The sequence below is a fragment of the Shimia sp. genome (assembly GCF_022448905.1).
Lineage (GTDB): Bacteria > Pseudomonadota > Alphaproteobacteria > Rhodobacterales > Rhodobacteraceae > Shimia.
In genome coordinates, this window is record NZ_JAKVCW010000008.1 from 1 (window position 1) to 57671 (window position 57671).

Annotated in this window: 47 protein-coding genes and 1 tRNA gene (1 of these 48 running past the window's edge); 21 read left to right on the forward strand and 27 right to left on the reverse strand. The window is 60.3% G+C overall.

The features are described from left to right. Window positions 1-41: 41 nt before the first annotated feature. Entirely contained in the window at window positions 42-992 is a 951-nt protein-coding gene (locus MK208_RS10920; RefSeq protein WP_294116550.1) for a site-specific integrase, read from the forward strand. Between the two features lie 17 nt (window positions 993-1009). On the opposite strand, the gene MK208_RS10925 is transcribed toward MK208_RS10920, so the two are convergent. The 9 genes from MK208_RS10925 to MK208_RS10965 all read right to left on the reverse strand — a co-directional run bounded on the left by MK208_RS10925 (window position 1010) and on the right by MK208_RS10965 (window position 12678). Continuing rightward, window positions 1010-1086 (reverse strand) — tRNA-Arg (locus tag MK208_RS10925). Between the two features lie 64 nt (window positions 1087-1150). Further along, on the reverse strand, window positions 1151-1633 hold the full coding sequence (locus MK208_RS10930) for an RNA pyrophosphohydrolase (protein WP_294116551.1): 483 nt from the start codon (window positions 1631-1633) through the stop codon (window positions 1151-1153). A gap of 183 nt (window positions 1634-1816) precedes the next feature. Next, window positions 1817-3154 (reverse strand): S41 family peptidase, encoded by a 1338-nt coding sequence (locus MK208_RS10935; RefSeq protein ID WP_294116552.1) that lies wholly within the window; start codon window positions 3152-3154, stop codon window positions 1817-1819. Window positions 3155-3157: 3 nt separating this feature from the next. After that, entirely contained in the window at window positions 3158-4258 is a 1101-nt protein-coding gene (locus tag MK208_RS10940) for a peptidoglycan DD-metalloendopeptidase family protein (protein ID WP_294116553.1), read from the reverse strand. Window positions 4259-4299: 41 nt separating this feature from the next. After that, on the reverse strand, window positions 4300-5820 hold the full coding sequence (gene gpmI / locus MK208_RS10945; RefSeq protein ID WP_294116751.1) for a 2,3-bisphosphoglycerate-independent phosphoglycerate mutase: 1521 nt from the start codon (window positions 5818-5820) through the stop codon (window positions 4300-4302). 186 nt (window positions 5821-6006) lie between these two features. Next, window positions 6007-8046 (reverse strand): hypothetical protein, encoded by a 2040-nt coding sequence (locus MK208_RS10950; RefSeq protein ID WP_294116554.1) that lies wholly within the window; start codon window positions 8044-8046, stop codon window positions 6007-6009. After that, window positions 8043-10793 carry a DUF4159 domain-containing protein gene (locus MK208_RS10955; protein ID WP_294116555.1) on the reverse strand — a complete coding sequence of 917 codons (2751 nt, stop codon included), beginning with the start codon at window positions 10791-10793 and terminating at the stop codon, window positions 8043-8045. The genes MK208_RS10950 and MK208_RS10955 overlap by 4 nt, the downstream gene beginning before the upstream one ends. Beyond that, window positions 10790-11674 carry a DUF58 domain-containing protein gene (locus MK208_RS10960; protein ID WP_294116556.1) on the reverse strand — a complete coding sequence of 295 codons (885 nt, stop codon included), beginning with the start codon at window positions 11672-11674 and terminating at the stop codon, window positions 10790-10792. The genes MK208_RS10955 and MK208_RS10960 overlap by 4 nt, the downstream gene beginning before the upstream one ends. Next, complete coding sequence (locus MK208_RS10965; protein WP_294116557.1) at window positions 11671-12678, reverse strand: MoxR family ATPase; 1008 nt, start codon at window positions 12676-12678, stop codon at window positions 11671-11673. The genes MK208_RS10960 and MK208_RS10965 overlap by 4 nt, the downstream gene beginning before the upstream one ends. A 67-nt stretch (window positions 12679-12745) precedes the next feature. Between MK208_RS10965 and MK208_RS10970 the strand changes: the two genes are divergently transcribed. Further along, a complete protein-coding gene (locus tag MK208_RS10970; protein WP_294116558.1) occupies window positions 12746-13336 on the forward strand; it encodes a DUF1285 domain-containing protein in 591 nt (196 codons plus the stop codon). A gap of 92 nt (window positions 13337-13428) precedes the next feature. Continuing rightward, on the forward strand, window positions 13429-14181 hold the full coding sequence (locus tag MK208_RS10975) for a TIM barrel protein (protein ID WP_294116559.1): 753 nt from the start codon (window positions 13429-13431) through the stop codon (window positions 14179-14181). 90 nt (window positions 14182-14271) lie between these two features. Here MK208_RS10975 and polA read toward each other — a convergent pair whose 3' ends face one another. Next, entirely contained in the window at window positions 14272-17082 is a 2811-nt protein-coding gene (gene polA, locus MK208_RS10980) for a DNA polymerase I (protein ID WP_294116560.1), read from the reverse strand. Between the two features lie 249 nt (window positions 17083-17331). Here polA and MK208_RS10985 point away from each other — a divergent pair, with 249 nt between their 5' ends. From MK208_RS10985 to MK208_RS10995, 3 genes are all read left to right on the forward strand, one after another. Next, a complete protein-coding gene (locus MK208_RS10985) occupies window positions 17332-18387 on the forward strand; it encodes a saccharopine dehydrogenase (protein ID WP_294116561.1) in 1056 nt (351 codons plus the stop codon). 13 nt (window positions 18388-18400) lie between these two features. After that, window positions 18401-19543, forward strand: coding sequence for a saccharopine dehydrogenase family protein (locus MK208_RS10990; RefSeq protein WP_294116563.1), 1143 nt, complete (start codon window positions 18401-18403; stop codon window positions 19541-19543). Between the two features lie 118 nt (window positions 19544-19661). Then, complete coding sequence (locus MK208_RS10995; RefSeq protein WP_294116564.1) at window positions 19662-20285, forward strand: LysE family translocator; 624 nt, start codon at window positions 19662-19664, stop codon at window positions 20283-20285. A 6-nt stretch (window positions 20286-20291) separates the two neighbouring features. On the opposite strand, the gene MK208_RS11000 is transcribed toward MK208_RS10995, so the two are convergent. Continuing rightward, window positions 20292-20885 (reverse strand): NAD(P)H-dependent oxidoreductase, encoded by a 594-nt coding sequence (locus MK208_RS11000; RefSeq protein ID WP_294116566.1) that lies wholly within the window; start codon window positions 20883-20885, stop codon window positions 20292-20294. Window positions 20886-20988: 103 nt separating this feature from the next. On the opposite strand from MK208_RS11000, the gene MK208_RS11005 reads away from it, so the two are divergent. Beyond that, window positions 20989-21567 (forward strand): TetR/AcrR family transcriptional regulator, encoded by a 579-nt coding sequence (locus MK208_RS11005; RefSeq protein ID WP_294116567.1) that lies wholly within the window; start codon window positions 20989-20991, stop codon window positions 21565-21567. A gap of 2 nt (window positions 21568-21569) precedes the next feature. Here MK208_RS11005 and MK208_RS11010 read toward each other — a convergent pair whose 3' ends face one another. The 4 genes from MK208_RS11010 to mutL form a co-directional block, all read right to left on the reverse strand. Further along, window positions 21570-22679 carry a Hint domain-containing protein gene (locus MK208_RS11010; RefSeq protein ID WP_294116568.1) on the reverse strand — a complete coding sequence of 370 codons (1110 nt, stop codon included), beginning with the start codon at window positions 22677-22679 and terminating at the stop codon, window positions 21570-21572. Between the two features lie 240 nt (window positions 22680-22919). Further along, the gene (locus tag MK208_RS11015) at window positions 22920-23246 is read right to left on the reverse strand and encodes a DUF3775 domain-containing protein (RefSeq protein WP_168590677.1); all 327 of its coding nucleotides are present in this window, start codon (window positions 23244-23246) and stop codon (window positions 22920-22922) included. Between the two features lie 132 nt (window positions 23247-23378). Beyond that, window positions 23379-24698, reverse strand: coding sequence for a DNA recombination protein RmuC (gene rmuC, locus MK208_RS11020; protein WP_294116569.1), 1320 nt, complete (start codon window positions 24696-24698; stop codon window positions 23379-23381). After that, the gene (gene mutL / locus MK208_RS11025; RefSeq protein WP_294116570.1) at window positions 24698-26611 is read right to left on the reverse strand and encodes a DNA mismatch repair endonuclease MutL; all 1914 of its coding nucleotides are present in this window, start codon (window positions 26609-26611) and stop codon (window positions 24698-24700) included. Before mutL ends, rmuC begins: the two co-directional genes overlap by 1 nt. A 176-nt stretch (window positions 26612-26787) precedes the next feature. Here mutL and MK208_RS11030 point away from each other — a divergent pair, with 176 nt between their 5' ends. Together MK208_RS11030 and sulP are read left to right on the forward strand one after the other, a co-directional pair. Continuing rightward, the gene (locus MK208_RS11030; protein ID WP_294116571.1) at window positions 26788-28140 is read left to right on the forward strand and encodes an aminotransferase class III-fold pyridoxal phosphate-dependent enzyme; all 1353 of its coding nucleotides are present in this window, start codon (window positions 26788-26790) and stop codon (window positions 28138-28140) included. Window positions 28141-28391: 251 nt separating this feature from the next. Continuing rightward, window positions 28392-30125: a sulfate permease gene (gene sulP / locus MK208_RS11035; protein WP_294116572.1), complete on the forward strand. Its 1734-nt coding sequence runs from the start codon at window positions 28392-28394 to the stop codon at window positions 30123-30125. Here the strand turns inward: sulP and MK208_RS11040 are convergent. The 4 genes from MK208_RS11040 to MK208_RS11055 are packed head-to-tail and all read right to left on the reverse strand — an operon-like array spanning window position 30122 to window position 34006. Then, window positions 30122-31048 carry a metal ABC transporter permease gene (locus MK208_RS11040; protein WP_294116574.1) on the reverse strand — a complete coding sequence of 309 codons (927 nt, stop codon included), beginning with the start codon at window positions 31046-31048 and terminating at the stop codon, window positions 30122-30124. The genes sulP and MK208_RS11040 overlap by 4 nt on opposite strands. Beyond that, window positions 31045-32250 carry a metal ABC transporter permease gene (locus MK208_RS11045; RefSeq protein ID WP_294116576.1) on the reverse strand — a complete coding sequence of 402 codons (1206 nt, stop codon included), beginning with the start codon at window positions 32248-32250 and terminating at the stop codon, window positions 31045-31047. Before MK208_RS11045 ends, MK208_RS11040 begins: the two co-directional genes overlap by 4 nt. 3 nt (window positions 32251-32253) lie before the next feature. Beyond that, window positions 32254-33060 carry a metal ABC transporter ATP-binding protein gene (locus MK208_RS11050; RefSeq protein WP_294116578.1) on the reverse strand — a complete coding sequence of 269 codons (807 nt, stop codon included), beginning with the start codon at window positions 33058-33060 and terminating at the stop codon, window positions 32254-32256. Between the two features lie 10 nt (window positions 33061-33070). Next, a complete protein-coding gene (locus tag MK208_RS11055) occupies window positions 33071-34006 on the reverse strand; it encodes a zinc ABC transporter substrate-binding protein (protein WP_294116579.1) in 936 nt (311 codons plus the stop codon). 218 nt (window positions 34007-34224) lie between these two features. Between MK208_RS11055 and deoC the strand changes: the two genes are divergently transcribed. The 3 genes from deoC to MK208_RS11070 are packed head-to-tail and all read left to right on the forward strand — an operon-like array spanning window position 34225 to window position 37878. After that, window positions 34225-35217, forward strand: coding sequence for a deoxyribose-phosphate aldolase (gene deoC, locus MK208_RS11060; RefSeq protein WP_294116580.1), 993 nt, complete (start codon window positions 34225-34227; stop codon window positions 35215-35217). Between the two features lie 10 nt (window positions 35218-35227). Next, window positions 35228-35521, forward strand: coding sequence for a hypothetical protein (locus tag MK208_RS11065; RefSeq protein WP_294116581.1), 294 nt, complete (start codon window positions 35228-35230; stop codon window positions 35519-35521). An 11-nt stretch (window positions 35522-35532) separates the two neighbouring features. After that, complete coding sequence (locus MK208_RS11070) at window positions 35533-37878, forward strand: aldehyde dehydrogenase family protein (protein WP_294116582.1); 2346 nt, start codon at window positions 35533-35535, stop codon at window positions 37876-37878. Window positions 37879-37951: 73 nt separating this feature from the next. On the opposite strand, the gene MK208_RS11075 is transcribed toward MK208_RS11070, so the two are convergent. The 3 genes from MK208_RS11075 to MK208_RS11085 form a co-directional block, all read right to left on the reverse strand. Continuing rightward, window positions 37952-39541 (reverse strand): methyl-accepting chemotaxis protein, encoded by a 1590-nt coding sequence (locus MK208_RS11075; RefSeq protein ID WP_294116583.1) that lies wholly within the window; start codon window positions 39539-39541, stop codon window positions 37952-37954. Next, the gene (locus MK208_RS11080; protein WP_294116584.1) at window positions 39538-39837 is read right to left on the reverse strand and encodes a hypothetical protein; all 300 of its coding nucleotides are present in this window, start codon (window positions 39835-39837) and stop codon (window positions 39538-39540) included. Before MK208_RS11080 ends, MK208_RS11075 begins: the two co-directional genes overlap by 4 nt. 181 nt (window positions 39838-40018) lie before the next feature. Beyond that, on the reverse strand, window positions 40019-40672 hold the full coding sequence (locus tag MK208_RS11085; protein WP_168590690.1) for a peroxiredoxin: 654 nt from the start codon (window positions 40670-40672) through the stop codon (window positions 40019-40021). A 259-nt stretch (window positions 40673-40931) separates the two neighbouring features. Between MK208_RS11085 and MK208_RS11090 the strand changes: the two genes are divergently transcribed. Beyond that, a complete protein-coding gene (locus MK208_RS11090; protein ID WP_294116585.1) occupies window positions 40932-42359 on the forward strand; it encodes an aldehyde dehydrogenase family protein in 1428 nt (475 codons plus the stop codon). A 54-nt stretch (window positions 42360-42413) separates the two neighbouring features. On the opposite strand, the gene MK208_RS11095 is transcribed toward MK208_RS11090, so the two are convergent. The 4 genes from MK208_RS11095 to MK208_RS11110 all read right to left on the reverse strand — a co-directional run bounded on the left by MK208_RS11095 (window position 42414) and on the right by MK208_RS11110 (window position 47344). Next, window positions 42414-43745 (reverse strand): DEAD/DEAH box helicase, encoded by a 1332-nt coding sequence (locus tag MK208_RS11095; RefSeq protein ID WP_294116586.1) that lies wholly within the window; start codon window positions 43743-43745, stop codon window positions 42414-42416. 331 nt (window positions 43746-44076) lie between these two features. Further along, window positions 44077-45348: an ABC transporter permease gene (locus MK208_RS11100; protein WP_294116752.1), complete on the reverse strand. Its 1272-nt coding sequence runs from the start codon at window positions 45346-45348 to the stop codon at window positions 44077-44079. 67 nt (window positions 45349-45415) lie between these two features. Next, the gene (locus tag MK208_RS11105) at window positions 45416-46222 is read right to left on the reverse strand and encodes an ABC transporter ATP-binding protein (protein WP_294116588.1); all 807 of its coding nucleotides are present in this window, start codon (window positions 46220-46222) and stop codon (window positions 45416-45418) included. Window positions 46223-46345: 123 nt separating this feature from the next. Continuing rightward, complete coding sequence (locus MK208_RS11110) at window positions 46346-47344, reverse strand: ABC transporter substrate-binding protein (protein WP_294116589.1); 999 nt, start codon at window positions 47342-47344, stop codon at window positions 46346-46348. A 404-nt stretch (window positions 47345-47748) separates the two neighbouring features. On the opposite strand from MK208_RS11110, the gene MK208_RS11115 reads away from it, so the two are divergent. The 5 genes from MK208_RS11115 (at window position 47749) to pta (ending at window position 54281) form a co-directional block, all read left to right on the forward strand. Further along, window positions 47749-49149: an aminotransferase class III-fold pyridoxal phosphate-dependent enzyme gene (locus MK208_RS11115; RefSeq protein WP_294116590.1), complete on the forward strand. Its 1401-nt coding sequence runs from the start codon at window positions 47749-47751 to the stop codon at window positions 49147-49149. 97 nt (window positions 49150-49246) lie between these two features. Further along, window positions 49247-49831 carry a GNAT family protein gene (locus tag MK208_RS11120; protein WP_294116753.1) on the forward strand — a complete coding sequence of 195 codons (585 nt, stop codon included), beginning with the start codon at window positions 49247-49249 and terminating at the stop codon, window positions 49829-49831. 45 nt (window positions 49832-49876) lie between these two features. After that, window positions 49877-51337, forward strand: a complete 1461-nt coding sequence (locus MK208_RS11125; protein WP_294116591.1) for a PLP-dependent aminotransferase family protein — start codon at window positions 49877-49879, stop codon at window positions 51335-51337. A 114-nt stretch (window positions 51338-51451) separates the two neighbouring features. After that, window positions 51452-53233, forward strand: a complete 1782-nt coding sequence (xsc, locus tag MK208_RS11130; protein WP_294116592.1) for a sulfoacetaldehyde acetyltransferase — start codon at window positions 51452-51454, stop codon at window positions 53231-53233. Window positions 53234-53237: 4 nt separating this feature from the next. Then, complete coding sequence (gene pta, locus MK208_RS11135) at window positions 53238-54281, forward strand: phosphate acetyltransferase (RefSeq protein ID WP_294116594.1); 1044 nt, start codon at window positions 53238-53240, stop codon at window positions 54279-54281. Between the two features lie 14 nt (window positions 54282-54295). Here the strand turns inward: pta and MK208_RS11140 are convergent, their stop codons facing one another. Beyond that, complete coding sequence (locus MK208_RS11140; protein WP_294116595.1) at window positions 54296-55147, reverse strand: phosphate acyltransferase; 852 nt, start codon at window positions 55145-55147, stop codon at window positions 54296-54298. Between the two features lie 32 nt (window positions 55148-55179). Here MK208_RS11140 and MK208_RS11145 point away from each other — a divergent pair, with 32 nt between their 5' ends. The 3 genes from MK208_RS11145 to MK208_RS11155 all read left to right on the forward strand — a co-directional run. Further along, window positions 55180-56313: a citrate/2-methylcitrate synthase gene (locus tag MK208_RS11145; protein WP_294116596.1), complete on the forward strand. Its 1134-nt coding sequence runs from the start codon at window positions 55180-55182 to the stop codon at window positions 56311-56313. After that, window positions 56313-57068, forward strand: coding sequence for a sulfite exporter TauE/SafE family protein (locus MK208_RS11150; protein WP_294116598.1), 756 nt, complete (start codon window positions 56313-56315; stop codon window positions 57066-57068). Before MK208_RS11145 ends, MK208_RS11150 begins: the two co-directional genes overlap by 1 nt. Before the next feature lie 145 nt (window positions 57069-57213). Then, a protein-coding gene (locus tag MK208_RS11155) for a putative sulfate exporter family transporter (RefSeq protein WP_294116754.1) crosses the window boundary here: on the forward strand, window positions 57214-57671 show its 5' portion. The gene runs 541 nt beyond the window's last position; the window shows 458 of its 999 coding nt (coding positions 1-458); the start codon lies at window positions 57214-57216; the stop codon falls past the right edge of the window.

A 57671-nucleotide genomic window follows, 5' to 3' on the forward strand; every position in this document is an offset into this window, starting at 1 on the left:
GTGAATCCTCCGTTTTCTAAACATAGCGGCGGACCACTTCAGTGGGGGAGGATCACACGCCAAAAGAAGCTGAACGCGAAGCCCGCGACCTGATCCTGAAAATATCGGCGCCAGAGGCCGGAATGACCGTGGCGCAGATATGGGATGCCTATCAAGTCGAGATGGGAGAGCGCAGACAAGCGGCAAAGCTCGCGCAGGTAGGAAAGAATATACTGCCCGAATTGGGGCATCTTTCCGCTGCGCAGGTCACGAAGGACGATTGCCGGTCCTACGTCGAGCACCGCCGCAGCCAAGGGCGCAAAGACTCCACCATTCGCACCGAGCTTGGATGCCTTCGGTCTGCGATTCTGTGGGCGCATAGCGCCGAGCTGATCCACCGCGCCCCGACGATAGAGATGCCTTCTGCGCCCCCGCCACGCGACCGCTATCTGACGAGAACCGAAGTAAGCGCTTTGCTGGCATCTGCGATTGATCCGCATATCCGTCTCGCCATGCTGTTAATGCTGACCACGGCTGGCCGGTCTGGCGCCATCCTTGAACTGACTTGGGATCGCGTCGATTTAGACCGCCGGATCATCAAGCTCTCCACCAATGATATTGGCCCCCGCAAGGGCCGCGCGACTGTGCCAATAAACGATACCCTAATGGCTGCGCTGCAAGAGGCGCGTGAGGCCGCACTCAGTCGTTATGTTGTCGAGTGGGGAGGTAGACGCGTGAAATCGATCAAGACCGGCTTTAACGCCGCAGTCAAACGCGCTGAGATTGATCACTGCACCCCGCACGATCTGCGCCGCACCGCTGGGCGCTTTATGGCGGAATCTGGAGTGCCGATTGAGGAGATCGCGCAGTATCTCGGTCATACGAACCCGAACATCACCCGCGCGACATACAGTCAATTCTCGCCCGATTATCTGCGCCACGCTGCAGGTTCACTTGAATTGAATGGCCCCCGTTTGGTTCAACGAACCAGAGGGAAAACCCTAAAAGACTGAAAAGGCCCTTATTTTATTGGCGACCCCGGCAGGATTCGAACCTGCAACCTGCCCCTTAGGAGGGGGCTGCTCTATCCAGTTGAGCCACGGGGCCACGCAGGGGCCTTCTAACCCCGGCTTGTGTGTTTGTCATCCTGCGAATTTCTAGAAAACAAGGTTCAGAGATGCGTTTCAAAAGCGGCCACAACCTGCTCATACACCTCACGCTTGAACGGCACGATATTGGCCACCAACTGGTCCGCTGGCAGCCAGCGCCACTCGGAAAACTCCTGATGGTCCAGCGCGATATTGACCTGCTCATCACGGCCCTGAAACCGCATCAGATACCACTTCTGCTTCTGGCCCCGGTACTTGCCTTTCCAGATGCGCGAAGCAATCTCCAGCGGCAGATCATAGGCAATCCAGCCCTCGGTTTCGGCTTCAATGGTCACCAAAGACGCCGACACACCGGTCTCTTCCTCAAGCTCGCGCAGCGCGGCGTCGCGCGGCGCTTCACCCTTGTCGATCCCGCCCTGGGGCATCTGCCAGGCCGGCTCCTTGCTGTCGATGCGCTGGCCCACAAACACGCCACCCTCGGCGTTCACCAGCATCACGCCCACATTCTTGCGATACGGCAGCTTTTCCAGCTCTTCAGGGGTCATTTGCGCACTCCAAACACAGATCTCTCCCCGTCCTAGCGAAGCGCCTCCCCGGACGCAATGCGCCTGGGCTTCTCCTTCCCTAAATATCCCGGGGAGTCACAGCCTGCTGTGACGGGGCAGCGCCCCTCAAACCAAAACGGGCGCCCCCACCGGGACGCCCGCAAATCTCACGCACTGCGCAGCTTACTCTTTTGGACCCAACGCCGACAGACCGGTCAGGATGTCCAGCGCATAGGCCAGTTGATAATCCTCTTCGCGCAGCTTGGCGGCTTCTTCCGCCTTGGCACGATCTTCCTCGATCTGACGCACCTCATCCTCGGACAGGCTGTCGTTGTTGAGGCTGCCGCGCAGGTCCGCCTCAGAGCGGGTGCGGCGGTTGGTGTCCTCTTCCTCCTCCGGCGTCTCTGCAGCCCGGCGCGGCTGTTCCACCACAATGTCCGGGCTCACGCCGAGCGCCTGAATGGAGCGGCCCGACGGCGTGTAATAGCGCGCCGTGGTCAAGCGCATCGCGCCATCGCCGCGCAGTGGCATCACCGTCTGGACAGAACCTTTACCAAAGCTCTTTGTGCCCACAACAATCGCACGACGGTGGTCCTGCAGCGCACCGGCCACAATCTCAGACGCCGAGGCAGACCCACCGTTGATCAGCACCACAATCGGCTTGCCTTCGGCCAGATCCCCTGGCGTCGCGTTGTAGCGCTCACCATCTTCTGGGTTGCGGCCGCGGGTAGAGACAATCTCGCCCTTTTCAAGGAAATTGTCGGAGACCTTGATTGCCTGCGTCAGCAAACCACCGGGGTTGTTGCGCAAGTCCAGCACAATCCCGTTCACGTTCTCCATGCCACCCAGCTCTTCAACCTGCTTATTGAAGCCTTCCACCAGGTTTGGCGTGGTCTGATCGTTAAAAGTGGTCACCCGCAGCACCACGCTCTCGCCGACATTGCGGCTGCGCACAGCGGTCAGCTTGATGGTGTCGCGCACAATCGTCACGTCAAACGGCTCCGGTTCGCCTTCGCGCACCACGGTGATCACGATCTCGCTGCCCACTGGGCCGCGCATCTTTTCAACCGCTTCGTCCAGGGTCAGACCCAGCACACTTTCGCCATCCACATGGGTGATAAAGTCGCCCGCTTCGATGCCCGCCGCATCCGCCGGGGTTTCATCAATTGGCGAGACAACTTTCACAAAGCCTTCTTCCTGCGTCACCTCGATGCCCAGGCCGCCAAACTCGCCACGGGTCTGCACCCGCATGTCATCGGCATCATCCGGGCTCAGATAGCTGGAATGCGGGTCCAGAGAGGTCAGCATACCGTTGATCGCCGCTTCGATCAGATCGGCGTCATCCACCTCTTCCACATATTGAATGCGGATGCGTTCAAAAATGTCGCCAAACAGGTCCAGCTGTTCATAGACATTGGACTTGCGCGCGCTTTCCTCTGCCAACAGCGGCCCGGCCACCTGTGTGGTGACCAACAGACCGGCCACAATGCCTCCCGCTGCTGCGGCGACGAATTTCTTCATAGGTTATCCATCCTCATTCGTTTGGAACCACATTTCCGGGTCCACAGGCGCTTTGCCTTCTCTGACCTCTATATAGAGCGTTTCTGAGCGCGCATTGCCAGAGGCTTCACCAGACTGTGAGAGAATTGCGCCACTTTCCAGCCCATTTCCTCCCATTAGGCCAATTGGCGCGCCCTCAGGAATCACTTCGCCCGCGTCCCCGTAAACCTGCGCCAAACCTCCTAACACAAAGAGTACGCCAGGTTGCGGCTCAAGGATCATCACATTGCCGTAGTCCAACAATGGCCCGCGATAGCGGATTGTCGCCGCTGTGGGGGAGACCACCAAAGCGCTAGGTCGCGTCGCCAGCACCAGACCGGGGCGTCGAATGCCCGCCGCGTCCGCCTCTCCTGCGCGGCGCAGCACGCTGGCTTCCACCGGCAAACGCAGGCTGCCTTTGCGGTCCATCACATCCGGCAGGACGATCTCTGCCATGCCCTCCACCTGCAAATCCACCAGCGCACTGGCAAAGCCTTCCAGCGTTTCGGTGGAGGCAATCAGCAGCGCGGTTTGCACCGGGTCTTCCGTGAAGCGCTTGGGCAAATCGGTGCGATCGGCAATGGCTTTGGACAATTCGGTCCGCGCGTCCTGCGCGCCTTCCAGCCCGTCCTGCAACGTATCCGCAGCGCCTTCCTGCAGGCTGCGCAAGATAGTCACTTCTTCCAAATCCCGCCGCAACTCTGCTGCGCTCTTCTCCAACGCAGGAGTCACATCCGCAAGGATCATGCCGGACCGTGCCGTGCCCATCGGCCCACCAGGGTGCACCATGATCACCTCCGGCGGGCCTTTTCCCATGCTTTGCAACACGCCCAGCAAACTGGCAATCTCCGCCTCTTGCGCCTTGAGCTGCTTGGACAACTGCGCCTCACGAATGGCCGCACGCCGCAGTCCTGACCGCAGGGCCGTCAACCCGGTCTCATAGGCCTGCACCACACCGGTCAGCGACTTTACCCGATCGCGCCCGCCTTTGGCCTGTGCCAAGGCCACCGAGGCCGCCTCCAGCTGATCCACAGCCTCCCGCGCCGCCGTCGCCGGATCTGGCTCGCCCCACGCGGGGACGGCCATCAACGCCAAAGACGCCGCAAGGATATATCCGCGCAGAGCCCTCAAACGATCAGGCTCTCTCCGGTCATCTCTTCCGGCTGCGCCAGTCCCATCAACTGCAACAGGCTGGGCGCCAGATCGGCCAAGCGCCCGGCCCGCAAGCCAGCGCCTTCTGGCCCATTCACCAGCACCACAGGCACCAGATTGGTGGTATGCGCCGTGTGCGGCCCGCCGGTCTCGGGATCAACCATCACTTCGCAGTTGCCGTGATCCGCGGTGACAATCATCGCCCCGCCAACCTTTTCCAGCGCTGCGCGCACCTTGCCCAGCCCGCGATCGACTGCCTCACAGGCCGCCATCGCCGCCTCAAGGCTGCCGGTGTGGCCGACCATGTCCGGGTTGGCGTAGTTGGTCACGATCAGGTCATAGCCATGCTCAATCGCGGCAACAAACTTCTCGGTGACCTCATCGGCACTCATTTCCGGCTGCAAATCATAGGTCGCCACTTTTGGCGACAGCGGCATAAACCGATCCTCGCCTTCAGAAGGCGTCTCTTCCCCGCCGTTCAGGAAGAAGGTCACATGCGGGTACTTCTCGGTCTCCGCCAAACGGAACTGCGTCTTGCCTTTCTTGGCCACCCATTCGCCAAGCGTGTTTTTGATTTCTTGCTTGGGATAGGCGGTGGTCATGTAGCCATTGTGCTGTTCGGAATAGTCCACCATGCCCAGCACCGCAGCCCAGTCAGGACGCGCGGAGGCATCAAAGGCGTCAAAATCCGGCTGCGCCAGCGCCGCCAAAATCTCCCGCGCCCGGTCGGCGCGGAAGTTCAAACAGAAGAACCCGTCGCCGTCTTTTGCGCCCGCATAATCGCCAATGGTAGTCGCCACGATAAACTCATCGCTTTCATCGCGCGCATAGGCCGCTTCCACCGCCGCAACACCGTCTGCCGCTTTGTGCTCTGCGTCACCTGTCACCCAAGCGCCAAACGCCTGAGACACTCGCTCCCACCGATTGTCGCGATCCATTGCATAGTAGCGCCCGGTCACGGTGCCAACTTTGGCGCCTTCCGGCATCTGCGCTTGCAGGGCTGCAAAGTATTCCAGCGCCGACTTCGGCGCCACATCACGCCCATCCGTGACCGCATGCAGCACCACAGGCACGCCCGCGTCCGCAATCGCTTTCATTGCCGCCAGCACATGGGTGATATGTCCATGCACCCCGCCGTCAGAAACCACACCCATCAAATGCGCTGTCCCGCCGGTGTCTTTCAGCTTGGCAATAAACGCCTGCAGGGCCGCATTCTCAAAAAACGATCCGTCTTCAATGGCCAGATCAATCTGCCCGAGATCCATCGCCACCACTCGGCCCGCCCCGATGTTGGTATGGCCCACCTCGGAGTTGCCCATCTGCCCGCTTGGCAGACCGACATCCGGCCCATGGGTGATCAACGTCGCATGTGGCCCGTCGGCCATCATCGCATCAAAGTTTGGAGTTTTCGCCAGAGAGGGCGCGTTTGCCTCGGTTTGATCGGACAGCCCCCAGCCATCCAGAATGCACAATACAACGGGCTTTGGCGCCATGATCACTTGCTCCAATAGGAAGGTCGGCCTCAATTACAGGCGTTCTACCGCGCAGGCTGCCGCGAAGGAACCGGTTTTTGGGGTAGCTGGGGTGGAAAGCGCCCGCCGGTGGAGAAATGGGGGCCAACCCCCGCCGCCCTGACGGGCGACTCCCCCGGGATATTTGGGGCAAGAAGAAGCAGGGGAACCCTACCGCCGACCTTCGCGCAGCCACCCCATCAGGATAAACCCGGACGCCAAAAGCAGCACCAACCAGCCCGGCAACAGCGGCGCCCGCGCCACGTCCAGCGTCTCAAATGCCTCCCTTGGTGTCAGGCCAATCCAATTGCGCCCCGCCGCAGGGCGGCCTTCGCGCACATTGCGCACGCCCGGCACGCCGTCTTCCAGCCTCAACACCCCACCTCGCGTTGCCTCCAGTAGCGGCGTCAACGCTTCCGCGCTTGCGATGGTGGTCTCAAACTCCCGCGGTGCCGCAGGACCAAGCCCCACAACGGTTTCCATGTCATCCTGAGCAAGGCGATAAAGCCCCATCTCCAGCCCTTCAAAGGTAGTTTCAAACTGCCCCGGCGCGCCCTCGCGCATCTCCAGCGTGACCGTCTCGCCGCTTGGCGTGGTAATGGTCAGCGGTCCCACGGCCTCTTCCAGACTGCGACGCACAATCCGCAGCGTCTGCCCCGTGGGCTCGGCCCAAAGCGCCTCTTCTTCCAGCTCCGGCTCGCCCATCATCCAATGCGCCAACCGCCGCAACAGCTCCAACTGCGGGCCGCCACCTTCATAGCCTCGCGCCCAAAGCCAGGCGTGATCGGAAGCCAAAAGCGCCACGCGCCCCTCTTCCACCCGATTGAGCACCAATAGCGGCCGATCCTCACTACCGGTCATCAACACATCGCCCGCATCCGGCGTCACCTCAATCTGCCGCAGCCAGCGCCCCCAGGTCTCTTGCTCCGGCAAGCCCGCCGTCACCGGATGGCGCGCCCCAAGCTCTGACACGGTTGGCGCGTAGGCCTCATCCACAACCCGCGCCGTTGGGCTGGCGGGCAGCACTTCGGCCAATGGCGAGCGAAAAATACTATCAGCCGAGGCATAATCCGGCCCCGCCGCGACAAGCACCGCCCCACCTTTACGCACGTAATCCGCCACGTTTTCCAGATACAGAGACGGCAAAATCCCGCGCCGTTGATAGCGGTCAAAGATGATCAGGTCGAAATCCTCAACCTTCTCCAAAAACAACTCCCGCGTTGGGAAGGCAATCAACGACAACTCGCTCACCGGCACGCCGTCTTGCTTCTCCGGGGGACGCAAAATGGTGAAATGCACCAGATCCACACTGGCGTCCGACTTCAGCAGGTTGCGCCAAGTCCGCCCGCCTGGATGTGGCTCACCGGACACCAACAATACGCGCAACCGATCCCGCACGCCGTTGATCTGCACCAGCGCGGCGTTGTTGCGATCGGTCAGCTCTCCGTCAGCCATCGGCACCGAAAACTGGATCACATTGCGGCCACCATGGGACAACGTCACCGGCAGATCAATGTCACGATCCAACGGCACAGAGAACCGCTGCGGATCGTCGCCATCAATGGAAATATCCACCTCCACACGGTCGGTATCGGTGGGTGCTGCGCCAGTGTCCTCAATCCGCAGGGTCAGCGTCACCGGCTCACCCAGAATGGCAAAGGCGGGGGCGTTTTTGATGCTCAACCGCCGATCCCAATCGCCTTCACGCCCGGATTGTAGCAAATGAAACGGCGCCGGCAGGTCGGGTGCGCGATCCATGTCATGCACCTGCCCGTCACTCAAGGCCACAATACCGGCAATCCGCCCACGCGGCTCCTGCGCCAAAGCCTCAGACAGCGCCGCCATCAACTCCGTGCCGCCGTCACCATCCGCATCGCCCACATCAATCCGGCGCACTTCGGTGTTGTCCCGCGCCGCCAGGCGTGCCTCCAAAGCCGCCGCCGCGTCTTCGGTCTGCGCCTCGCGATCACTCAACCGCTGGCTGGCAGAGCCATCCACCAGCATCAGAACAATATCACTCAGCGCCGCGCGGTTTTCGGTCTGCAACACCGGCCCCGCCAAAGCTGCCAAAATCACCAGACCCGCCGCCCCACGCCAAGCCCATCCGGCCAAGCCGCGCCACAGCGCCACCGAAATAGCCACCGTGCTCAGCACCGCCAAAACCGCCAAAAGCCACAGCGGCACAATCGGATCAAACACCACGCCCGTCATTGGCCCAACCGATCCAGCAACGCAGGCACATGCACCTGATCGCTCTTATAGTTCCCGGTCAGCACATGCATGATCAGGTTCACTCCAAAGCGATAGGCCAGCTCCCGCTGCCGCTCACCCGCTCGACCGCGGCCCACCGGGAACAACGTGTTGCCACGTGTGTCCACCGCCCAGGCCGCACCCCAATCATTGCCGCCAATCACCACCGGTGTAACCCCGTCATTCAGATTGCGAAACGGCATGCCTTCAATCTTTTCCGCATCCGCAGGCGCCGCCTCAACCCAGACATCACGGCTCATGTAGCGCCCCGGAAAATCCTGCAGCAGGTAAAACGTCCGCGTCAGCACATGATCCTCCGGCAGCGGGTCAAGCGGCGGAATGTCCAAACCAGCCGCAAGCCTCTGCAACTTCCGCCCCGTTGGGCTGCTCGCGCCAAACCGCGCCACATCGCTGTCGCGCGTGTCAAACAGGATCATACCGCCACTGCGCAGATAGGCGTTGAGCTTGCCATAGGCCTCTTGCGACGGGGTGGGCTGATCCGGCGTGATCGGCCAGTAGAGAAACGGATAAAACGCCAGCTCATCGGTCTCCAGATCCACTGTCACCGGGTCCGCAGGCTCCACCGACGTGCGGAAGTAAAGCACATTGCTCAACCCCCGCAGCCCCGCCAGCGCGATGTCATCGACCTCACGATTGCCGGTACGCACATGGCCCAACACCACCTCCTGCGCATGGCTGGCCGTGGCGGACACTTCCTGCGCAAAGCCGTCTGCTGCTGGCAACATCAGCGCCAAGGCCACAGCCGCCAACCGCGCGCCCCAAAGCCGCCCGGACACAAACAAAGACGCCAGCACATCCAGCGCCAAAATCACCAAAGCCGCCGCAAGGAAATAGCCCGACAGATCCGTCGTCACCGCCCCGCGCAGCCCTTCTACCGGCACGGTTACTGGCCAAGTTGCAGGCGCCAGCTCTGTGTCACGCGCCATCACATGCAGCGCCAACACCTTCTCCCCATCCCGGTACAACCCGGGCTGCAAGTCTGGCCCCACGCGCCCCTCTGCCAAGGTCTCGCCCGCCACGCCGGGCAGGGTCTGTGCATCTTCCAAGCGTCCAAATCCATCCAGCACTTTCAGCGGCTGCCAAGTGGTGCCCGCCAAGCGCGCCTCGGCCTCGTCCCCCACCGCACTCAGCACCGCTAAACGGTCCAGCATCTGCACAAACAGACCCGACAAAGGCAACCCGGACCACTCCGCATTGGCGGTCACATGCACCAGCACCACCTGCCCCTGCCCCACAGCCTTACGCGTCACCAGCGGCGTGCCATCACTCAGGCTGGCAATCACCCGCTCCGCCAAAGTTGGGTCCGGTTGCGCCATCACCTGCGCCGTCACGGTCACCTCATCGGGTACCGGCAAGCCATAAAACGGGCTCTCCACATCAAACGGCGCCAGCGACTTAGGCTCGCCCCAACTCATCGCGCCGCCGACACTTCTGCCACCCGCACGCAGGCGCACTGGCAACAACGGGTCTTCCTCGGTGCGGCTGATCTCACTCGCCGCCAAACGCGGCCCGGCAAAGCGCAACAGCAGCCCGCCGTTTTCGAGCCACTCAATCATCGCCGCGGTCTCGCCCTCAGACAACACCGCCACATCGGCCAAAACAATCACGTCAGGATTGGCGGGCAGAATGTCACTCAACGCGCCTTCGATCACATCCGCCGTCGGCACCAAGGCCTGTCGCAGATAGTGCAACGGCGACAACAGCTGCAGCCCCTCGCGGTCTTCCCGCCCGGCAATGAGCGCCACCTCGCGCCGCCGCAGGCTGTCATCACTGAGCGCAACTGCCCCCGCCGAACGCACCCCCGCAATCTCAAACCGCGTCAACCGCGCGCGCAGCTCGCTTGGCAAGACAAGCGCGTTCTCGCTCGACTGCGCGCCTTCTTCAAACACCAGCGGCAAGCTTGCCAAAACCTGTTCCGTGCCACCGGGATCGGTGCCGATCGCCAGTGCCGTGACCTCCTGCGCAATCGCCACCTCGCTGCGCTGCGCGGTCATCACCAGTTTGCCGTCTTCATAACTGGGCGGCATCAACGCCATGGCCCCGCGCCCGGTCTGCACCACCCGCACCGCGCCCTTGTCCTGCAACGCCGCCAGCAAATCATCGCGACCTTCGCGGGCCACACCGTCTGACAGCCACACCGTGTCAAACCCATCCGCAGCCGCAAACGTCTCGGCAAACGCGGCCATCGCCGCTTCATCCGCCGCCCAGGCCATCGGCACCACGCCCGCCATGCGCGACTTCCACGCATCCGCCTGCAGGAACAACAGCGGCTCCGGCGCGCTCAACCGCTGCACCGCTGCCACGCGCCCATCCCGCGCCGCTTCATCCAGCAGCGCTGTGACCATATCCCGCCGCGCGTCCCAATCCGGTGCCGAGGCCCAACTGCCGTCCATCAAAATCAACAGCGGCCCGCTACCAGCCTCGCGAGTTTGTGGGTTCAGCACCGGCCCCGCCAGCCCGACAATCACCGCCGCTACCGCCAGCATCCGCAGCAACAACAACCACCACGGCGTGCGATCCGTGACCGTGTCCTCGTCGCTCAGCCCAAGCAGCAGCACCACGCCGGGAAACCGCCGCCGGATTGGCGCCGGCGGAATCGCCCGCAAAATCAACCACAGCACCGGCAGCGCGATCAGTGCCACCAGCACCCAAGGGGCGGTAAATCCTATGGGCAAGCCAAAGATCATCCGCGCCGCTCCAATGCCCGATGCAACCACAACAACGCCGCCTGCGCGGGTTGCCCCGTGCTGTGATGGCCATAGAGCCAGCCGGTAGCACGACATAGGTCTTTCAAAGCCGCCTGCCGTTCTGCCAACCGCTCCAGATACCGCGGCCGCAGATCATCCGCTTTCTTGGTATCGTGGCTCAGACTGCCGCCCATGCTCTCAAAAATCGCCCGGCCCTTATAGGGAAAATCCTCTTCTGCCGGGTCCAGCACCTGCAAACACGCCCCCATGACCCCACGATCCGCCGCTTTGGTCAGCGCCGCTTGCACCGCGTCAAAATCCCCCATGAAGTCAGAGACAAACACCGCCCGCGCATGTGGCAGCATGGCCCGCGACTCTGGCGTGCCATAGTCCGGCGTCTCGCCACCGACATCGTCGCGCAAAAACATCTCCGCCAGCCGCAAAATCTGCGCCTCTCCCCGACGGGGCGGCAAATCCGTGCCGGTCAACCCGACCCGTTCGCCGCTGCGAATGAGCAGGATCGCCAAGGCCAAGGCCAAAAGCCGCGCCCGATCCGCCTTCTGCGGTGTTTCCTTATCGCTGGCAAACAACATCGACGGGGCCGTATCGACCCACATCATCACCGACTGGGCCACCTGCCATTCGCGCTGCCGCACAAACTGCGCATCCGATTTGGCCGACCGCCGCCAGTCAATCATGCGCAGGCTGTCGCCAGGCTGCACCGGCCGGTACTGCCAGAAATCATCGCCCATGCCTGCGCGCCGCCGCCCATGCTCGCCGAGCAACACCGTGCCCGCCAAATGCTCCGCATGTGCCAACAGGGGCGGTAGGCTGGCGGCCTCCGCCTCAGCCTGACTGCGCAGATAGGGCGCTGCACTCACGCGGCGGCTCCAACATTGTCAAATCGCGACACCGTTTCGGCAATCAGCCCCGCAAGGTTCTCGCCCCGCGCCCGTGCCGCAAAGGTCAGCGCCATCCGGTGGCTCAACACCGGACCGGCCATGTCAATCACGTCCTGCGCATTGGGCGCGAGCCGCCCTTGCAACAACGCCTGCGCCCGCACCGTCATCATCAAGGCCTGCGCCGCGCGGGGTCCCGGCCCCCAGGCCACATTTTCACGCACCGCCTCGGTCGCCGTCTCGTCATCCGGACGGCACGCCCGCACCAGATCCAGGATCAGCTCCATCACGCTTTCGCCAACCGGCATACGCCGCAGCAGCGTTTGCGCCGCGATCAACTCCTCTGCGGTAAACACCGCATGGGCCTCTTCCTCTTCCACACCGGTGGTGGCCAAAAGAATATCGCGCTCCGTGTCACGATCCGGATATGGCACATCAATCTGCACCAAGAACCGGTCCAATTGCGCCTCCGGCAACGGATAGGTGCCTTCCTGTTCAATCGGGTTTTGCGTTGCGAGCACATGGAACGGCGCATCCAGCGGGCGATCCGCCCCGGCCACCGTCACCTGTTTCTCCTGCATCGCCTGCAACAGCGCGGATTGCGTCCGCGGGCTGGCGCGGTTGATTTCATCCGCCATCAACAGCTGACAAAAAATCGGCCCCGGCACGAATCGGAACTCCCGCGTGCCGCCTTTGCCTTTCTCCAAAACCTCAGAACCGAGAATATCGGCGGGCATCAAATCCGGGGTGAACTGCACCCGGTTGCCATTAAGCCCCATCACAGTCGACAGCGTGTCCACAAGGCGAGTTTTGCCCAGGCCCGGCAGGCCGATCAGCAGCGCATGCCCCCCACAGAGCAAGGCCGAAAGCGTCAGATCAACAACCTGTTCTTGTCCGATAAAGCGCTTGGTGATCGCCGCCTTGGCCTCCGCCAATTTGCCGCCCAGCTCTTCAATCTCTGCGACAAGGTTGTCCACATCCGCCATACTGTGTCTCCCGTAACTCTACCTGCTTACGTTGACAGTAACGCGCTCAGATGAAATGGCAAAAGCAATGAGGGAACAATTTCCTGTGAAAGTGAACGCAGACACCATCGCCGCCTCCGCCACCGCCGCCGTGAAAGCGCGCGGCCCGGCACCTGTGCACCTGTGGAACCCGCCTTTTTGCGGCGATCTGGACATGCGCATCGCCCGCGATGGCACTTGGTTTTACGAAGGCAGCCCAATCAATCGCCCCGCCATGGTGAAAATGTTCTCCAACATCCTGCGTAAGGATGGCGACAAATACGTGCTCGTCACGCCCGTCGAAAAGGTCGGCATCACGGTCGAAGACGCGCCCTTTGTGACCGAAGATTTCGAGGTGATGGGCGAGGATGACACCCAAGTTCTGACCTTCGAGACCCACGTCGGCGACCTTGCCACAGCGGGGCCGGACAATCCAATCCGCGTCGACATCGACCCGGAAACGGACCAACCTGCCCCCTACGTCACTGTCCGCGCCAACCTCGAAGCCCGCATCACCCGCAAGGCGTTTTATCGCCTTGTGGAGCTGGGCACGCATCAGGACGTCAACGGCCAAAGCATGTTTGGCGTGATGTCTTCCGGCGTGTTTTTCCCCTTCCTGCCATCAGAGGCGCTGGACTAAGGCAAACTTCCGCCAAACCGTTCAAACTTGCGGAAATTCAGACTGTTCCGCGCGCGGCAAAGCTGGAATAACCCTCGCCAGAGGAGACACCGATGCCCAGATTTGCCGCCAACCTGACCATGTTGTTTGCCGAATTTCCGGAGTTGGACCGTTACGAGGCCGCCGCCGAGGCAGGCTTTGAGGCGGTGGAAATCCTCTTCCCCTATGAGACTCCCGCGCCGGAAACCCAGCGGGCTTTACTGCGCAACGGCCTCTCGCTGGAGCTGATAAACTGCCCGCCGCCCAACTACACCGGCGGCGACCGTGGCTTTGCCGCTGTGCCCGGTTTAGAGGACCGTTTTCAACGCGATTTCCGGCGCACTCTGCGCTACGCCGACATGCTGCGCGCCCGCATCGTGCACATCATGGCGGGCGTTGCGTCAGGTGATGACGCCCGCGCCACTTTTGTCGAAAACCTGAAATGGGCCTGCGCCTTCGCCCCCAAACAGCAGCTCACCATCGAGCCGATCAACGATGTCGATATGCCGGGGTACTTTCTGAACAACTTCGATCTGGCGGCGGAGATTTTGGACGAGGTCAACGCCCCCAATCTGGCGCTGCAGTTTGATACCTATCACGCCCATAAAATCCACGGCGACGTGCTGGGCTGCTGGGACAAACATAAGGACCGCGTGCGCCACATTCAGATCGGCGGGTTGCCAGACCGCAAAGAGCCGGTGAAGTCAAAACACTTCGACTATCCGGCGTTCTTCGAGATGCTGGATGAAACCGGCTACACCGGTGCCGTCAGCGCCGAATACAATCCAGCCAAACGCACCGAACAAGGCTTGGGCTGGCTTTCATAAGGATCGCGCCCGAGCCTGGGTGGGGGCTGAAAGCGCCCTCCCGTGGGGAGGGTCGGGCGCGGTCCGGGCTTGCAGCCCGAACTAACCACCTTAATGCGCCTCGGCCCAATTGGCCCCACGCCCCGCATCCACTGTCAATGGCACGTCCAGCTTGATGGCAGGCTCCGTGGCCCGCTGCATCACGTCGCGGGCGACCTCGATGGTTTCGTCAACCGCCGCATCCTCGACTTCAAAGATCAATTCGTCATGCACCTGCAGAAGCATTTTCGCAGGCAGCTCCTTGATCGCCTCCGGCATACGGATCATTGCGCGCCGGATGATGTCCGCCGCCGTGCCTTGGATCGGCGCATTGATCGCCGCGCGATAGGCAAAGCTGGCGCGTGGCCCCTTGGCGTTGATCTCCGGCGTGTGGATTTTACGGCCAAACAGCGTCTGCACATAGCCGTGCTCTTTGGCAAACGCCTTGGTCTGATCCATATAGGTCCGAATGCCCGGGAAGCGCTCAAAATAGCGGTTGATGAAGTCCTGCGCCTCGCCGCGCGGAATGCGCAGATTGCGCGCCAGACCAAAGCCGGAAATGCCATAGATCACACCAAAGTTGATCGCCTTGGCACGGCTGCGCACCTCGCTGGTCATCTCTTCCATCGGCACATCAAACACCTCGGACGCGGTCATGGCGTGGATGTCGTGCCCATCGCGGAACGCCGCTTTGAGGGCATCAATCTCGGCAATATGCGCGAGAATGCGTAATTCCACTTGCGAGTAGTCGAGCGAAATCAGCGTCTTGCCTTCCTCCGCCACAAAGGCCTCGCGAATGCGCCGCCCTTCCTCGGAGCGCACCGGAATGTTCTGCAGGTTTGGATCGGTGGAGGCCAAACGCCCGGTGTTGGCCCCGGTCTGCACATAAGACGTGTGCACCCGCCCTGTGTCCGCGTTGATGTGCGTCTGCAACGCGTCGGTATAGGTCGACTTCAGCTTGCTCAACTGCCGCCAATCCAGCACCAGCCCCGGCAGAGCGTGTTCAGTGGCCAGATCCTCCAGCACGTCCACACCCGTGGCATAGGCCCCGGTCTTACCCTTCTTGCCGCCCGGCAGCTCCAGCTTATCAAACAGGATTTCACCCAGCTGCTTGGGGGACCCCACGTTAAACGTGCCCCCTGCCAGTTCGTGAATCTCCGCCTCAAGCGCGGCCATTTTCTGCGCAAAGGCATTGGACATCCGCGAGAGCGTGTCGCGATCCACTTTGACGCCATGCCGTTCCATCTGCGCCAACACCGGCACCAGTGGACGCTCCAGTGTTTCATAAACCGAAGTCACCTGCCGCCGGTGCAGCTTTGGCTTGAACAGCTGCCACAAGCGCAGCGTGATGTCGGCATCTTCCGCCGCATAAGGCAGCGCGTCCTCAATTGGCACCTTGTCAAAGGTGATCATGCTCTTGCCACTGCCAATCAATGACTTAATCGGCACCGGTTGGTGACTCAGATAGCGCTCGGACAGCGCATCCATGCCGTGATTGTGCTCACCCGCGTGCAGCGCATAAGACAGCAGCATGGTGTCATCAATCGGCGCCACGGTGATGTTGTAATTGGCAAACACCTTGCAGTCATATTTGGCGTTCTGGAAGATCTTCAGCACAGCCGGATCTTCCAACACCGGCTTCAGCGCGTCCAAAACCTCATTGAGCGGCATCTGCCCCTCTTGCAGCTCATCGCCCCCAAACAGGTCGTCGCTGGCGCCCTTCTTATGCCCCACCGGGATGTAGCAGGCCTCACCCGGCTCCACACTCAAACAGATCCCCGCAAGCTCCGCGACCATCTCATTGAGCGAGTTGGTTTCCGTGTCCACCGCCACATAGCCACGTTTCATTATGGCGGCGATCCAGCGGTCCAGCGCCGCGCGGTCTTTCACCCATTCGTATTTGGACGCGTCAAACGGCACATCATCCTGCGCAGGCACCTCATCCGCGGCACTCGCGACAGGCTCCGGAATGGTCGGCGCTTCCACGCCCAGCTTGTCCGCCGCCCGTTTGATCTGTGTGCGGAACTCCATCTCCGCCAGGAAACCCAACAACGCTTCCGGTTCCGGGTCGCGCACTTCCAGATCGTCCAGCGTGAAGTCCAGCTCCATCTCGCAGTCCAGCTGCACCAATCGTTTGGACAGCTCAATCTGGTCGCGTTTTTCGATCAGCGTCTGGCGACGTTTGGGCTGTTTGATTTCTTCCGCCCGGTCCAGCAGGCTTTCCAGATCGCCATATTCGTTGATCAACAAGGCCGCAGTCTTGATGCCAATGCCCGGTGCGCCCGGCACGTTGTCCACGCTGTCACCGGCCAGCGCCTGCACGTCCACCACACGCTCCGGCCCAACGCCAAATTTTTCATGCACCCCGTCGCGGTCAATGCGCTTGTTTTTCATCGCATCGAGCATTTCCACGCCGTCGCCGACCAGCTGCATCAGATCCTTGTCTGAACTGATAATGGTACAGCGCCCACCGGCGTCCCGCGCCTGACAAGCGAGCGTGGCGATGATGTCATCTGCCTCAAAGCCTTCGACCTCTTTGCAGGCAATGTTGAAGGCTTTGGTGGCCTCCCGCGTCAGCGGAAACTGCGGCACCAAGTCTTCCGGCGCAGGCGGACGGTTCGCCTTGTATTGATCATACATCTCATTGCGAAACGACTTGCCGGAGTAATCAAAAATCACTGCCACATGGGTGGGCGCATCTGGCCCGGAATTGTCCTCCACATAACGCTGCAACATGTTGCAGAACCCCGCCACGGCCCCCACAGGCAAGCCGTCTGACTTCCGCGTCAACGGCGGCAGCGCGTGATAGGCCCGAAAGATAAAGGCCGACCCATCGATCAGATGCAGGTGACATCCTTTGCCAAAACCCTCTCCAACACTCATGGCGCGCTCCCGTTTTGTTCTGCTTTGGCCCCGTTGTGCCATGCCGCCCCTCTCGGTGCCAGTCGAAAACCTGCGCAAGGGGGGCGCTGCCCCCATCGCCGCATGCGGCGACTCCCCCGGGATATTTGGAGAAGGAGAAGATGGAGGCAGAGCGTGGCGGGACCTGCCGCGCAAAAGACGCAGCGGCGCGGCTCTTGCCATCGTCGCAAGGGGCTGATCTATGGAAATGCGAATATGAGGGGAGCCAAGATGACTCATCTTTGGGTACGGGCCGAACAGCGGCCAAATGAGGAGCGGGTGGGGCTAACACCCGAAGGTGCAAAAGCACTGCTGGACAAGGGCATCCGCGTCACCGTGGAGGAAAGCTCGGTGCGGGCCATTCCGATTGACGGCTACAAAGCCGCAGGGTGTGACATCGCCGCGGAAAACAGCTGGCCGGACGCGCCCCGCGACGCCATCATCTTTGGCCTCAAAGAACTGCCCGAAGACGGCACGCCTCTGCCACACCGCCACATCATGTTTGGCCACGCCTTCAAAGGCCAGCATTCTGGCGTGGCCCTGCTCAAGCGCTTCAAAGAAGGTGGCGGCACGCTGTATGATCTCGAATATCTGGTGGACGACACCGGCCGCCGCGTTGCCGCCTTTGGCTATTGGGCGGGCTATGCCGGGTCTGCCGTGACCCTAAAATCCTGGGCTGCCCAACAACGCGGGGAGCTCTGCGCTCCGGTGGGCGTCTACGCAGGCAAAGACGCCCTGCTGGCAGACCTTGGCGCAGAACTCGACGCGCTGTCCAAAGACCGCCCCTCTGCCATCGTGATTGGCGCGCTGGGGCGCGTTGGCACCGGCGCTGCCGACCTGCTCGAAGCCATGGGCTGCACCGTCACCAAATGGGACATGGCGGAAACCGCCTCTGGCGGCCCGTTCCCGGAAATCTTGCACCATGACCTGTTCCTGAACTGCATCTTTGCCCGCCCCGGCACGCCCGTATTTGTGCCAAAAGAGGCCCTTACGGCCGACCGCAAACTGACCGCCATTGGCGACGTGGCTTGCGATCCCGACAGCGACTACAACCCGGTGCCGGTTTATGACCGCGCCACCACATGGGAGGCCCCCGCCCTGCGCGTGGCCGAGGCCCCAGTGCTGGACGTCATGGCGATCGACAACCTGCCATCCATGCTGCCGGTGGAAAGCTCGGAAGACTACGCCGCGCAGCTGCTCGACACTTTGATGAAACTCGATGACCTCAGCGACGGTGTCTGGACCCGCGCCGAGGCCGACTTCATCACCCATTCCAAAAATCTCTGAGGGGAGAAGAGACATGACAATCCACTGGTGTGGCACCGGCCTCTCGGCCATTCCCGGCCTACGCCGCCTGATCGAAGGCGGCCGCGCGGTCACCGTCTGGAACCGAACCGTTGAAAAAGCACAAGAGGCCGTCGGCGATCTGACCAAAGACATCCGCGCCTTCGACATCGCAGCGCTAGGAGCTGTGCTTGAGTCTGGCGACGTTGTTGTCTCCATGCTGCCGGGCGACTGGCACGTGCCGCTGGCCGAATTGTGCATCGAGAAAGGTGCGAACTTTGTCAGCTCCTCCTACATCGCGCCAGAAATGAAGGCACTCGATGCCAAGGCCAAAGAGGCCGGCATCGCCTGCGTGAACGAAGTGGGCCTGGACCCGGGCATCGACCACCTGATGGCGCATGCTCTGGTGGCCGACTACCGCGCCTCCGCCGCCTATGACACAGACAACACCCTCAGCTTCATCAGCTACTGCGGCGGCGTGCCCAAACATGCCAACCCGTTCCGCTACAAATTCAGCTGGTCCCCGCTTGGCGTGCTCAAAGCCCTGCGCTCGCCCTCCCGCTCGATCCGCGACGGCAAACCTCTGGACGTGAACCGTCCTTGGGACGCGATCAGCAGTTATGAGGCGCCGCTGGCGGAGGCAGAAACCTTCGAGGTCTACCCGAACCGCGACAGCATTCCCTTCATGGAAGACTACAAATTTGACCCAGCCTGGAAGGTTGACACCTTTGTACGCGGCACTTTGCGCCTGAACGGCTGGGCCGAGGCGTGGTCCGACGTTTTCCACGAAATCGAAACGCTTTCCGGCCCCGAAGGCGACGCGCGTCTCAAAGAAATGTCCGACCAGTTCTGGGACGAAAACTCCTATGACGAAGGCGAGCCGGACCGCGTGATCCTCTGTGTCGGCCTCAAAGCCGAAAAAGACGGCGCCGAGGTCTACCACAAAACCTACGCCATGGACGCCTGGGGTGACGCACGCGGCACCGCCATGGCGCGTCTCGTGTCGATCCCTGTGTCCCTCGCCATTGAGGCCGTGCTGGACGGCAAGATTGCCCCCGGCGTGCACGCGGCGCCGTCTGAAGAAGCGCTGTTCTCCGAGTGGCTCGACCACATTGGCACACTGGCGCAACACATGCAGATCGTCGATCACACCGCTTGATCTTTTAACACTCCGGCGCAGCCCGTACTTCTTGGGCTGCGCCCCTCTCTCAAATCCCCTTGCCATTCCCATCTGACTGCGAAAGTCTGCGCCACAACCCGAAGGTGAGGAGCGCGACATGTCATTGGAAACCTGGATTGCCTTTGTATTGGCCAGCGCGCTGGTTGTGCTGATCCCTGGACCCAACATTGTTCTGACAATCAATCACGCGGTGCGCTCTGGCAAACGCTCAGGCCTCGCCACCATTCCCGGCATTTCTGCAGGGGCCTTTGTCGGCATGTCTGTGTCCCTTATGGGCGCAGGCGCGGTGCTTTCGGCCTCCACCACGCTTTTTACGCTGATGAAGCTCATTGGCGCGGTGTATCTGGTCTGGCTCGGCATCAGCCTCTGGCGCGCACCCGCCGAGAGCATTGGCTCAAACGAAGTAGATCAAAAACCGCTCAGGCCCTTGTTCTGGCAGTCTTTCCTGATCAGCGCGCTCAACCCCAAAGGCCCGGCGTTTTACATCGCCTTTGTGCCACAGTTTGTGACCCTGTCGCAGCCGGTGCTGCCGCAATTCGCGATCCTGATCGCCACCTTTGTGGGTGTCGCCACGCTCAACACCGTGTTCTGGCTGCTCTGCGCAGATGGGCTACGCGGGCTGTTTCAACACCCGCGCGCCATGCGCAGCCTCAATCGTGCGGGCGGCGGCTGCCTGATGGCGGCGGGCGTGTTGACCACACGAGTCTCACGCCACAGCTGACATCGCTCACACCGCCTGCGCGCCAATCCGGGCCGCTTTGGCCAGCCATTTCTCAACCGCGCCCGCCTTGGGATGGCTGGTGCCGTTGAACTGCGTCACCTTCACCGGTTTGATGCCGACAAACTCCAGAATTTGCTTCTGAATCTGCACGATCAGCGCGTTGCGATAGAACAGGCGGAACAGGAAACCCGGCGTGTCTGACAGAACCAGAACATGCCCAGTCTTGTCGGTCAGCAAAGGCGCCGGCAGGCCCAGCTTGGTGGTATTGCGCGTGTCAAAGGCACGGCCAGGCAACAGAGCACGGTCAAACAAACCTTTCAGCTTTGCCGGCAATCCGCCCCACCACATTGGGGTCGCGACCACCACATGCTCGGCCCATTCCAGATCCTGCAACACCTGCTCCAACTCCGGCTCCAGCGGTTTTTGGTTCACATAGCCGCCAAAGCCATAATCCGGATCAAACTGCAGATCATGCAGATTTGTCATGCGCACCTGATGCCCGGCCTTGCGCGCCGCATTGGCATAGCTGTCAGCCAAACTCCCTGTCAGCGACTCCGCCGCCGGGTGTCCGTTCAAGATAAAAATCCGTTTCTGTGTCATTGCGAATCTCCAAATATTGACCACGGTCAATTTCATCGCACACAAAAATGACCGCGGTCAATTACAAATTTGACCACGGTCAAAATTCATGTCAAAACAGGCCATGGCCAAAGCAGTTCAACAACGCACCCTAAAAACCCGCGCCAAGCTTTTAGACGCCGCCCAAGCGGTGGTTTCAGAAAGCGGGTATGAAGCCATGCGGGTGGAGGAAGTGGTCTTGCGCGCAGGCGTCGCCAAAGGCACGTTTTTCTCTCATTTCAAAGACAAAGACGCGCTGATGGACCAACTGATCGGCGCGGAAATCGACCGTCATCTGGATGGCATAGACGCGCTGGACGCGCCGACGTCCATTGCAGAGATGGCCGACGCCATGATGCCTCTGATCACCTTCATGACCTGCGAGCGCTATGTCTTTGACGTGATTCTGCGCCACTCCGGCGCGGCGGCCAACGCAGACATTGGCCCCATTGCCATGACCTTTGGCCGCCACGCCGAGGTGGTGACCAAATGGCTCTGGGACCGCCCCTTCCGCAAAGACATCTCCGCCGAACTTCAGGCCGAAGGCGTGCAAGCCTTTATGGTACAAGCGATATCGCTGATGTTTTGCAGCCTGCACAACTCCGTCGCCCCGCGCGAACGGCTGGAAACCTACCTCGCCGCCTGGCTGATGCCATCGGCCTGAGCTCAGGCCGCCACGCGCACCAAATCGCGAAACACCGGACGCCCTTCTGCCATCTTGCGCCATGTCTGCGCCTCATGCGCCTTCATCGTTGGCAAAGCGGTCTGGGCAAAACGTGGCTTCAACCACGGCTTCGCCTCCAAAAGCTGATCCAACTCGGCCCGCGCTTCCACATCCAAGCTGTCCAACGCCTGATCGCCCAGAAACAGACTCTCCGCTTCGGCCCCATTGGCCTCCACAATGTGATGGCGATCAAACATCAAGTGCACATAGTCCACCCCGTCGCGCCACTCGCGCCCCGGAATGCCCGGCTGCGGCGCAAGATGTTTGGCATGCGCAAAAGCCGCCTCAGATGCGGACAGCATCTCCACCTGCCAGCCCCGCAGCGCAATGCGGTGCTGTTGCGAGACCCACAAATCCTGCGCAGGCACCCCCGGCGCAAGGCTACCCGCATCAATGCACACCGGGCGCAGACCTGCGTTCTGCAACATCTCCGCATAGGAAAAATGGCTTTTTGCCACCCAAAACACCTTGGCCGGTTTGCCTTTTGCAACACAGACAAAATCACCCGGTTGCAAGCTTTCCACTGCGCGCAGGCTGTCTGGGGTGGCAATCATGGTGCCCGGCAGGAAACACACCGGAAAATCCTCCGGCGTGCGATCCGGTTTTTTCAGATCAAAATCGTCATCGTCAAACTCGTTCATGTCGTCTTCGTCGACATCCATCTCCGGGAAGAAGAACACGCGGGTGGACTCGCCGGGCTCGGGGTAATCCATGATGGTGATCACCGCCATCTCCTGTCCCCAGAACTGCTCGGGAATGTCGTCGTCTTTGGGCACTGTACCGGTCATCTCAAAACGAAAATCATATTCCTCGCCGTCGATCTCCACCGCCGTGTCCGGATCGACTTTCTTGCCATCGTTCTCCAGCACCAGATCGCCATCCTCACCTTTGGGCACAAAGGTGATCTCCTTGGCCGGATCATCGGTAGGCTCGATCTCTTTGTCTTTGCGGTGATTGTCGTCAAAACGACCCCAGAAACTGGATATGGGCGACCTCCTTCTGCACGACAGACCTCCCAACGCCGCCCCATGGGTTGCAAGGCTCAGACACAAGACAAAAGGGCACCGCCCGCAAAATGCAGGGTGCGGATGTTTCTTAAAAACAGGCGCAGCGTCAGTGGATCATGTAGTGGATCGGGCGGCGCGCAGGCGCGTCAGCCCTCCCTCTCGAGGCGCACATAAGAAGGCACTTTCCAAACGTAAAGACCCGCGCCAAAGCATGGCGCGGATCCCAAATCTGTTGGCGTAAAATCGCAAAACCTGTGGGCCAACCAGCCAATTTGTGCCGATAAATCAGCCCCGGCGGACCAGATCGTCCTCTTCATCAGACAGAGAAATGCCCAGCGCTTCCATGCCGTTTTCCAGATGATCTGACAGATGCGGCGAACCCAACAGGTAGTCAGCGGTTGGCACGGTGTTCTCGGTTTTGGCGGTCATGATCGCCTCTTCCAGATCATCGGCCATAAAGCTGTCGCGTCCGATCCACATCACCGCCACCAGGCTGGCCTGTTCGTCTTCATTCAGCCGATCAATAAACGCACGCAGCTCTCCCTCGGCCCGGTCCAGTTCCCGGGACATCAGCACAACCTGCGCCACCTTCCATGCAGAAATCTCAAGCATTTTTCGCGCCTCCAATTTGGTTTGGCCCAGTGTCACCCCCAGCATGCCCCACGTCTTTGACATGGCGCAAACTGTTTCTGACCACCGGGGCGCTGCCCCGGACCCCGGGATATTTGACGAATGAGAAGAGGCTTAGCTGTCTGGCTTGGTCAGCGGCACAACTTTGTCATCATCGGTCTGCGCAAGTTCTTCGAAATCGAAGTTGTCGAGCCGCCGCGCCCGGCGCCCCGCTTTGTCCGCGCTGATCTTGATCTCACTGATGTCTTTGGCTGCCTGGCCAAAGTGACGATCCAGATTTTCCACCCGCGTGCCCAGCCTTTCAACGTCAGAGTAAAGCATACCAAGCTCCTTACGGATCGCCCCGGCCTGCTCCCGCATCCGCGCGTCTTTCAGGATCGCGCGCATAGTGTTGAGAGTCGCCATGCAGGTGGTCGGCGAGACAATCCACACCCGCGCCGCAAAGCCCTCCCGCACCAGCTCCGGGAAGTTCGCGTGCAGCTCGGCGTAGACCGCTTCGGAGGGCAAGAACATCAGCGCGCCATCGGCAGTCTCGCCTTCGATGATGTATTTCTCTGAGATGTCCTTAATGTGTTTCTTCACCGAGGTGCGCAGCATGCGCGCCGCCTCATTCAGCTGCGCCTGAGTTTCGGCAGTGCGCAGCATCTCATAAGCCTCCAGCGGGAACTTGCTGTCGATCACAATTGGGCCCGGCGGGTTGGGCAGGTGGATCAGACAGTCGGCGCGTTTGCCGTTAGACAGCGTGTGTTGCAGCGCATAGCTGTCAGACGGCAGCGCTTTGGACACAATATCATGGAGCTGAATTTCCCCAAAAGCCCCGCGGGTTTGCTTGTTGCTCAAGATATCCTGTAGGCTCAGCACATCACCACTCAACCGCGTGATGTTTTCCTGCGCCTTGTCGATGGTCTGCAGACGTTCCTGCAACTGCGTCAATGAGGTGGCCGTCTGCTTGGCGTTGCCGCTCAAAGACGCGTTTAACTTCTCCTGCATCTCATTCAATGCATGCCCGGTGCGCATCTGCATATTGGCGAGGTTTTCCTGCATCTGAAGCTGCTGCGTCGCCAATGTGTCTGTCATCTTCTGCTGCATGCTGGCGAGGTTCTCACCGGTGCTGCGCTGCACCTTGGCGAGGTTTTCGTGCATATTGACCTGCACCTCGCCCAGCCGCTGCTCCATCAGCGTGGCGATCTGCCCCTGAGACTGCGCATGCGCCTGCAGGTTACCATCCAAATGGGCCTGCCCAGTGGCCAATTGATCGACCCGCTGCGCCATCTGCCCCATGTGCTGGGCAATCACCGCTTCGGTCCGCTCTGCCCGCTTCTGCCCCGCCCCGCGCAGCAGCAAAAACAGCACCAGAACTGCAAAGCCAATCCCAGCCGCCGCATAAAGCGCCATGGCTTCCATATTGGCCATCGCTTCGTCCATACCTTCCATCACGTCCGTCCAAACAGCCGCTCAATATCGGCCAGTTTCAATTCCACATAGGTTGGCCGCCCGTGGTTGCATTGCCCGGAATGCGGCGTCGCCTCCATCTCCCGCAGCAGCGCGTTCATCTCTTCGCCCCGCATCCGCCGCCCCGAGCGGATCGAGCCATGACAGGCCACACGACTGAGGATCGCCTCCAGCTTGGCCTGCACCAACATACTTTCGCCCGCATCATCCAGCTCATCGAGAATATCAAGCACCATGGCCCGCGCATTCACCTCGCCCAAGAGCGCAGGGGTTTCGCGCACCGCCACCGCGCCGCCGCCAAAAGCCTCAATCGTCAGCCCCAGCTTGGACAGTTCGTCGGCCACGGTCATGATCCGCGCGCAGTCGCCTTCCGAGAGTTCAACAATCTCGGGAATTAACAAGGCCTGCGCCGCCACGCCGTTCTCCGCCATCTGACGTTTGAGTTTCTCGTAAACCAGCCGCTCATGTGCCGCGTGCTGATCGACAATCACCATGCCGGTCTCGGTCTGCGCCACGATGTAATTCTCATGCACCTGCGCCCGCGCCGCGCCCAGCGGCAGCCCTTCGGCAGGCACCTCCTGTGCAACCTCGGTCTCCACCGGTTCCACCCGCGCGGAATAGGCCTCGGTCAAATCCGCAAACCCCGGCTCTTGCGGCAATGGCGCCTGCGCCTGATAGGCTGCTGTGCGGGCGCCCAAACTTGGCCGATCCATTTGGTAAACCCGAGCAGGACCCGCGGGCGCGCTAGGCGTCGCCCCCAAAGCGCCCATGTGGCCGAGCGGTTCCGGTTTGAAAGCATCCAACGTCGAGTTTGCCACCGTGGTCGACGCACGGTGGCCTGCTTCCGCCAAGGCATGGCGCAAGCTCGACACAATCAGCCCGCGCGCCAGCCCCGGATCACGGAACCGCACCTCGGATTTGGCTGGGTGCACGTTCACATCCACCAGATGTGGATCACAATCAATGAACAGCGCCGCCGCCGGATGGCGATCCCGGCTCAGGTAGTCAAAATACGCCCCGCGCAGCGCGCCGACGAGCAGTTTGTCCTTCACCGGACGCCCGTTCACAAACAGATACTGCGCCACCGACGACCCGCGCGAATAAGTTGGCAGCGCCGCATAACCAATCAGCCGCAGCCCCTCCCGCTCCGCATCAATCTTCAGTGCGTTTTCGGCAAACTCCTTGCCCAATATCCGCGCCAACCGGCCATGCAGCGCGTCAAACAGGTCGCCGTTTTCGGCCTCCACGCGGAAGGTCACGCGGCCTTCGCCCCCGCCGGTCACATCGCGCAATGTGAAGCCTACAAACGGCTCCGCCATCGCCAGACGCTTGACCACATCGGTAATCGCCTGCGCCTCCGCCCGATCGGACCGCATAAATTTCAACCGCGCCGGCGTGGCGTAAAACAGATCACGCAATTCCACGATGGTGCCGCCGGACAGTGCCGCCGGTTTCACCGCGCTCATCGCGCCACCTTCCACAGAAATCTGCGCCGCAGACGCTTTGCCAACCCGGCTGGTGATGCTCAACCGTCCTACCGCGCCCAAGCTAGGCAACGCCTCTCCGCGAAAGCCAAAGGTGTGAATATCCAGCAGGTCCGTGCCATCAATCTTGGACGTCGCATGGCGCGACAGCGCCAACGGCAGTTGTTCCTCGGTGATGCCACAGCCATCATCGGTGATGCGGATCAGCGTCTTGCCGCCGTCAGCATAGGCAATTTCAATCCGCCGACTGCCCGCATCAATGGCGTTTTCCACCAGTTCTTTCACCGCAGAAGCTGGACGTTCGACCACCTCACCGGCAGCAATTCGGTTTATCGCAGCGTCGTCCAGTTGCCGAATAACAGGCAAGGAAGGAGCGTTTTCGGAGCTTATATTGGGGTTATCCACAGGCATAAGACGAAATCTAGCATGTTCCCCTTTGATTCTACCACCAAGATTGCGGTTCCTCTGCGTCGCTTTTTCCCAACCCGCTGTCGCTCTTTCTCTGGACAGGATCTCACCGCGACTCCATAATTTGATCAAATTTCAAAACACGCAGGAATCACCCCTGCCGCTTAGGGAGCACAGCCATGAAAGACGACAACTTCCTGACGGAAAACAACGCCCGCCATCTCTGGCATCCGATGGGCGCACCAGCGGACAGCCACAGCACCCCACCCAAGATCATCAAAGGCGCGGAAGGGGTGAACATCACCGACATCGACGGCCATTCCACCGTGGATGCGGTGGGCGGCTTGTGGTGCGTCAACCTCGGCTACTCCAACGACGTGGTGAAAGAGGCCATCGCCAAACAACTCTATGATCTGCCGTACTACTCCGCCTTTGCCGGGACCTCGAACCCACCGGCCATCGAGGCCTCCTATGCGGTGCGCGAGTTCTTCGCTGAGGACGGCATGTCGCGTGTGTTCTTCACCTCCGGTGGCTCGGACTCCGTGGAAACCGCCCTGCGTCTCTCCCGCCAGTACCACCGCCTGCGTGGCGAGCCGACCCGCACCAAATTCATCAGCCTTAAAAAAGGCTACCACGGCACGCACTTTGGCGGCGCGTCGGTAAATGGCAACAACCGTTTCCGCATCAACTACGAACCGCTGCTGCCCGGCTGTTTCCACCTGCCGTCGCCCTATACCTACCGCAACCCGTTCCACGAAAGCGATCCGGCCCAGCTGGCGCAAAACATCGCCGCCGCTTTTGAGGACGAGATCGCCTTCCAAGACCCAAAAACCATCGCCGCCTTCATCATGGAGCCGATCCAGGGCGCGGGTGGTGTGATTGTGCCAGACGCCTCTTTCATGAAGCTGATGCGGGAGATTTGTGATCGCCATGGCATCCTGATGATTTCTGACGAAGTCATCACCGGCTTTGGCCGCACCGGCGACTGGTCCGGTGCGCGGCACTGGGGTGTGCAGCCTGACATGATGACCACCGCCAAGGGCATCACCTCCGGCTACTTCCCAGTTGGTGCCTGCATGGTCGGCGACAAAGTTGCCGACGTGTTTGAAAACGACCAAACCGGCGAAGCGGGTATCTTCCACGGCTACACCTACTCGGCTCATCCGGTTGGCTCCGCCGCCGTGATTGCCACTTTGGCAGAGACCACCCGTCTCGACCTGAAGACCAACGCCGCCGCCCGTGGCACGCAACTGTTTGAAGGCGTGAAAAAGCTGGCTGAGAAATACGACATCATCGGCGACATACGTGGCGGTCACGGCCTCATGACCGGCATCGAGCTGGTCTCTGACGCCACCGCCAAAACCCCGATGGACATGGCCACCATGAAAAAGATCCATGAGGCCACCTATCAGGCCGGCTCCATGGTCCGCCTTGGCGCGCATAACATCCTGATGTCCCCACCGCTGACCATTTCCGAGGGCGAGGTGAACACCATCCTCTCCGCTTTGGACACCGGCTTCGCATCCGCCTAAAATCCCTGCGGCTCGGGGCCCATCGCTCCGGGCCACGTGCTCCAGACGCTCGTTAACCTGACGTGGACGTCACTTTTTGCACCTCCGCAAAACAGTCGCGATACCGACGTAATACCGACGTCCCATCCGGCCAAGCGAACTGCGTTAACCTTTGAGCCGCGTCCCTATCTGCCAACAAGTTTTCCCGTAAGGGTTTTTTTATTCCATTTTTGGAATATATAGAGTGCACCCGCGACTCTCATGAGGCCCCCATGCCACACCAGCTCAAGCGTTACTTCCCGATCCTAGATTGGGTAAAAACCTATGACCGTCAGATACTTGGCGCCGACCTTATGGCCGCCGTAATCGTGACGATCATGCTGATTCCGCAATCTCTGGCCTACGCCCTGCTCGCCGGTCTGCCGCCCGAAGTGGGCCTTTATGCCTCCATCCTGCCACTAGTCGCCTACGCCATCTTCGGCACCTCCCGCGTGCTCGCCGTCGGCCCCGTCGCCGTGGTCTCCCTGATGACCGCCACCGCCCTCGGAAACGTCGCTTTACAAGGCACAACAGACTACCTGATCGCGGCCATCTCACTGGCCTTCATGTCCGGCGTCATGCTCACCCTGATGGGCGTCTTACGCCTTGGTTTCCTTGCCAATTTCCTGTCCCATCCGGTGATCGCAGGCTTCATCACCGCCTCCGGACTCCTGATCGCCACAAGCCAGTTGAAACACATCCTCGGCATCACCGCCCACGGCCATACTTTGCCCGATTTGCTGGGATCTTTGGTGACTCATTTGCCAGAAGCCAACCTCTACACAGTTACCCTTGGCGTAACCGCCTTGGCCTTCCTCTTCTGGACCCGCAAAGGCCTCAAACCGCTCCTGCTCAAGCTCGGCGCCGGTCCTCGCCTCGCGGACGTCCTCACCAAAGCCGGCCCCGTCGTCGCCGTCGCCGCCACCACGCTGTCCGTATATGTCTTTGATCTTGCGGGGAAAGGCGTGGCCATCGTTGGCACCGTACCAACCGGCTTGCCGCCACTTTCAGCCCCCAGTTTCTCCCCGGACTTGTGGTCCCAACTCTTCTTGGCCGCACTCCTGATCTCCATCATCGGCTTCGTTGAAAGTGTCTCTGTCGCCCAGACCCTCGCCGCCAAACGCCGCCAGCGCATCGACCCGGACCAGGAACTCATCGGCCTCGGCACCTCCAACATTGCCTCAGCGATTTCAGGTGGTTACCCGGTCACCGGCGGATTTGCCCGCTCGGTTGTGAACTTCGACGCAGGCGCACAAACCCCCGCCGCCGGGGCCTTCACCGCCGTCGGCATCGCCGGTGCCGCGCTTTTCCTGACCCCGCTATTGTTCTTCCTGCCCAAAGCCACCCTCGCCGCCACCATCATCGTCGCCGTGCTCAGCCTCGTCGACCTCTCTATACTGCGCCACGCTTGGGGCTATTCCCGCGTTGATTTTGCCGCCGTCGCCACCACCATTGCACTCACATTGGGCCTTGGCGTCGAGGTTGGTGTCAGCGCCGGTGTGATCCTCTCCATCGCCTTGCATCTCTACAAAACCAGCCGTCCGCATGTGGCGGAGGTCGGCCTTGTGCCCGGAACACAGCACTTCCGTAACATCCTGCGCCACACGGTAAAAACCGCACCGCACTTGGTCACGCTGCGCATTGACGAAAGCCTGTATTTCGCCAACGCACGATTCTTGGAAGACTATGTCTATGACCGCGTGGTCTGTGACCAACCGATCACCGATGTGGTGCTCATGGCCTCAGCTGTGAACGAGATCGACATGAGCGCGCTGGAAAGCCTTGAGGCGATCAACAGCCGCCTCAAAGAACTCGACATCCGCCTGCATTTCTCAGAGGTCAAAGGCCCCGTCATGGACCGTCTCAAGCGCAGCCATTTCCTCGAAGACCTAAGCGGCGAGATCTTCCTGTCTCAATATGACGCGTGGACAGAACTCACCACGACAGACAGCAGTCAAGCGGCCTAAACCGCTGGCGCCCCGCTGCGATGCCGGTGGGGTGCAAAACACGCTGCAATAGCAAGAATAATCCCGGACACCGTAGCGATCATGCCCGCTGCGCTCACCGCATTGTCAAAACCCAACCACAATGGCCCATATCCGGCAAAGACATAACCAAAAACAGCAGAAAGCACTGCAAAAACAACGCTCCAGCCCACCTGATGTTCCAACCGGTTGGTCATCAAACGCGCCGCCGCCGGCGGGCAAATGAACATCGCGATCACGATGATCGACCCCACCGCATCAAACGCCGCCACCGCCGCCAAAGCCGCCACCATCACCAGCGCCACGCCCACACGGTTGGTCGCAATGCCCATGGCCTGCGCAAAACTCTCGTCAAACGTGGACAACACCAGTGGTCGCCAAAACAGCCATAGGAACGCACAAACACCGAGCAACGCGATCACAACCCGGCCCAACTCCGGCGGCAACCCCGCCAAGGCAACGGGGTCAAGCAAGCTTTCCCAACCGATTGCATCCAGCCAGATCAAGCTCTCCAGATTGCCATACAGCGCGTGCTCCACGTCCAGATGCACAGAGGACGTATCACTTTGTTCCAAAAGCAAAACACCGGCTGCAAACAATGTCGTAAAGGTTAGCCCCATTGCCGCGCCGGGCTCGATATTGCCCAGCCGCCGAATGGCTTCAATCATCACCACAGACACCAAAGCCGCCCCTGCCGCACCCAACATCATTGGCGCGGCCGCCACCACACCGGTGATCAAAAACGCCACCACAATGCCCGGCAGCACCACATGGGAAATCGCATCCCCAATCAGCGCCTGCTTACGCAGCACCAGAAAATTACCAGGCAATGCGCAAGCCACCGCTGCCAACACACCAATCAACATCGGCGTCAACGATAGTGGTACAAATTCTTCGCCACTCATGATGCCACCCCCTGCGGTCCGCCAATGCGTTGATCTATTTCCGAAATTTGATCGCCAGTCAGCACGGTCTCAATGTCGCGCAACCCGTCGTAAAGCGCGGCGGCACTCTCAAATGCTTGATCCGCCCGCACGAGCTCCCAGCGCTTTTCGTCCCGCAACGCCTTCGCAGCACGTGCCCGTCCTGCTTCGGTTGGGACGCCATCGGCATGCGCCAGCCCAGCCTGTTTCAACAGGCGCACCGTATATGCCTCATAAATTGGCTGCCCCTGTGCTAAGGCAAGCAAACCTTGGCGCAGATGCACCCGCCGCTGAAACCGCACATGCCGCAAGTAAACTGCCAAAACCCCGCGATTTGGCGCCAACAGCAGCGAAGCAACAAACAAGCCAAAGCTCACCAACACAATGATCGGCCCGGTAGGCATCGCCGGTGCCACGGCGGATAGCCCCGCACCAATCCAGGCGGCCAAACCACCGCAAAGTCCTGTAATCATCACCATATGATCGGTGCGCTCGGTCCAGAACCGCGCTGTGACCGGCGGAATGATCAGCATGGCCACAATCAGAATGAGCCCCACAATCTTCAGGCCAATCACAGTTACCGCCAATGCAAGCGCCATAATCGCGAGATCCATACGCCCGACGTTGATGCCGCGTGCCGCCGCATATTCCGGATCAAACGCCAACAACGTCATCGGACGCCGCAGGATCAGCACCGCCACCAGCGTCAGCGCGCCGCCGCCGGCAATCACCAAGGCATCGTTGAACAACATGCCCGCCGTAGCGCCAAGCAGGAAGCTTTCCAAACCGGCCGCGCGCCCTGCGCCCATGGTTTGGATCACCGTCAGCAACACAATACCAAAGCCAAAAAACACTGACAGCACCGCGCCAATCGCGGCATCCTCGGACAAGCGCGTCCGTTGCGTGAGCCAACTCACACAGAGCAATCCAACCCAGGAGGACACCGCCGCGCCCAGTAACAAGCCCGGCAAGGCCCGCCCATCACCACCCAAAAGAACCATGAGCATAAAGGCAATGCCCACCCCAGGCAGGGTTGCGTGGCTGATCGCATCACTCACCAACGCCCGCTTGCGCAGGTACAAAAACGTCCCGGTTACCCCCGCCGCAATGCCCAGCAAGGTCGCACCAATGGTCACCAGCGTGGCGTTATAGCCAAGCTGCAAAGTCAACGCATTCCAAAACATGAGTTAGCCTGCTGCCAGCTCCAGCTGGTCGATCTGGCCAGTCGCCAACCGCCCGCCGTAGGTCTGGTTCAAGTTCTCAGACGTAAAGGCGTCATCCACCGTGCCTTCCGCCATCTTGCGTGTGTTGATCAGGAACACCCGGTCAAAATAACTGCGTACCGTTGTCAGGTCGTGATGAACCGCCACAACGGTTTTGCCCTCAGAACGCAGGGACTTCAGCACATCAATGATGGCTTTTTCCGTCGCCGCATCAACACCGGCAAAAGGCTCATCCAGCAAATAGAGATCCGCCTCCTGTGCCAGCGCTCGCGCGAGGAACACACGCTGTTGCTGCCCACCGGAAAGCTGCCCGATCTGGCGATCGGCAAAATCTGTCATGCCCACCCGCTCCAGACAGGCCCGCGCCTTTTCAATGTGATGCGGACGGATGCGACGCAGCAAGCCCAGCTCGCGATAGAGCCCCATCAGCACCACATCAATTACGCGGGTCGGGAAATCCCAATCCACGCTGGCGCGCTGCGGCACATAGGCAATGCGATGGCGCGCCGATTGCAACGGTTTCCCGAAGACCAGAGCCTGGCCTGCCAGCGGCTGCACAATACCCAAAGCGGCCTTCAACAACGTGGATTTACCGGCACCGTTGGGGCCAATGATCGCGGTCATCGAGCCCTCGGCCACCGTCATATCCACCGAGAACACCACCGGCTTCTGACCATAGGAGACGGTCATGCCCCGGATCACCATCGGGCTGTCCGCTGGGATCTCTGCTTTAGGCGTTGCGCCCATATTTGCTGCCACTTCCAGGCTCATGGTCTTGTCCTTACGATCCCGCCGACAGGCGATTATTCATACCGCGTTCCGGTACATCCCCGCCCAGCGCATCGCTGATGATGGTGATGTTGTGGTCAATCATGCCCACATAGGTGCCCTCATAGGTTCCATTCGGCCCCATCGCGTCCGAGAACAGCTCGCCACCAATCGCCACTTCATGGCCTTTGGCCGCCGCGCCTTCAACAAGCGCCCGAACGGTGCGATCTGACACGGAGCTTTCAACAAATACGGCTTTGATGTCGCGTTCGATCAATGTGTCCACCAAGCTGCTGATCCGATTCAAACCGGCCTCGCTCTCAGTGGAGATGCCCTGAACACCCAGAACCGAGAAACCGTAGGCCGCGCCAAAGTAGCCAAAGGCATCATGCGCTGTCAGCAGAATACGCGCCTCTTCCGGCACCGTGGTCAGCGACTTCTCTGCGTAGGCACTCAAGTCTGACAGCTCTGCAAGGAAGGTGTCGGCGTTGGCCACAAACTGCGCCTCTGCCGCGGGCATTTTCTCGATCAACGCATCACGCACCCGTTCAGTTACAAACACCCACAGCTGTGGATCCATCCACACATGGGGGTCAAACTTATCGGCATAATCGTCATGTCCACGTAGCATCTCCCGAGGCAGCGTGTCGGTCACTGCAACAACCGTTCCCCGCTGCTCCAACTTGTGCATGAAGTCTTCCATTTGCGCTTCCAGATACAGGCCGTGCCACAACACAAGGTCAGCTTTGGTCATGGCAACAATATCTGTGCGGGTCTGACGGTAAGCGTGCGGGTCAACACCAGCGCCCATAAGCCCTTTGACCTCAACGGCATCCCCACCAATACGCCGCGCGGTATCAGCAATCATACCCGTGGTCGCCACAACTTGCAGGGCCTCATCCGCAAACGACGGTGTCGCCGTGCTGAACATGGCAACGACTGCTGCCATCAAAAAATTTCGCCGAGGGAATCGCATTGTCTCTCCTATTGCGCTGTTTCTAGCTGATTATGAGAACCATTCGCAAGTAAGTCAACGCAATTGCGACTTATTCTCATCTTTTTGTTGACTAAATGGTCAAAAAAGTAGCTGACGTGTCGTTCTGCGACTTGCCAAGGCCCATATTTCTGAGGCATTTTGGTCCCTGTTTTCCGCAACAGGATGGATCGATGCACACGCCCACCACGACTGCCGAAGGGCATCAGCTGCCCACTGCGCTGGAACCGCGCAACCCCGGGATGGCGCTGGACCTTGATTGGGTTCGCACCGCGCAGGCCAATACCTCGGCCATCGAACGCCGCGCCAAGACCTTGCCGGGCCGCCGCTCGGTCAAAAAGGACTATCAGGCCGCCTGGCTGTGCAAGGCGATCTCCCTGATCGACCTGACCACCCTGTCCGGCGATGACAGCGAAGGCCGCGTGGAGCGTCTCTGCGCGAAAGCCAAACAACCGGTCCGCGTCGACATTCTCGATGCACTTGGCATGACCGGCCTGACCACCGGCGCAGTTTGTGTCTACCACGACATGATCGAAACCGCCGTGTCCTCACTCAAAGGTACAGGCATTCCAGTGGCGGCCGTTTCCACCGGCTTCCCGGCGGGTCTGTCGCCTTATCACTTGCGCATCGCCGAAATCGGCGAAAGCGTGAAAGCGGGCGCAGAGGAAATCGACATCGTCATCACCCGCCGCCACGTGCTGCAAGGCAACTGGCAGGCGCTCTATGACGAAATGAAAGAAATGCGCGAAGCCTGTGGCGACGCCCACGTCAAAGCCATTCTGGCCACCGGCGAACTTGGTACCCTGCGCAACGTCGCCCGCGCTTCTCTGGTGTGCATGATGGCCGGCGCTGACTTCATCAAAACCTCCACCGGCAAGGAGAGCGTGAACGCGACCCTGCCTGTGTCCCTGGTGATGATCCGTGCCATTCGCGACTACTATGACCGCACCGGGTTCCGCGTCGGCTACAAACCAGCTGGTGGCATTTCAAAAGCCAAGGACGCGCTGGTCTACCTGTCCCTGATCAAAGACGAATTGGGCGATCGCTGGTTGCAACCGGACCTGTTCCGCTTTGGCGCGTCCTCCCTGTTGGGCGACATCGAACGCCAGCTGGAGCATCACGTCACCGGCCAGTATTCGGCCAACTACCGCCACGCGATGGCGTAAGGACAGTCCGGTGAGCGCATCCGCAGACACCAACGCCTCTGTGCCGGACCAGCACCTTCTGCGCATGAAGGTCTGGTCCCAACGCACATGGGTCGCCCGCTGCGACGACCACCTCTCTGGTGCAACCCTGGAAGGCCGGCTTGCGGACTTCCTGCAGGAAGCCTTTGAGTACGCACACACACAGCCGGACCTGCTTGACAAAACCACCGCCCAAATTGCCGAAGCCGTAATGGCCGGAATTTTACACAGCGAAACAGTGCCAGCCGACGCGTTGCAGGCCGCACTTCACAAGATAACCTCGTAAGGGGAAGACACATGACCGTTAAAGAGATCTTCGAAACCATGGATTACGGCCCCGCCCCCGAAAGCGCAGCTGATGCGCTGGCCTGGATTGTCGATCAAGGCGCGGCCTTTGGCCACTTCATCGACGGTGACTGGACCACACCACGCAAGGACTTCCAGTCCAAGAACCCCGCCAACGGCGAGACTCTCGCCGACCTGACGCAGGCATCTCAGGACGAGGTCAATGCCGCCGTCAAAGCTGCGCGCAAAGCCCAAGCCAAATGGGAAGGCTTGGGCGGTCATGGCCGTGCCAAATATCTCTACGCCATTGCCCGCCTGCTGCAAAAGCACAGCCGCCTCTTCGCGGTTCTGGAAACTCTGGACAACGGCAAGCCGATCCGCGAAAGCCGTGATATCGACATCCCACTGGTGCAGCGCCATTTCTACTATCACGCAGGCATGGCGCAACTCATGGAAGCGGAACTACCCAACGCGCAAGCGCTCGGAGTCTGTGGCCAGATCATCCCATGGAACTTTCCGCTGTTGATGCTGGCGTGGAAAGTCGCGCCTGCTTTGGCGATGGGCAACACGGTTGTGCTGAAACCTGCCGAATACACCTCTCTCACCGCCATGGCTTTTGCCGACATCTGTCAGCAAGCAGGCCTGCCAGCGGGTGTGGTCAACATCGTCACCGGCGACGGCACAGTGGGCGAAATGATCACCGCGCATGAAGACATCAACAAGGTCGCCTTCACCGGCTCCACCGAAGTGGGCAAGCGCATTCGCGAAGCCACCGCAGGCTCCGGCAAATCGCTAACTTTGGAGCTTGGAGGCAAGTCGCCTTATATCGTCTTTGAAGATGCCGACATTGACTCCGCGATTGAAGGTTTGGTAGACGCCATCTGGTTCAATCAGGGCCAGGTCTGCTGCGCCGGCTCCCGCCTCCTGGTGCAAGAAGGCATTGCCGAAACCTTCTACCGCAAACTCAAGGCCCGCATGGATGGTCTGCGCATTGGCAATCCACTGGACAAATGCATCGACGTGGGAGCTGTGGTCGATCCGGTGCAGCTCAACACCATCACCGAGATGGTCGAGAATAACACCGACGGCGAAACCTACCACGCCCCCATCGAGATGCCTGCCGAGGGCTGCTTTTACCCGCCAACCCTGATCACCGGCCTCGCGCCGTCTTCCAAGCTGATGCAGGAAGAGATCTTCGGCCCTGTGCTGGTCTCCACCACTTTCCGCACCCCGTCTGAGGCCGTGCAGCTGGCCAACAACACGCGTTACGGTCTCGCGGCCACGCTCTGGACGGAGAACGTGAACCTCGCACTAGACATTGCGCCGAAACTGGTCGCCGGTGTGGTCTGGATCAATGCCACCAACCTGTTTGACGCGGCTGCCGGCTTTGGTGGTGTGCGTGAAAGCGGCTACGGACGTGAAGGCGGCTGGGAAGGTTTGGCGGCCTACTCCAAGCCCAAAGGTGCCCCCAAGGCGCTCAAGCCTGTCGAAGCCTTTACCGGCGACAAAGGCCCAACCGACCCGCTGGACCGCACCCCCAAACTCTATGTGGGGGGCAAACAGGCCCGCCCGGATGGCGGCTACAGCCAGAACATCTACGGCAAGTCCGGCGCCCTACTGGGCCAAGCGCCGATTGCCAACCGCAAGGATGTGCGTAACGCGGTTGAGGCCGCTCATGCCGCCAAAGGCTGGTCCGGCACCACAGGCCACCTGCGCGCGCAAATTCTCTACTACATCGCGGAAAATCTCTCCGCCCGCAAAGACGAGTTTGCCACACGCGTGAACCTCTTGACCGGCGGAAAGACCGGCGCTGCAGAGGTCGAAACCTCGATCCGCCGCCTTTTCACCTACGCCGCATGGGCCGACAAATACGATGGTCAGGCGCATGGCGTGCCGATCCGCGGCGTGGCCTTGGCGATGAAAGAGCCCGTGGGCGTGATCGGCGCGCTCTGTGCGGATGACGCGCCGCTTCTCGGCCTGATCTCCGCCATGGCGCCCGCCATTGCGATGGGTAACCGCGCCATTTTGGTCGCCTCGGAAGCCTACCCGTTGGCGGCGACAGACTTCTATCAGGTGCTCGAAACCTCCGACGTGCCGGGTGGGGTTGTCAACATCCTGACCGGATCCCACGCCGAACTGGCTGGACCACTCGCAGGTCACCTCGATGTGGATGCGGTCTGGTCGTTCTCCTCCTCGGATGTGTCTGCGGAGATCGAACGCGCCAGCGCGGGCAACCTCAAGCGCACTTGGGTCAACAACGGCCTGTCGCGAGACTGGATGGGCGCCGAAGGCGAAGGCCGTGACTTCCTGCAAGCCGCGACCGAAGTCAAAAACATTTGGGTGCCTTACGGCGAATAAGCCTAGCCCACACCAACAAAAAAGCGCCGGTGGGTCCCCACCGGCGCTTTACTTTTTTCGATACCTAACCAGATCAGGCGGCGGCCCAAGCCTCGTCATCGCCATCGTTGTCAAACATCTCGACATCACCGGTCTGCGGCGCAACCGCAGCCACACGGAACCCGGCCAGCGCATCGACAAGACGATCCACCGCCATGTCCAGGCTGGAAGTCGCCGCAGAGGCCTCTTCCGCCCGTGCCGCATTGGCCTGCGTCTCGCTGCCAATGGTCTGCATGCTGCCGCGGATTTTCTCAACCGATTGTGCCTGTTCACTGGACACATCCGAGATTTCCGCCACATTGCCAGACACTTGGTTCACGTCACCCAAGATCGCCTCCAGCGCATCCCCCACCTGACGCACCAGCGCGACGCCGTTGGTCACATGGCCGTTGCTTTCCGAAATCAGTGTGTTGATGTTCTGCGCCGCCTCTGCCGAGCGATGCGCCAACTCGCGCACCTCAGAGGCCACAATCGCAAAACCTGCGCCCGCTTCCCCGGCCCGTGCCGCTTCGACCCCGGCGTTGAGTGCCAACAGGTTGGTCTGGAACGCAATGTCTTCGATCAGCGTCACCACATGGTCAATTTGCGCCGAGGAGGCTTCGATCTCATCCATCGTGCTCACGGCCTGACGTACCACTTCGGCCCCGTTGCTGGTCATGTTGCGGGTGTTGTCAAACCGCTCTTGCGTGGACTTGGCCTTCTCAACCGCCCCGTTCATCGCATCGGCAATCTGCTCCACCGCATCGGTCACGCCTTGCAAGGCACCTGCTTGTTTCTCGGTGCTGTGCGCCACGCTGTTGGACACCTCAGACAACTCGCGGCTGTCCACTTCGATCTGGCTCGACACGGATGTCACGGAGGTCACGATGCCACTCAAAGACTTGACCGCGTCGTTGAAGCTCTTGCGTAACGCCTCATAGCTTTTGTCAAAGGAATGATTGATCGAAGCATCCAAATTGCCACCGGCAATCCGTGTCAGACGCTCGTGCAGTGTTTCCACAACATCCGCCTGCGCCTTCTCACGCGCTTCAATGCCCGCCTTCTCAACCTTCAGCGCGTCCATTGTCTCCGACAGCACTGCTTGCTCTTTGTTGCGCTCATTCATCTGACGCAGTGTCGTCATGACAGAAGTCAGCAAAATGCCAGTTTCCGCAATCACAACAACAGCGTGCAACACTGTGCGGCCAATGTTTTCCATCAAATCCACCGACGGATACACCATCGCCGGCCAGAAAAACGTCAACGCCAGATGGTGCACAGCCGTCACGCCCGCTCCTACCAGCAAAGCTGTCGGACAAGTCATCAGGGTCAGCATCGCCAGCGCGGCAAAGAACACCATATGCACGTCAAGTTGCCATGCGTGTCCCGTCATAGACGCAAGGATCAAAGCAATCTGACCAATTACGGCCACAGTCACGCTCACACGCGCCGCAAGATTGCCGCCCAACCGATAGGCATAAAACGCCAATGCGGCAAAGGCGCCTGCGGAGGCGCCGATCATCACAACTTGGCCGCCTCGCATAAATGCAATTGTTGCCGCCGCAGCGCCAAGAACCGCCGCCACGATGGCCAAAACTTTCACACCCGTCTGACGGGCTTGCGTCAATTTGAGATCTTCTGTCATATCGTATCACCACACAGCCAGGCCAGCGCTTCGCCGTCCAGAATGGCCCAGGCTCCATTCCGTTTCAGTCTCTGTTCAAAGTCTTCGCTTTCTGACGCCCCCATCACAGCGAGCGGGGCTTGTGTCACGCCCACGACATGTCCGCCGGATGTCTCCACGAGTTCTGTCAGATCTGTGCCCGGCCGCGCGACAATCAAAACCGGCCCCCCTGATTTCACAGGGGCGCTGACAATTGCCAGAACCGGGGTCACGGTCAGGCAAAAGACAACAGCGAGAATCGCCGGAAGATATTGCATGCGTTGGGTCATCCTGCCCTTCTTCGGACAAAACAGTTTCCAGCCGCTTAATTTCGGAAGGGCAATTAGTTTGCGCGGCGAAATTACCCCACGTCAGATTGCCCCGCACAGGCCAAAAGAAAACGCGCTGGGAAACCCAGCGCGCTTTCAAAATGTCCATTCCGATTATTGGGACAGGTACTTAGCCTGGCAACTTGGTGGTGCGCAGGTATGGGAAATGGGTTGTGAACTCACCGTACTTCGCCTTCGCATCCTCATCGCTCACCGCAACCGGGATCACCACATCGCCACCTGGGGTCCAGTTCGCAGGCGTCGCGACGTTCTCTTTGGCCGCTGTCTGCAGACCATCCAGCGCGCGCAGCACCTCGGCAAAGTTCCGGCCCACATTCATCGGATAGGTCATCGACAGCTTCAGCTGCTTGTCCGGGCCGATGATGAACACCGAGCGCACGGTGGCGCTGTCCGCTGGAGTGCGGCCATCTGGCAGATACGCCTCGGCTGGCAGCATATCGAAAGCTTTGGACACAGCCAGACCGTCATCGGCAATGATCGGGAAGCCCGCGCCAGTGCCCGCATAGGACTCGATGTCTTTCTTCCAGCCTTTGTGGTCTTCCACTCCGTCCACGGAGACCCCTATCACCTTGGTGCCGCGCTTCTGCCACTCATCGGCAAGCTGCGCGACCGCGCCAAACTCGGTGGTGCAGACCGGCGTAAAGTCTTTTGGATGGGAAAACAGGATGGCCCAGCTGTCGCCGATCCAGTCGTGAAAAGTGATCGTGCCCTGATCCGTCTCGGCGGTGAAATTTGGCACAACATCATTGATTCGCAGGCCCATGGGTATCTCCCTCTCTTTGGGTCGCACACTCCGCCCTGCCAGCTTGAGGCGAGACAATTCTCGCGGGTGGGGCGATATGTAAAAACGGTTCTCTGTCGCAAAGCGACTTTGCGCAGACTACATCCGTCTTTTTTGAACGCCACCCCTTTACCGGAAGAAATAATTTGATCAAATTGCTCGTGACCGCGCGTCGCGCCCACTTGCGGCCCCCCCGTTTTGCCGCGCAGAGTGACGCCAAGATCGAGAGGGAGTGAACACCATGATCGAGAAACGCCAATTCTACATCAACGGCCAATGGGTCGACCCTGTTGCCGCCAATGACCTGCCTGTCATTGACCCCGCTACCGAGGATACCTGCGCCGTGATTTCACTCGGCGATCAGGCGGACACCGACGCTGCCGTGGCTGCCGCACGCGCTGCTTTCCCCGCCTGGGCGGACACGCCTTTGGAGGAGCGCGTGGCGCTGGTCAAAAAGTTGCGCGACATCTATATGGCCCGCCGTGATGATATGGCCGAAGCCATGCGCCTGGAAATGGGCGCGCCCACCGATCTGGCCAAGAACAACCAATGGGGCGCTGGCGTCTGGCATCTCGATGGCTTCCTCGAAGCTCTGGAAAACTTCGAGTTCGAATACGCCATGGGGGCCGATCGCATGCGCAAAGAGCCAATTGGCGTCTGCGCCATGATCACCCCATGGAACTGGCCCATGAACCAGGTGTTCTTGAAAGCCATTCCGGCGCTGCTGGTCGGCTGCACCATGGTGCTCAAACCGTCTGAGATCGCGCCCCTGTCCTCCATCGTCTTCACCGAGATGATGCACGAAGCTGGCTTCCCGGCGGGTGTCTTCAATATGGTCAACGGCGACGGTGTGGGTGTCGGCTCGCAACTGTCCGCGCATCCAGACGTGGACATGGTGTCCTTCACCGGCTCCACCCGTGCGGGCATCGCCATCTCCAAAGCCGCCGCCGATACGCTTAAGCGCGTCAGCCTTGAGCTTGGCGGCAAGGGTGCCAACATCATCTTTGCAGATGCAGACGAAAAAGCCGTCAAACGCGGCGTGATCCACTGCATGCAGAACTCCGGCCAATCTTGTAACGCCCCTACCCGCATGATGGTCGAAAGCAGCCGCTACGCCGACGCCGTAGAGCAAGCCAAAGCTGCAGCCGAAGCGACCCAAGTTGGTGCCACCACGGAGTCCGGTCGCCATATCGGCCCGGTGGTCTCAGAGTTGCAGTTCAACAAAATCCAGGGCCTGATCGAGACCGGCATCAAAGAAGGCGCCACGCTGGTCGCAGGCGGCCTCGGCCGTCCGGAAGGCATGAACAAAGGCTACTTCGTGCGCCCAACCGTATTCGCCGACGTGACGCCGGATATGACCATCTACCGCGAAGAAATCTTCGGCCCGGTGCTGGCGATCTCTCCGTTTGAAACCGAAGAGCAGGCTGTGCAGATGGCCAACGACACCGTCTACGGCCTGACCAACTACATCCAAACGCAAGATGACGACAAACGTCTGCGCGTGGCGCGTCAGGTCCGCTCTGGCATGGTGGAAACCAACGGCGTGTCCCGCATCAACGGCTCGCCCTTTGGCGGCTACGGTCAATCCGGCAACGGCCGCGAAGGCGGCTCTTGGGGATTGGAAGAGTTCTGCGAAACCAAGGCGATCTCCGGCGTGCCCATGGGCTGAGCCGCACGTTGACACAAAAGAAAAGGCCGCAGCATCCCGCTGCGGCCTCTTTTGTTACGCTGCCGGCTTGCGCGAGCGGTTGCGCCGCCGCCGAGGACGACCGCCTCCCGGCTTGTCATTGCCGTTGGCCGCGCTGTTTGGCTTGCCACCTCCGGGTTTTCCCCGGCCTGACTTGCCGCCGCCACCTGGCTTGCCGCCGCCACGCTTGCGGCCCTCTCCACCAGACCGTGGCCCCGCGCCGTATTCTTTCTTCATCTCACGAAGCTCATCAGTAGGCCGGTCAAACTGACGACCAATCAGCTTCTCGATGTCCTTCAGGTAATCCCGTTCATCCAGCGCACAGAAGGAAATCGCCCGCCCTTCGCGACCGGCGCGCGCGGTGCGGCCAATCCGGTGCACATAGGCCTCGGCCACGTTGGGCAGATCAAAATTGATCACCAGCGAAATCACCGGAATGTCGATCCCACGCGCCGCCACATCGGTGGCCACCAGAATGGTGACCTCGCCTTCGCGGAACGCCTTGATCGCACGATCCCGCTGCCCCTGGCTTTTGTTGCCGTGGATCGACGCCGCATTGAAGCCCTCGGCGACCAACTGCTTCATCATCCGCTCCGCACCGTGTTTGGTGCGCGAGAAAATCAGCGTGCTCTCACCCATGTTTTCGGACAGGATTTCCCGCAGCCGTTTCCGCTTCTCACCCTTCTCGTGGTATTCCATCGACTGGGCAATCTTATCGGCGGTCTTGCCGGGAGGCGCACATTCCACCCGCTTGGGCTTGGCCAGATAGCTCTGGCTCAGCTCTTCCATCTGCTTGGGCATGGTGGCCGAAAACAGCATGGTTTGGCGCGGCCTGCCCAGATGCGGCGCAATTTTGCGTAAGGAGTGAATGAACCCCATGTCCAGCATCTGGTCCGCTTCATCCAGCACCAGATAGCCCACGGTCGACAGGTCGATTTCCTTGCGATCCAGCAGGTCAATCAACCGGCCCGGCGTTGCCACCAGAATATCCGTGCCGCGTTTCAGCATGGCAATCTGGCGGTTGATGGACTGCCCACCCACCACAGTCATCACCTTCATCGGTGTGCCTTGCACCATCGGGCGCAGGTTGTCGGCGATCTGGTTCACCAATTCCCGCGTCGGCGCCAGCACCAGCGCCTTTACCGATTTCGGCATCGGCTTGCCCGGGGTCGCCAACAGGCGGTCCATCATCGGCAGGCCAAAGGCCAGCGACTTGCCGGTGCCGGTCTGCGCCAGCCCCAGAATGTCATGGCCCTGCAAGGCCAGTGGAATGGCCTTCTGCTGGATTGGCGTAGGCGCATCAAAACCAGCCGCCTTGAGGCCTTTCAAAAGTGTGGGCGACAGGCCCAGGTCTTCGAACGTCGACACAAAATGTCCTTTCAAACCACACGCGTGACAGCGCATGGCATGGCGTCAACGGCCCACACAGGAGCCGCGATCGGGTTCGACAGCACCGCCACCGCGAAGCACATTCCGCGCGGCCCGGTCTGCCAGTCAGAACCCTGCGTGATGGGAACGAAAGCGTCGCTGATGCGCCCGGACGGTTCTTTTAAACCCGGCGCGGCCTGCTCACGCGGCTGCGCAGCGACCTGCTCCACATAAAGCCTCGCGACACAAAGTCAACTGTTGGCCAATAGACAAAAAGGGCCAGCGTCCCGCGCCAGCCCCTCTTTTTTTTATCTCAAGCCACCTAAGAGCGTCAGGCCTTGCCTTTCCACGGCACGAGGTATTTCTCTCCCCAGCGCATCAGCATATCGATGCCAAATCCGATGATCCCGATGAGGATAATGCCCATCAAAACGATATCCGTGTCCTGAAACTTGGACGCCGCCACAATCATCTTACCCACACCTTTTTCCGCCGCCACAAGCTCTGCGGCCACAACCGTGCCCCAGCAAACGCCCATCGCCACCCGCGCCGCCGTAAATATCTCCGGCAGGGAGTTTGGAATGATCACGTGACGCAGGATCTGACGCTTATTGGCCCCCAGCGAGTAAGCCGCATGCACCTTGGTGATATTCACCCCCGACACACCGGAGCGCGCGCCAATCGCCATGATCCACAGCGCGGCAAGGAACAGCAGGATGATTTTGCCCTGCTCGCCAATCCCGGCCCAGATGATCACCAGCGGGATCAAGGCCAAAGGCGGCACCGGCCGCATGAATTCCACAATCGGATCAAACCAGCCTCGGAACCAGTTGGACAGCCCCATGGCGTAGCCCAACGGAATACCCACTGCCGCGCCCAGTGCAAAGCCCACGATCACCCGGAACAGGGAATAGCTCAGATGCTCCGCCAGGGTGACGTTTTGGTATCCGTCCTGGCTCACCGAAATCAGACGCTTCCATACGCTTTCCGGCGCAGGCAGCCAGATGTTCTCCATCTGCCAACCTTTGGCCGGCTCAAAGTTCAACGTGCCTTTGTCGGTCAGCGCCACGCGCCCAAAACCAAGTTCGACATCGGTCTCACGATCAATTGGCTGGCCATCCACCGCGACGATCTTCGCCCCGTCTTTGCGGGTTACCTCATCGTTGGCATCCCAGCGCAGCAGTTTTGACCGGTAAGCCTGCACCACAAGGGAATCATCTTTGGCAATCCCGTCATTCTCCGCAACAACAGGTGCGTCCGGCTTTTCGCCAGCTTCATGCACCAGCACACTGACGGTGGCGTCCGCCGTCTGACCGCCTTCAGCTTCCACCGTGTAGGTAAAGGTCGCCTCCCCCACAAACGGTCCCGGTGCGTGTAGGAATTTCGGCAACAAGGAAGATCCGGTGAACGCGCCCCAAATCACAAAGATCAGCACAATTGATATCACCGAGGCCGCTTTGTTGGAGATCACGGCGCTCTCATCCCCGAAGGTCACCGTCTTAAGCGATGTATAGTCCCGAACAGGCGTCAAGCGACGTTTGACCTGAGTATACAAGGCATAAGCCAAGAGGATCAGGCCAACATACAAAATCAAATACGGCAGAGCGCTGACCACAGAAATAAGAAGTGTGATCAGTTCACCACCGAGGTCTGAAAAAATCTGTCCCATGTTATGCGCTCTCCTCGGTGCGGCCCATGATCTCTTCTTCCATGTTCCAGATCATGTTGAGGATCTCTTCGCGGGTTGCGGCATAATCCGGATGCTCCTTCACCTCCCGCAAATCTGCGCCCACGCCCATGTCCGCAAAAGGCAGGCGATATTCTTTGTGAATCCGCCCCGGCCGCGGTGCCATCACCAACAGGCGCTCCCCCAACAACAGCGCTTCATCCACCGAGTGGGTGATCAAAATGATTGTTTTGCCAGTCTCTTTCCACAGCTTGAGCACCAGGCTTTGCATCTTCTCCCGCGTCAGCGCGTCGAGCGCCCCCAGCGGTTCGTCCATCAGGATCACATCCGGATCATTTGCAAGGCAGCGGGCCAATGCCACACGCTGCTGCATTCCGCCGGACAGCTCATAGACCATTTTTTCCTTGAAATCCTGCAGCCCCACCACGTCGAGCAAATGGTCAACGATCTCTGCGCTCTCAGACTTCGGCATGCCCTTCATATCCGGTCCAAAACGCACGTTGTCCCGTACGCTCATCCACTCAAACAAGGCGCCCTTTTGAAACACCATGCCACGCTCGGCATCCGGCCCAAGCACTTGATGCCCGTTCAGCATAATCTGGCCTTCTGTCGGCGCCAGAAACCCGGCCACAATATTCAACAAGGTGGTTTTGCCACAGCCCGAAGGCCCCAGCACACTCAGCAACTCGCCCTGTTTTAGATCAAGGCTCACGTCCTTTAGCGCTTGCACATGACTGCCGTTGGGCAGGTCAAAACGCATGGACAAATTTTGTATGGATAATCCGGTCATGGTCCCTATCTGACGTTGGGCATCGCCCCCGCGACGCACGGCGGTTGTCCCGCCTGTTCTCATTGGGAAATCATTGAAAACAAGGCCCACATCCAAAGGTGCGGGCCTTGTCCTTACATGCGCTTACATGCCTTTGGCAGCTTCCAGCGGTCCGGTGTTGACCGCGCCGTCATAGCTGTCCAGCGCGCTTGGAATGGAGCCTGCGCCCACAAACACGCCCGCCACACCTTTCATGAAGTCCTGCGCCGTACCGCCCAGCCAGGCACCGCCCAACTGATCGTCCACGGTTGGGAACTTGAAGGTCGCCAGCGTATCTGCGGTGGACTGCTCATCCATACCCGCGTCTTTCGCGATCACCGGCAGCATCTTGGCGTGGTTGGCTTCATCCGCCCACATTGCGTTGGCTTCGGCGGTCACCGCCAGGAACTTCGCCAGCATCTCGCCTTCTTCGGCAATGTAGGACGCAGGCGCGGTAGTGGCGTCAAACACCAGAATGCCCAGCTCTTCTTTCTCCGCACCGGTCAACAGCACGTTGCCATGCTCTTTCATGCGACGCAGCGCGCCACCCCAACCACAGGCCATGTCCAGCGATCCTTGCGCCAGTGCCGCAGCGCCTTCCGCTGGTGCCATGTCGACCACTTCCATAGACGCCACATCCACACCGAAGTGGTTCATCTGGCTGAGGAAACCATAGTGCGCCGCGGTGCCCAGCGGCACAGCCACCTTCTTGCCGGCCAGTTCAGCGGCGCTGTCCTTGTCAATCTCAAGACCAGAGGCCACCACACAGTTGTCGTTGTCAGAGTAGCTCACCGCCACATCCACGATCTGGATGTCCTGACCTGCAGAGGCTGCAACCACAAACGGTGGCACACCTTGGCTCACAGAAATCTGCACGTCGCCAGAGGCCATCGCCGCGCTCATCGCGGTGCCGGTGTCAAAGCTGACCCAGTTGATCTTGGTGCCCATGGCTTCTTCATACATGCCGGTCTGCTTGGCGTATTGGAACGGCATCGGCCACTCCAGGAAGTAGGCCACGGTGATCTCGTCGGCCATCGCTGCCTGCGCACCCAGCAACATAGCGGTGGAGGCCGCCGCACCCATCAGCGTCGTTTTCAAGCTCATAATCATTTCTCCCGTTGTCGATTCTGGCGCGAAATTCGAGCCGGGTTCGTCGGGCCTTGAGCCTCTTTTTTGATCACCGGCAATGCGCGTCCTCCTTGAGGGGAGCGGAAATTCGGGCACCGATCAATGTTTTTTTCAGCAATTCAACGTCACGAACCCGTGTCTTGGCCCCGCCAATTAAATTTGACCACTTGGTTGAAAACGTTATAAAATAGGGATTTGAAGCCCTCTTCACGGATTTTTGGACGCAGCCCGTCGGAATACTGGCCTTACAGAGCCAAATTTTTTGGCCCTATAAACCTGCTTGAAAAAGTCGCGAGGATGTCACCGAAATCCACGTAGCGGGCGGAGTTTGCGCCCGAAAAACAATCTAAAGTAGATTCTCAATCAGGGAGACTCGCGCCATGGATGGCACATTGAAAGACAACGACCTTAGCCATGTCGTGAACGCTGACAAAGCCCACGTCTGGCATCATCTGGTGCAGCACAAGCCGTTCGAAACAAACGACCCTCGTATCATCATCGAAGGCAAAGGCATGCGCGTGTGGGATCAGAACGGCAAAGAGTATATCGACGCTGTGTCTGGCGCGGTCTGGACCGTAAACGTCGGCTACGGCCGTGAGCGCATTGCAAACGCCGTGCACGCCAACCTGATGAAAATGTGCTACTTCGCCAATGCCGCGGGCAACGTACCCGGCGCGCTTTATGCGGAGAAACTGATCGACAAAATGCCCGGCATGAGCCGAGTCTATTTCACCAACTCCGGATCAGAGGCCAATGAGAAGGCCTTCAAGATGATCCGTCAGATTGCGCATAAGAAATACGGCGGCAAGAAACACAAAATCCTTTATCGCGACCGCGACTACCACGGCTCCACATTGGCGGCGATGTCCGCGGGCGGTCAGGATGAACGCAACATGCAATACGGCCCCTTTGCACCGGGTTTTGTGCGCGTGCCGCACTGTATGGAGTACCGCAAAGACGAACTTGGCCTCGGCCATCTCTCCGGGCGCGAGTTCGGCATCGCTGCGGCCAACCTGATCGAAGAGGTCATCCTTAAGGAAGGCCCGGACACCGTGGGCGCACTCTGCCTTGAGCCTGTGACCGCAGGTGGCGGCGTCATCACCCCACCCGAAGGCTATTGGGAACGGGTGCAGGAAATCTGCAAACAGTATGACATCCTGCTGCACATCGACGAAGTGGTCTGTGGCATTGGCCGCACCGGCACTCATTGGTTTGGCTATCAGCACTACGGCATCAAGCCGGACTTCGTGACCATGGCCAAAGGCGTGGCCTCCGGTTATGCCGCCATCGCCTGCATGGTCACCACCGAAGAGGTCTTTGACCTGTTTAAATCCGACGCGTCCGACAAGCTGGACCACTTCCGGGACATCTCCACCTTCGGCGGATGTACCGCTGGCCCTGCGGCCGCGCTGGAAAACATGGCGATCATCGAAGAAGAAGGCCTGCTGGAAAACTGCACCGCCATGGGCGAGCGCATGATGGCCAACCTGCAGGCTCTGATGGAGAGACACGAAGTCATTGGCGACGTGCGCGGCAAAGGCCTGTTCCTTGGCTGTGAGCTTGTGAAAGATCGCGAGACCAAGGCGCCTGTGGACGAAGCCGACATCGCCGCCGTGGTCGCCGACTGTGGCGCGCAAGGCGTGATCATCGGTGCAGCCAACCGCTCCGTGCCGGGCCGCAACAACGTGATTGCCTTCTCCCCGGCCCTGATCGCCACGGCAGACGACATCGACGCCATCACCACGGCTGTCGATAACGCCCTGACCAAAGTGTTTGGCTAAACAGAACTGCAACGTCCGGTGACGGCGTCCTCCCCCGTCACCCCGCGCCGCTTGCCCCTCGGGGCAGGTGGCGCTTGTGTCTGTGAAAGGAAAACCCATGTGGCCTGCCCCCATCACATTGACCGGCACCCATGTGTCATTGGCGCCTCTGTCACAGGACCACGCGAGTGATTTGGCCGAAGCCTCCGCAGACGGGGATCTTTCCTCCCTGTGGTACACCATGGTGCCAACACCCGAAGAGGTGCCGGCCAACATCGACGCGCGGAATGCGACCTCAGGCATAACGCCTTTTGCCATCCTCGACCCAACAGGCAAAGCCGTTGGCATGACCACCTTTATGAACGCCGACGCAGCCAACCGGCGGGTGGAAATCGGGTCCATATGGTATCGCGCGGCGGTCCAACGCAGCCCAATGAACACCGAATGCAAACTGCTGATGCTGCGTCACGCCTTTGAAGAATTGGACTGCATTGCCGTAGAATTCCGCACCCATTTTCTAAACCAACAATCACGCCGCGCGATCGAACGTCTTGGCGCGAAATTCGATGGCGTTCTGCGCAATCACATGATCATGGCCAACGACACATTGCGCGACACCGCGGTCTATTCGATCTGCCAACACGAATGGCCCGCCGTGCGCGCAAATCTTAAGCACAAGCTGGCACGCATGGCACAAGCGTGAAAGTCCAGTTTGCCAGCGCGATAAGTCCAGTATAGCCTCCCGCCCATGGCCATATCTGTCGAAACCTTCTTCCTCGCGCCCGGCTTTCAGGGCACACTTCAGGCGCAAATCCAGCAATTGATCGCAGAGGGCATCCTGTCCGGCCGCTTCCGTCGCGGCGAAAAACTCCCGTCCTCGCGCAAACTCGCCACCCACCTCGGCGTGTCACGCATCACTGTCACCCTCGCCTACACCGAGCTTCTGGCCAACGACTACCTGACTTCACGTGGCCGATCCGGCTACTACGTCAGCGAAAACGCCCCGGTTCCCCCATCTTTTGATCCACCTAAACCACGCGAAGACCGCATCGATTGGACCCGCGCTTTGGGGCGTCGCTTCACCGGCGGTGACACTCCGGACAAACCCAAAGACTGGGCCAACTACCGCTACCCTTTTGTTTACGGACAAACCGATCCCAGTCTTTTTGATCACGCCAACTGGCGGCTCTGTGCTTTGCAGGCTTTGGGCCAAAAAGACTTCACCGCGCTCACTTCGGATTACTATGATCAGGACGACCCCGAGTTGGTCGAATTCATCGCCCGCAACACGCTACCCCGTCGTGGCATCATCGCCCGCCCTGAAGAAATCCTGATCACCTTGGGTGCCCAAAACGCGCTCTGGATTGCTGCGCAGGTGCTGCTGACCCAGCGCCGCATGGCCGCAATCGAAAACCCCTGCTACCACGCCCTGCGCGACATTCTGAACCAATCGCGCTGCCATGTGGACGCCATCAACGTAGACCGCGACGGCCTCAACCCCGACCTGATCCCCTCTGAAGCGGACGTGATTTTCACCACCCCCAGCCATCAATGCCCAACCACCGCCACCATGCCGATGGCCCGCCGCCACGCCTTGCTGGAGCGTGCCCGCGACATCGACGCGCTGGTGGTCGAAGATGACTACGAATTTGAAATGTCCTTCCTTGACGCCCCCTCCCCGGCCTTGAAATCACTCGATACCGAAGGCCGTGTGATTTATGTGGGAAGCTTCTCCAAGTCGCTGTTTCCTGGCCTGCGTCTTGGATATCTGGTCGGCTCCGAAGCCTTCATCCGAGAAGCCCGCGCCCTGCGTGCCTCCGTCATTCGTCATCCTCCCGGCCACATCCAACGCACTGCCGCGTATTTCCTATCCCTTGGCCACTACGATGCCCTCATCCGCCGCATCCGCGAGGCCCTCAAAGCCCGCCGCGCCGTCATGCAGGACGCCATTGATCAATCAGGCCTGACCGTTGCGGGCAAAGGCGCCTTTGGCGGCTCATCTTTTTGGATGCAGGCCAACCCCGACGTCGACACTGAAATCTTGGCAGAAATCCTCAAATCCGAAGGTGTCCTCATCGAACCAGGTCATTCGTTTTTCACCGGCGAAACCCCACCAAAGAACTTCTACCGCCTCGGCTATTCCTCCATTCCCTCCGAACGCATCCCCGAGGGCGTGGCCCGGATCGCCCGCGCGCTTGGCTCTGGCTGATCTGGACACATCCGGGCACCCCATCTGGCCCTAACGCCAAATTGCCGCAGTTCGTACTTTCCATGCAAAAGGAACGCCCACCGAAAGAGTCGGGCGCAGCATGGAGTTTGCCTCATGAAAATGACCACCGAAGAAGCCTTTGTGAAAGTGCTTCAGCGCCACGGCATCGAGCATGCCTTTGGAATCATTGGCTCCGCCATGATGCCAATCTCAGATCTCTTCCCCAAAGCGGGCATCATGTTCTGGGACTGCGCCCACGAAGGCTCCGCTGGCATGATGAGCGACGGCTACACCCGCGCCACCGGCAAAATGTCGATGATGATCGCGCAAAACGGCCCCGGCATCACCAACTTCGTGACCGCCGTGAAAACCGCCTACTGGAACCACACGCCGCTGCTGCTGGTGACCCCACAGGCCGCCAATAAGACCATCGGTCAGGGTGGTTTTCAGGAAGTTGAGCAGATGGCGCTGTTCAAAGACATGGTGGCCTATCAGGAAGAGGTCCGCGACCCGTCCCGTGTTGCGGAAGTCCTCACCCGTGTGATTGCCCAAGCCAAGCGCCTCTGTGGCCCGGCACAGCTCAACATCCCACGGGACATGTGGACTCAGGTGATCGACATCGACCTGCCCGATCCCATCGAATTTGAGGCTTCCTCCGGCGGCACGTCTTCTGTGGCAGACGCGGCCAAACTGCTGTCTGAAGCTAAGAACCCGGTGATCCTCAACGGTGCCGGCACGGTCCTGTCTGAAGGTGGCATCCCAGCGTCCATCGCGCTGGCCGAACGCCTCGATGCGCCTGTGTGCGTGGGCTATCAGCACAACGACGCCTTCCCCGGCAACCACCCACTGTTTGCAGGCCCACTGGGCTACAACGGCTCCAAAGCGGGCATGGAACTCATCAAAGAGGCTGACGTTGTTCTGGCCCTTGGCACCCGCCTGAACCCATTCTCCACCCTGCCCGGCTACGGCATGGAGTATTGGCCAGCAGACGCAAAAATCATTCAGGTCGACATCAACCCCAACCGCATCGGCCTGACCAAGAAAGTCGAAGTGGGCATCGTTGGCGACGCCGCCAAAGTGGCCAATGGCATTCTGGAGCAACTCTCCGACACCGCAGGCGATGCAGGCCGCGAAGAGCGCAAAGCGCGCATTTCCAAAACCAAATCCGCCTGGGCACAGCAACTGTCCTCGATGGACCACGAAGATGACGATCCGGGCACAACCTGGAACGAGCGCGCCCGCGCCGACAAACCAGACTGGATGTCCCCACGCATGGCCTGGCGCGCGATCCAATCCGCTCTGCCGCGCGAAGCCATCATCAGCTCCGACATCGGCAACAACTGCGCCATCGGCAACGCCTACCCCTCCTTTGAGGAAGGCCGCAAATACCTCGCCCCCGGCCTGTTTGGCCCCTGCGGCTACGGCCTGCCTGCCATCGTGGGCGCCAAAATCGGCCAGCCGGATGTGCCGGTCTGCGGCTTTGCCGGTGACGGCGCCTTTGGCATCGCGGTCAACGAGCTGACCGCCATCGGCCGCGGCGAATGGCCTGCAGTGACCCAAATCGTCTTCCGCAACTACCAGTGGGGCGCTGAAAAACGGAACTCCACCCTGTGGTTTGACGACAACTTTGTGGGCACCGAACTGGACACCCAAGTGTCCTATGCTGGCATCGCGCAAGCCTGTGGCTTGCAAGGTGTTGTGGCCCGCACCATGGACGAGCTGACCGCCGCGTTGAACAAAGCCATCGACGATCAGATGAACCACGGCAAGACAACGCTGATCGAAGCCATGATCAACCAGGAACTGGGTGAACCCTTCCGCCGCGACGCGATGAAAAAGCCTGTTTCCGTGGCCGGTATCGACGCGGCTGACATGGTCAAACAGACCGGAAGCTGACCCCTTGAAGCCGCTCCGCCAGATACTTGGTGCCGCCAGCGGCTCTGACAAAATCATCGCCCTTTCTGAGGGCGATGATCCCCGCGTAGCTGAGGCTGCGCTCATGATCCGCAAAGAAAAAGTGGCCCGCGTGCTGCTGGTGGGGGACCCTCAAAAGATCGAAGACAATCTCGCCAGTTGCGGCACGACCCCTGAGGAAGTTGCCGGCGACATCGAGATCCACGACCCCAACACCTCCCCACTGATTGACGAATTCCGCGAAACGTTGGTGTCTTTGCGCGCCCACAAAGGCATGACACCGGAAATAGCCTCCGCACAAGTCCGTCACAGACTGACCTATGCGGCCCTTCTGGTGCAAACCGGCCGCGCCCACGGCACCGTCGGCGGCGCCGCCGAAACCACGTCCGACACAGTCCGCACTGCCCTACAAATCATCGGCAAAGCGCCGGATGCGGCGATGGTCTCCTCGTTCTTTTTTATGCTCTACTGCAAGGAGCACCACACCGTAAAAGGCGCGCATATCTTTGCGGATTGTGGTCTTGTTGTGGACCCTGACGCAAATGAAATGGCCGAAATTGCTCGTGCCTCGGCGGCGTCTTACCGGGCACTCACCGGCGAGACGCCACGCGTCGCCATGTTGTCTTTCTCAACGGCAGGTAGCGCAGATCATCCCAAAGTGTCCAAGGTTGTGGCGGCCACGCATCTGGCCAAAGTCGCCGATCCTGATCTCATTATCGACGGAGAGCTTCAGTTCGACGCCGCCTTTGTGCCTGAGGTCGCCGCGTCAAAAGCCGAGAAATCTGCGCTTGGCGGCGCAGCCAACGTCTTTGTCTTCCCCAGCCTGAATGCCGGCAACCTAGGCTACAAAATCGCCCAGCGCGTTGGTGGGGCAACCGCCATTGGCCCGGTGCTGCAAGGCCTGGCCAAACCTGCCAATGACTTGTCCCGAGGATGTTCCGCTGAGGATATTTTGCACATGGTTGCCGTCACCGTCGCCCAATCTGATGCATTGGATCAGACCCAAAAGGCGCCGGAGGGGGCCGCATGACCCCCGCGCCTACATCAATCCAGCGCCAGCGTCACAACGGTCGCGGCCACAATATCCTGCGCGCTTGCCCCACGGCTAAGGTCGCACACCGGCTTTTTGAACCCTTGCAGGATTGGCCCCAAGGCTTGCGCGCCTCCCAATGCAACCGCCAATTTGTAAGCGATATTGCCCGCATCCAGATTCGGGAACACCAGCACATTTGCGTCGCCGGTCCCCGCGCCCTTACGCGCGGCCACGTCGGGGATCAGCGCGGCGTCACCTTGCACCGGCCCCGTGAAACCGCTCAACTCGGCCGCCTCGCGCACTTTGTCAACACTGGCACCCGCTCCGCTGGTGCCGGTGGAAAACGACAACAACGCCACCCGCGCCTCACCCAGCAAGGCTTCTCCGCTGCGCGCCGAGGCTGTGGCAATCGCCGCCAATCCTTCGGCATCAGGGTCCACCGTCAAACCGCAGTCGGCAAAGACCAACGACCGGCCATCCGGGAAATTCATCAAGAAAAAACTCGACGGCACGCTCACCCCATCGGCCAAGCCAATCGACATGGAGGCCGCTTCGATCACACGCCGCGTTGGCGCTTCAGCACCCGCAGTCATCGCGTCGGCCTCACCGGCCGCAACCATGGCCGCCGCCCGATAGAGCGGCTTCTCCACAAGACGTCGGGCGATCCGCTCTTTCATACCGCGCGTCTCGATCAGCGCCTGTACGTAGCGGTCGGTGTTGTCACCAAGCGTCATAGGCCGACACAGACCATCCCGATCCAGCGCCCGCATGGCTTCGGCTGTGCGCGGCTCTTTGTGTTCGGGGAACACCACCCGCGCGTTTTTCGCCGCCACCTTGGCCGACAGCGCATCCATAAACTTCATGTATACCTCCGCATACGCAACAGGAGCCATCCGTGACCGAAAACGTCAAGATCAACCGCGGCCTCAAGGGCATTTATTTCGAGCGTTCTGGCGTCTCCCATATCGATGGCGCCAAAGGCGAGCTGTCCTATCGAGGTTATTCCATCCACGACCTCGCCACGCAGTCTACATTTGAGGAAGTCTGCTACCTGCTGATCCACAGCGAGCTGCCCACCGAGACACAACTGGCTGAATTCGACGCCGCGCTCAAGGCCGCCCGCGAGCTGCCTGACCAAATCTTCGACATCATCCGCGCCACCAAAGACGGCCACCCTATGGACGTACTGCGCACCGCGGTCTCCGCCCTCGCCGCACTGGAGGCAGATAGCCAGAACACTGGCACTGAAGCTTTTCTCGCCAACGGCCTGCGCCTAACCTCGCAAGTCCCGATGATCATCGCCGCGCATGAAAACATCCGCAACGGCCGCGATCCGATCCCTGCGGACAAGACTCTGTCCCACGCCGCCAACTGGCTCTGGATGCTCAAGGGAGAGAAACCTTCCGAGGACGCCGCCAAACTGGCCGATGTCGACTTCATCCTACACGCCGAACACGGCGCCAACGCCAGCTCTTTTGCCGCCCGCGTCACCATTGGCACCGACACCAATCTGCACGGCGGCGTCGTCACCGCGCTGTCCACTTTGGCAGGCCCCGCCCACGGCGGCGCAGCCGAAGACGTGATGAAAATGGTGCACGAGATCGGTACGCCCGACAACGCCGCCGCCTACGTCAAAGCCAAGCGCAAAAACCGCGAGGCGGTCACCGGCTTTGGCCACCGCGTCTACCGCGCCGAAGACCCGCGCGCGCGCCACATGCGCGACGGTGTGAAAAAACTTGGCGAAGAAATGGGCGCACCAGAGTGGTACGAAATCCTGCAAGGCGTGGTCGAAGCGATGAAGCCCTACGCCCGCCATGGCCTCAACGTGAACGTCGATTTCTACTCCGGCGTGATCTACCAGTTGCACGGCATCCCGATGGATCTCTATGTGCCAATCTTCGCAATCGGCCGCATGCCGGGCTGGATCATCCAGTGTATCGACCAACAAGAAAGCAACATCCTCATCCGGCCACTGACGCTCTATAACGGCCCTGACATGCGCCCTTATACCCCGATGAAAGACCGTTGATGATCGACGCCCTCGCCCTGCCAACTGACCACTTTGTTTGGCTCATCCTGATTTGTTTCGTCGCCGGTATGGTGCGCGGGTTTTCAGGCTTTGCCTTATCTGCGGTTGTTATGGCGATCGCCGTGATGTTTCTCGCCCCCATAACACTGATCCCCATCCTTTGGTTTCAGGAGATGACCGCCTCCCTACTGATGGTGCGCGGCGGTATGAAAGACGCCAACCGCCGCGTGGTCACCGGGCTGGTGCTAGGCTCGGCGTTTGGCCTGCCCATAGGTCTCAGCTTAACCCAGTCCCTGCCGGTCGACACCTCCAAATTGGTAGCTTTAAGCGTGATTGTTGTGCTTGCCGCGACGCAGCTCGCCAAACTGCGCCTGCCGGTCTTGGCCACACGGCCAGGCCTCTGGGGATCGGGCATTTTGGCGGGCATCGTGACCGGCCTGGCCGGTGTTGGCGGCATGGTCGTTGCGCTCTATGTGTTAGCCTCCAACGCCCCCGCCCGCGAAATGCGCGCCTCTCTGGTGATGTTCCTCTTTGCGTCTTCCGTCATTTCACTGGCAACCTTGACCTATTTTGGCGTGATGAACACCGAGTCCGCCCTGCGCGGCCTTGCATTAGCACCGGCATCCGCTCTGGGAGTTATCGCCGGTAAGTCCCTCTTCCGCCCCGCGTGGGAGCCATATTACAAACCGTTTTGCCTCTGCCTGCTGATCGGATTGGCGACGCTGGGGATCCTCCGTCAGGGGATTGGTGCATGACCAACATCCCTGACTTTACGGCACGTACGCAACACGTCCTTGACCTACACGCTCAATCTGCCACAGCTTCTGCAAAGAAGGATTTCCGCGCGTGACCCAAGCAGACAGAACAAGCTCCCAACCTGACCGCCTTACGCAGATCAAAATGCGTCTACGCGCGGATTTTGCCCGTTATTTCCCCGGCGTTGCGGTTGCCGTCACAGTTGCGGCCACGGCGCAATTGCTGTCTGAGCACCATGGCGCCCCCGCCATGTTGCTTGCCCTGCTGTTTGGCATTGCCCTCAATTTTTTGGGCGAGGAAGGCCGCACCGTTGAGGGCGTTGGCTTTGCCGCAAAAACAGTACTCCGCTTGGGCGTGGCCCTGCTTGGCGCCCGCATTTCAGCGATGATGGTCATGGAACTGGGCTGGCAACTGTTGCTGCTCATCATCCTCGGCGTGGTGGCGACAATCCTTTTTGGTCTGCTCGTAGCCCCTTTGTTCGGTCACAAATGGCGCTTCTCTACGCTCACTGCCAGCTCCGTTGCCATCTGCGGCGCCTCTGCTGCCATGGCCGTGGCTGCAATCTTGCCCAAAGACGCCCGTTCTGAGGAACGCCTGCTCTT

What these genes read in the sequence shown, in the direction of transcription:
- MK208_RS10930 (WP_294116551.1), bottom strand. Translation starts at nt 1,633, where the DNA reads ATGACCCCTGAAGAGCTGGAAAAGCTGCCGTATCGCAAGAATGTGGGC.
- MK208_RS10935 (WP_294116552.1), bottom strand. Translation starts at nt 3,154, where the DNA reads ATGAAGAAATTCGTCGCCGCAGCAGCGGGAGGCATTGTGGCCGGTCTG.
- MK208_RS10940 (WP_294116553.1), bottom strand. Translation starts at nt 4,258, where the DNA reads ATGGCCGTCCCCGCGTGGGGCGAGCCAGATCCGGCGACGGCGGCGCGG.
- MK208_RS10950 (WP_294116554.1), bottom strand. Translation starts at nt 8,046, where the DNA reads ATGACGGGCGTGGTGTTTGATCCGATTGTGCCGCTGTGGCTTTTGGCG.
- MK208_RS10955 (WP_294116555.1), bottom strand. Translation starts at nt 10,793, where the DNA reads ATGATCTTTGGCTTGCCCATAGGATTTACCGCCCCTTGGGTGCTGGTG.
- MK208_RS10965 (WP_294116557.1), bottom strand. Translation starts at nt 12,678, where the DNA reads ATGGCGGATGTGGACAACCTTGTCGCAGAGATTGAAGAGCTGGGCGGC.
- MK208_RS10970 (WP_294116558.1), top strand. Translation starts at nt 12,746, where the DNA reads ATGAGGGAACAATTTCCTGTGAAAGTGAACGCAGACACCATCGCCGCC.
- MK208_RS10975 (WP_294116559.1), top strand. Translation starts at nt 13,429, where the DNA reads ATGCCCAGATTTGCCGCCAACCTGACCATGTTGTTTGCCGAATTTCCG.
- polA (WP_294116560.1), bottom strand. Translation starts at nt 17,082, where the DNA reads ATGAGTGTTGGAGAGGGTTTTGGCAAAGGATGTCACCTGCATCTGATC.
- MK208_RS10985 (WP_294116561.1), top strand. Translation starts at nt 17,332, where the DNA reads ATGACTCATCTTTGGGTACGGGCCGAACAGCGGCCAAATGAGGAGCGG.
- MK208_RS10990 (WP_294116563.1), top strand. Translation starts at nt 18,401, where the DNA reads ATGACAATCCACTGGTGTGGCACCGGCCTCTCGGCCATTCCCGGCCTA.
- MK208_RS10995 (WP_294116564.1), top strand. Translation starts at nt 19,662, where the DNA reads ATGTCATTGGAAACCTGGATTGCCTTTGTATTGGCCAGCGCGCTGGTT.
- MK208_RS11000 (WP_294116566.1), bottom strand. Translation starts at nt 20,885, where the DNA reads ATGACACAGAAACGGATTTTTATCTTGAACGGACACCCGGCGGCGGAG.
- MK208_RS11005 (WP_294116567.1), top strand. Translation starts at nt 20,989, where the DNA reads ATGGCCAAAGCAGTTCAACAACGCACCCTAAAAACCCGCGCCAAGCTT.
- MK208_RS11015 (WP_168590677.1), bottom strand. Translation starts at nt 23,246, where the DNA reads ATGCTTGAGATTTCTGCATGGAAGGTGGCGCAGGTTGTGCTGATGTCC.
- rmuC (WP_294116569.1), bottom strand. Translation starts at nt 24,698, where the DNA reads ATGGAAGGTATGGACGAAGCGATGGCCAATATGGAAGCCATGGCGCTT.
- mutL (WP_294116570.1), bottom strand. Translation starts at nt 26,611, where the DNA reads ATGCCTGTGGATAACCCCAATATAAGCTCCGAAAACGCTCCTTCCTTG.
- MK208_RS11030 (WP_294116571.1), top strand. Translation starts at nt 26,788, where the DNA reads ATGAAAGACGACAACTTCCTGACGGAAAACAACGCCCGCCATCTCTGG.
- sulP (WP_294116572.1), top strand. Translation starts at nt 28,392, where the DNA reads ATGCCACACCAGCTCAAGCGTTACTTCCCGATCCTAGATTGGGTAAAA.
- MK208_RS11040 (WP_294116574.1), bottom strand. Translation starts at nt 31,048, where the DNA reads ATGAGTGGCGAAGAATTTGTACCACTATCGTTGACGCCGATGTTGATT.
- MK208_RS11045 (WP_294116576.1), bottom strand. Translation starts at nt 32,250, where the DNA reads ATGTTTTGGAATGCGTTGACTTTGCAGCTTGGCTATAACGCCACGCTG.
- MK208_RS11050 (WP_294116578.1), bottom strand. Translation starts at nt 33,060, where the DNA reads ATGAGCCTGGAAGTGGCAGCAAATATGGGCGCAACGCCTAAAGCAGAG.
- MK208_RS11055 (WP_294116579.1), bottom strand. Translation starts at nt 34,006, where the DNA reads ATGGCAGCAGTCGTTGCCATGTTCAGCACGGCGACACCGTCGTTTGCG.
- deoC (WP_294116580.1), top strand. Translation starts at nt 34,225, where the DNA reads ATGCACACGCCCACCACGACTGCCGAAGGGCATCAGCTGCCCACTGCG.
- MK208_RS11070 (WP_294116582.1), top strand. Translation starts at nt 35,533, where the DNA reads ATGACCGTTAAAGAGATCTTCGAAACCATGGATTACGGCCCCGCCCCC.
- MK208_RS11075 (WP_294116583.1), bottom strand. Translation starts at nt 39,541, where the DNA reads ATGACAGAAGATCTCAAATTGACGCAAGCCCGTCAGACGGGTGTGAAA.
- MK208_RS11080 (WP_294116584.1), bottom strand. Translation starts at nt 39,837, where the DNA reads ATGCAATATCTTCCGGCGATTCTCGCTGTTGTCTTTTGCCTGACCGTG.
- MK208_RS11085 (WP_168590690.1), bottom strand. Translation starts at nt 40,672, where the DNA reads ATGGGCCTGCGAATCAATGATGTTGTGCCAAATTTCACCGCCGAGACG.
- MK208_RS11090 (WP_294116585.1), top strand. Translation starts at nt 40,932, where the DNA reads ATGATCGAGAAACGCCAATTCTACATCAACGGCCAATGGGTCGACCCT.
- MK208_RS11105 (WP_294116588.1), bottom strand. Translation starts at nt 46,222, where the DNA reads ATGACCGGATTATCCATACAAAATTTGTCCATGCGTTTTGACCTGCCC.
- MK208_RS11110 (WP_294116589.1), bottom strand. Translation starts at nt 47,344, where the DNA reads ATGAGCTTGAAAACGACGCTGATGGGTGCGGCGGCCTCCACCGCTATG.
- MK208_RS11115 (WP_294116590.1), top strand. Translation starts at nt 47,749, where the DNA reads ATGGATGGCACATTGAAAGACAACGACCTTAGCCATGTCGTGAACGCT.
- MK208_RS11120 (WP_294116753.1), top strand. Translation starts at nt 49,247, where the DNA reads ATGTGGCCTGCCCCCATCACATTGACCGGCACCCATGTGTCATTGGCG.
- MK208_RS11125 (WP_294116591.1), top strand. Translation starts at nt 49,877, where the DNA reads ATGGCCATATCTGTCGAAACCTTCTTCCTCGCGCCCGGCTTTCAGGGC.
- xsc (WP_294116592.1), top strand. Translation starts at nt 51,452, where the DNA reads ATGAAAATGACCACCGAAGAAGCCTTTGTGAAAGTGCTTCAGCGCCAC.
- MK208_RS11140 (WP_294116595.1), bottom strand. Translation starts at nt 55,147, where the DNA reads ATGAAGTTTATGGATGCGCTGTCGGCCAAGGTGGCGGCGAAAAACGCG.
- MK208_RS11150 (WP_294116598.1), top strand. Translation starts at nt 56,313, where the DNA reads ATGATCGACGCCCTCGCCCTGCCAACTGACCACTTTGTTTGGCTCATC.